Below are 52,268 nucleotides of genomic sequence, written 5' to 3' on the forward strand. Positions count from 1 at the left end.
CTGGAAGACGGCGACCACGGCGCCGAGCGCGGCGACCACCGAGAGCAGGAAGCCGAGCGCCGCCTTCAGCGGGACGAGGATCGAGCGGAAGACCACCAGCAGCAGGATGACGGCCAGGCCGACCACCACGGAGAGGTAGGGCAGCAGTGCGTCGGACATCTTCTGCGAGACGTCGATGTTCATCGCCGTGGTGCCGCTGACCAGGACCGTCGCGCCGGTGGCCGACTTCAGGCCGGCCGCGTCGCCGCGGATGGCGTGCACGATGTCCTTGGTCTTGGCATCGCTCGGACCGGTGGCCGGGACGGCGTTCAGGATGGCGGTGTCGCCGGCCTTGTTGAACATCGGCGGCGTCACCGCGACGACCCCGGGCACGCCGGAGACCTTCTTCTCGACCGCGTTGACGGCGGCCTTCGGGTCGGTGACGCCCTTGACGTCGACCATGACCGTCAGCGGGCCGTTGAAGCCCGGGCCGAAGCCCTCGGAGAGCAGGTCGTAGGCACGGCGCTGGGTGGTCGAGGTCGGCTTGGCCTCGTCGCCCGGCAGGCCGAGTCGCAGGTCGAGCGCCGGGGCGGCGAGCACGCCGAGGCCGATCACACCGCCGAGCAGCACCGCGAGCGGGCGGCGCACGACGAAGCGGGCCCAGCGGGCACCGCCGTTCTCCTTCGCGGCCGGGGCCGCCGCACCGCGGGCCTTGCGGGCCTTGCGCGGCAGCGCCTTGCGGCCGAGGAAGCCGAGCAGCGCGGGCACCAGGGTGAGCGCGACCAGCACGGCGATGACGACCGTCCCGGCGGCGGCCATGCCCATCTTGGCCAGGATCGGGATGCCGACCACGGAGAGGCCGGCCAGCGCGATCACCACGGTGAGGCCGGCGAAGACCACCGCGGATCCGGCGGTGCCGACCGCCCGGCCGGCCGCCTCCTGGGGTGCCCGGCCCTCGGCGAGCTCCGCGCGGTAGCGGGAGACGATGAACAGCGCGTAGTCGATGCCGACCGCGAGGCCGAGCATCATCGCGAGCGTGCCGGTGGTGGTGGAGAGGCCGAGCGTGCTGCCGAGCGCCGCGATCAGCGCCATGCCGAGGCCGACGCCGACGATCGCGGTGAACAGCGGCAGGCCGGCCGCGAGCAGCGAGCCGAAGGTGATCACCAGGACGACGGCGGACAGCGCCATGCCGATCGCCTCGCTGCTGCCGCCCGCATCGGGCTTGGCCATCAGCGCGTTGCCGCCGATCTCGACCTTGAGCCCGGCGTCCCGGCCGTGCTGGGCGGCCTGTTCCAGGGTGTCGGTGGCGGCCTTGGAGACCTCGCCCGCCTTGGCGGAGTAGTTGACCGTCGCGTACGCGGTGGTGCCGTCCTGGGAGACGGCGCCCTGCATCTTGAACGGGTTCACCGCGCCGGTGACCTGCTCGGACTTGGCGACCTCGTCGACCGTGCGCTCGACCGCCTGCTGGTTGGGGGCGGCGGTGATCTTCTGGCCGGAGGGGGCGACGAACACGATGCGCGCCGAGGCCCCGTCGGCGTGGCCGCCGGGGAAGCGCTCGTTCATCAGGTCGAAGGCCTTCTGCGCTTCCGTGCCCGGCATCGCGAAGCCGTCGTCGGGTGCGGCGGGTGCCTTGGCCGCAAGGACCCCGACGGCCGCCAGCACGGCGACCCAGAGGAAGGTCACCAGCCGGCGCCGGACGAAGGTCCATCGGCCCAGACGGTAGAGGAACGTGGCCACGGGAGAGCGGACTCCTTCGGATGCGGTTCTCGGACGCGCCGAGGCGGGCCGGACGTCCTGGTGGACGCGGTCCGCCGCAGCATGACCAATCGTTGATCGCCGACCCCTCATCCGTCGTCGTCCGTGCGCAGGCCGTTTGCGTACTGCGGACGCAGTAGGGCCCTCCCCCGTACGGAGGAGCACTCCTCCCACCCCGGAAGCACTGCTCCGACCTGCGGCGGAGGCAGGTTCGGTCACCCGGGCGGACCGCGACGGCGGGCCGCGGCCCGGTGGGCGAAGTAGCGTGATCCTCCTGACCCGTCCGCTTTCCACGCGGTTCGGGAGGATCCGACCCGATCGGTGCTGCTTCCGCAGCCCGCCGCCGGAGGTGCCCCATGGGCGTTCCAGCCGCCCGCATCGTGTTCGACGAGAGCGACCGCGCGGCGGTCGCCGAAGCGGTGACCGAGATGCTCGGCACCGGCTCGCTCACCCTCGGTCCGTGGACCGAGCGCTTCGAGCAGGCCTTCGCCGCCGAGCACGGCGCCTCGTACGCCGTCGCGGTGAGCAGCGGCACGGCGGCGCTGGAGGTGATCCTGCGCGGCGTCGACGTCCGGGGCCGCGACGTGGTCGTCCCCGCCGTCACCTTCTACGCGACCGCCGGCGCGGTGCTGCACGCGGGCGGCCGCCCCGTGTTCGCCGACGTCGACCCGGCCACCCTCGCGCTCTCCCCCGAGACCGTGGAGGCGGCGCTCACCCCGGACACCGCCGCCGTCGTCCTGGTGCACATCGGCGGACTGGTCGGCCCGCAGGCCGGCGCCCTGCGCGCGCTGTGCGACCGGCGCGGCATCCCGCTGGTGGAGGACGCCGCGCACGCCCACGGCAGCAGCTTCGACGGACGCGCCGCCGGGACCTTCGGCCTGGCCGGGTCCTTCTCCTTCTACCCGACCAAGGTCACCACCAGCGGTGAGGGCGGGATGATCCTCACCGAGTCGCCGGAGCTGCGCGACGAGGCCCGGGTCTACCGCGACCAGGGCAAGGGCTCCTTCACCACCAACCACCACGTCAAGCCCGGCTACGCCTGGCGGATGAGCGAGCCGCACGCCGCGATCGGCGCCGTGCACCTGCGCCGGCTGAAGGAGTTCATCGAGACCCGCCGGGCCGTCGCCCACCGCTACGACGCGGCGCTGGCGGGCCTGGACGGCCTCGATCCGGTCCTCGAACCGCCCGGCTGCCGCGGCAACTACTACAAGTACGTGGCGCTGCTGCCGCACGGGGTGGACCGGGCGGAGTTCAAGCGGCTGGTGGCCGAGGAGCACGGGGTCCGGCTGTCCGGCGAGGTCTACGACCTGCCGCTGCACCTCCAGCCGGTGCTCGCCCCCCACCGGCGCGGTCCGCTGCCGGTGGCCGAGGACGTCTGCGCGCGGCAGGTCTGCCTGCCGGTGCACTCCGACATGACCGAGGACGAGACGGAACAGGTGGTCGACGCCGTCTCCGCGGTGCACCGCCGCCTGGCCGGGTGACCGGAGCGAAGGGAGCAAGACCGTGCGGATCGCCGTCACCGGGGGCTGCGGGTTCATCGGTTCACACGTCGTGGACCATCTGATCGCGGCCGGCCACGACGTCCTCGCCGTGGACACCACCGACAAGTACCTCAACCCCGACGCCGAGCACGCGCGGCTCGACGTCCTCGACCTCAAGGCCCTGACCGCGGCGCTGGCCGGCAGCGAGGTGGTCTACCACCTGGCCGCGATGGCCGACGTCGAACAGGTGTCCGCCGACCCGGTCGGCGCGGTGCGGAGCAACATCGGCGGCACCGAGGCCGTCCTGGAGGCCGCCCGGCGCAGCGGTCTGAGCCGGACGGTGCTGGCGAGCACCGTGTGGGTCTACGGCGCCGCCCTCTCCGACGGTCAACTCGACGGCGAGGAACAGGAGTTGGACGAGCACGTGCCGATCGAGCTGGAGCACAGCGGCCATCTGTACGTGGCCACCAAGCTGGCCTCCGAGATGCTGGTGCACAGCTACCGCGAGCTCTACGGGCAGCACTTCACCATCCTGCGCTACGGCATCCCGTACGGCCCCCGGATGCGGGACGAACTGGTCGTCGCCCGGTTCGTCCAGGCCGCGCTCGCCGGACGGCCGATCACCATCGCCGGGGACGGCCGGCAGAGCCGCAACTTCGTCTACGTCGAGGACCTCGCCGACGCCCACGTCCGGGCGCTCTCCCCCGACGCCGAGGACCAGACCTTCGCGCTGGAGGGCTCGACGGCCGTCACGGTGCGGGACATCGCCGACACCGTGGACTGGCTGCTGGGCCCCGTCAGCATCGAGCACATCGACGGGCGGAAGGCCGACTACACGGGGCGGCGGATCTCCTCGGCGCAGGCCAAGCGGCTGCTGGGCTGGTCACCGCAGACCAACTTCACGGACGGCGTGCGGCGGTACGCGGACTGGTACCGGGCCTCCGTCGGCCCGGCCGCCCGCGCCTGACGGGCCGCCCGGTGCCGCACGCCCTGCTGGTCTCCGGCTCGCTCGGCCAGGGCCACGACGTGATGGCGCAGGCCTGCGCGGACACCCTGCGGGAACGCGGCTGGACCACCCACACCGTCGACGCCATGGCCCTGCTCGGGCAGCGCTCCGGCGCGGCCGGGGAGGCGGTGTTCCGCCGGCTGCTCGACCTGCCGGGGGTGTACGACGCCTTCCACTTCTCCGCACTGCGGCCGGGCGCCCGGATCGCGCTGCTCGCCGACGCGGCGGCCCGCAGCCGGCTGGTCCCGGCCCTGCGGGAGCTGGTCGAGGCGCAGCGCCCGCGACTGGTGGTCTCGGTGTTCGCCACCGCGACCTCCGCGGTCAACCGGCTGCTGCGGCAGGCGCCGGAGCGGGAGTTCCGGCACTTCGTGTTCTGCACCGACGTGACGCCGCACCGGCTCTGGGTGCAGGAGGAGACGGACCTGTTCCTGGTCACCTCGGAGGTCGCCGCGTGCGCGGTGCGGCGCTACCGGCCGGAGGCCGACGTCGTCGTCGTGCCGGCGCCGCTGCGCCGGCCGTTCTACCGGCCGCCGACCCGGTCCGCGGCGCGCTCCGCACTGGGCGTCCCGGAGGACGCCCGGTGCGTGCTGCTGATGTCGGGCGCCTGGGGGCTCGGCCCGCTCGCGCGCACCGCCGCCGAGCTGGCCGCCGCCGGGCCACACGTGCTCGCGGTGGCCGGACGCAACCGGGAACTGGAGCGCCGGCTGCGGGCCACCGCGCGCCGCCGGCCCCGGCTGCACCCGTTCGGCCACACCGACCGGATCCCCGAGCTGATGTCCGCCGCCGACCTGGTGGTCACCGCCTCGGGTGACACCTGCGGCGAGGCCCGGGCGCTGGGCCGGCGGCTGCTGCTCCTCGACGTGGTGCAGGGGCACGGACGCGACAACCTCCAGCACGAGCTGGAGCTCGGCCACGCCGAGGTCGCCACTGCCCGCCCCGCCGAGGTGGTCCGCAACGCGCTGGCCGCGCTGGGCCGCCCTGAGCCGCCGCCGTCCGTCGGCGCGACACCGGCGGCCTGGCAGGAGGGGTTCGGGTCGGCGCTGCGGCGGATCGGTCTGGGGTAGCGAGCGCCCCTCGCGGGTCGGCGTCCCCGCACAGGTCGACGTCCTCCTCGCGGGTCGGCGTCCCCGCAGAGGTCAGCGGCGGCCGAGCGGCACCCCGTGGTCGCGCAGCGGGCCGAGGGTGAGTCCGCGCGCGCGGCAGTGGGCGGCGATCAGCGGGAGGGCGGCGAGGGTGGCCCGCCAGGAGTCCGGGGCGGAGGTGCAGTCGGAGTCGTGCAGGAGGAGGGTGGCGCCGGCGGTGAGGCCGGGACGGGCGGTCGAGTAGACCGACTCGCCGGTGGCCCGCGCCGTCCAGTCGCGGCCCCAGACCGTCCACAGCACGCTGCGCAGGCCGAGGCGGCGGGCGGCGAGGGCCGGGCCGGCGGTCAGGACCCCGTACGGCGGGCGGTACCAGTGCGGGCGGGCGCCGCAGAGTCCTGCCACGGCCTCGGTGGCGCGGCGCAGTTCGCGCAGGTCGCGGGCGGGGGCCGGGTACCGCTGCGTCCGGTGGTACCAGCCGTGGACGGCCACCTCGTGGCCGCGCGCCACCAGTTCGCGGCCGAGTGCGGGGGCGCGCTCCAGCATGTCGCCGAGCAGGAAGAAGGTGGCGCGGGCGCCGAGTTCGTCCAGCGCGTCGAGGACGTACGGGGTGCCGCGCGGATCGGGGCCGTCGTCGAAGGTCAGGGCGACGTGGCCCGGTGTGGTGCCGTGGCCCGCGGTGCGGCGGGCCAGGGTGCGGCGCAGCGGCGGTAGCCGGACGGCGGCCGGGGCGAGGTGCAGGAACTCGACGGCCGCCGCGGTGGCGAGCGCTGTCGCGGCGGCGGTGCCCGCCCGGTGCGCGGCGGCGCTCACCCGAAGCGCGCGGCCATCCGGCGGAACACGCCGGGTGCCACGCCGTGGACGCGGGCCGGGAAGCCGAGCCACTGCGGGACGTAGAGCCGGTCGCGCCCGGTGGCGATGGTCGCGACCACGGTGTCCGCGACCCGCTCCGCCGGGACCGGGCGCGGCCGCTCGCGCTGGTACGGGGTGCCGCGCCGGTCGAAGAACGGGGTGTCGACCGCTCCCGGCAGCACCAGGCGCACCCCCACCCCGGTGCCGCGCAGCTCGTACCAGAGGCTCTCCGCGAACATCGTCAGCCCGCCCTTGGTGGCCGCGTACCCGGACTCCTCCCGGACGCCGACCTGGCCGGCCATCGAGCCGATCAGCACGATCCGGCCGTGTCGGCGCTCCAGCATGCCGGGCAGCAGCAGGCGGACCAGGCGCAGCGGGGCGGCGAGGTTGACCTCGATCATCCGGTCCAGGGTGTCGGAGGGCGTCTGCGCGTACGGGCCGCGCCAGCCCAGGCCGGCGCTGGCGATCAGGGCGTCCACCCGGCCGGCCTCGGCCAGGGCGGCTTCGGCGAGGCGGGCCGGGCCGTCCGGCTTGGCCAGGTCCTCGGGCAGGGCCCGGCCGCCGGTGCGGTCGGCGAGTTCGTCGAGGCGGGCGCGGTCGGTGCCGGAGAGCAGGGTGTGCCAGCCGGCGTCGGCCAGGCGGGTGGCGGTGGCGAGGCCGATCCCGGAGGAGGCGCCGGTGATCAGTGCGACGGGAGGGCCTGCCCGCTCCGTCCGGCGCCTCGGGGCCTCGGTGTCCGTGGCGTCCGTGGTGTCCGTGACGTCCTTCGGGTCCGACCTCCGGGGCCGGGGGTGGGGCTCCTCCGCCATCGGGCACCTGCCGCTCTGTGACCGGGTCGCCGTCCGTTTTGTCCGGCAAGTCACCTTCGCATGGCGGCGCCGCCCGGGCTACCGGGGCGGCGGGGCGGCCGGCTCCGACTCGGCGTCCCGGCGCGGGGCGGACGGTTCGGCGCACTCGCCCTCCGGCTCGCCGAAGCGGGAGAGGGCGAAGGTGCCGCCCACCGCGACCGCGAAGCCCGCCAGCGCGCACCACTCGAACCCGGGGCGGGTGGCGTCCCCGAGCACCGCCACGCCGACGAGTGCCGGGCCGAAGGTCTCGGTCACCGTTCCGGCGGCGGTCGCGGCCGTCACCGTGCCGCGCTGCAGCGCCAGGGCGTAGGCGAGGTAGCCGCCGAGGCCGCCGGCGGCGAGGGCGTAGGCGGCGGGGTCGGTGAGGACGGCGAGCGGACCGGAGGCGTCCAGGACCCGTACGGCCAGACTGGTCACGCCGAAGCCGGCCCCGGCCAGCAGGCCGAGGCCGGCCGCGGCCGCAGTGCCGTCCCGGCGTGCCAGGACCAGGGTGGCGAGCAGCATGACGGCGGTGGTGGCGAGCAGCGACCAGTGGAAGGCGGACGCGGCGTGGTTGCGGCCCTCCCGCCCGGAGCCGAGCGCCAGCAGGGTCAGTCCGACGACGACCGCGACGATGGCCGCGAGGTCCCCCCGGCGCAGCCGCGCGCCCAGCAGCCGGACGGCGGCCACCGCGGTGACGGCCAGACTGGCGTTGGTGACGGCCTGCACCAGGAACAGCGGGAGGGTGCGCAGCGCGACGATGCTCAGCACGAAGCCGACGATGTCCAGCAGCGTGCCGGTGATGAACTGCCAGGACCGCGCCAGGGCCGCCAGCAGACCCGCCCGGACCCGGTCGGCGCGCGGCGCCGACCGCGCCCCGCGGGCCTGGAAGACCGCCCCGAAGCCGAAGCAGACGGTGGCGACCAGCGCGGTGGTGAGTCCCAGCAGCATGCCTCTCCCAGCGTCGCGGGGCAGCATCGGTCCCCCACCAGTCTGTGCCAGGGGTGGCGCGGGCGCGCGGGTGGGGCGGCCGGGACGGCGCCGTTGGGCCCGCCGGGTGAACCCGCGCGGCGCGGGGTGTGGCGGCGGAGCGAATTGTGTCATGCCTCACCCATGATTCAGCACGTCATGCCACTCGCCGCATCCGGTCTGAAGATCGACTGGGCCCGGATGCCGACGTACAACACGATCATGTCGGTGGCCGCCGGGGCCGGACTGCTCCTCGTGGTGGCCCTGGGGCGCCTGCTCCTCGTCCGCCGGACCGGCGTCACGCTCGACGGCTGGGCACTGGCCTTCGCGGCGCTGGGGTTCACCCTCGTCACCACCGGCCTGCACATGACCCTGACCTGGCCGCTGGCCGGGCAGGGCTTCCCGTTCGACAACGTCATCTTCGGCGAGCCCGCCCTGGCGTTCGGCGTCTTCCTCCTCACCGCCTCCTTCTACCTCTGGAAGCGCGGCGGCGACCTCCTCGCCGCGGACGGCGCCGACCGGACGACCCGGGTCGCCGCGCCCATCTCGGTGTTCGTCTTCGGCATGGGCCTCGCCTGTTTCGGCATCGCCGCCGCGGGCTGGAGGTACACGCTCTTCGCCGCCCCGCCCGAGGAGCCCATCTCCGGGGAGTTCTCGGACTGGCCGTGGCTGGAAGCCAGCTTCATGTCCGGGCTGTACGTCCTGGTCGGCGTCGGGGCGTTGCTCTTCCCGTTCGCGCTGCGCGCGCCCAGGCGGTGGATGACCCCGGTGATCGGCGTCGTCTGGGGGCTGGCCGGGCTCGCCTTCCTGGTCTTCGGCGGGCTGAACTACTTCACCCACATCGGGCTCATCGTCAACACCATGTGAGCCGCCGACACCAGGTCGGCCCTGGCGACGCGCGGGCCCCGGCGGATTCCGACCCCCGGGGCCCGCGCGTGATTCTCAGGCCAGCTCGGGGACGAGCAGCGCGGCCGTCCGGGCGACCAGCAGGTCGTCCTTGGGGGCACCCGGGTCGGCGGGCTTGGTGGACAGGACCGCGAGGACGACCGGGACGCCCCGCGGGGTCCAGGCGATGCCGACGTCGTTGCTGGTGCCGTAGCTGCCGGTGCCGGTCTTGTCGCCGAGGGCCCAGTCCGGCGGAAGGCCCTCGCGGAAGCGGTGGACGCCGGTGGTGTTGCCGCGCAGCCAGGTGGTCAGCAGCTCGCGCTTGCGGGGTGGGAGGGCGTCGCCGAGCGCGAGGCGGCGGTAGGTGGCGCCGATGGCGGACGGGGTGGTGGTGTCGGTGGCGCGGTCGGGCTCGGCGCTGTTGAGTTCGGGCTCCCAGCGGTCCAGCCGGGTGACGCGGTCGCCGATCGAACGGGCGAAGCGGGTGACGGCGGGCGGCCCGCCGAGTTCGCGGAGCAGCAGGTTGGCCGCGGTGTTGTCGCTGTACTCGACGGCGGCGGCGCAGAGTTCGGCGACGGTCATCCCGTTCGCCAGGTTCCCGGGCAGGCCGGTGACCGGCGCGCCGCCGGCCCGCTCGAGGTCGGTGGCGGTGTACCGGATCCGCCGGGCGAGGAACCCGCCGTCGCGGTCGAGGTCGCGCAGGACGGCGGCGACCGCGACGGTCTTGAAGACCGAGCAGATCGGGAAGCGCTCGTCCGCGCGGTACCGGACGGTCCGACCGGTGGACAGGTTGCGGGCGTAGACGCCGAGGCGGGCGGAGTGCTCGCGTTCGAGGGCGGCGAGGGCCGGGTGGCGGCCGGCCTCCGCGGCCCGGTCGTCCGGTGTCGCCGCGAACGCCGGTCCGCCGGCCGCGGCGGTGACGGCGGTGACGGCGACGGCCGCCCCGAGGCCGAGGACGGCGCGGCGGCCGTGGCGGGCTTCCGAGGGCTGCGGGTGCATGCTCCTCCTCCGATCGAATGTCGCGGCGCGTGCCGCCTGCTCGACCAGCAGGACGCGAACCGCTCCCCGATGGTTCGTCAGCGGCCGGAATCCATCGGGTGGTTCACGGCTTGACGGCCACCGCCGCGTACCCCGTGGCCTCCGAGGGGGAGACCACCGTCTCGCCGGGCACCGGGCGCCACCGCGGGATCGGGACGAGGCCCGGGGCGAGCAGTGTCCAGCCGTCGAGGAAGCGGGCGATCTCCGGGCGGCTCCGGGCCTGGACGGCGGTGCCGGCCGAGGAGTAGATCCGGACCAGGTCGGCGATGTCCTCGGGGGCGAACTCCGGGGTGACGTGGGTCATCACCAGGGCGCTGCCGGGGGCGAGGGCGGACTTGAGGTGCTCGACCACCCGGTACGCGCCGAGTTCGTCGGGGACGAAGTGGAGCAGGGCGTTGAGGGAGAGCGCGACGGGCCGGGCGAGGTCGAGGGTCTCGCGCAGGCCGGGGGCGGCGAGCAGCCCGGCCGGATCGGTGGCATCGGCCTCGACGTAGGCGGTGCGGCCCTCGGGGGTGCCGGTGAGCAGGGCTTGGGCGTGCGAGAGCACGATCGGGTCGTTGTCGGCGTAGACCACCCGGGCACTCGGCCGGATGCGCTGGGCGACCTCGTGCAGGTTGGGCGAGGTCGGGATGCCGGTGCCGATGTCGAGGAACTGGTCGAAGCCGGCCTCGGCCAGCGTCCGGGTCGAGCGGTGCATGAAGGAGCGGTTGGCCCGGGCACCGGTGCGCACCCAGGGCGCCACCGCGAGGGCGTGCCCGGCGGCTTCCCGGTCGGCGGCGAAGTTGGTGAAGCCGCCGAGAAAATAGTCGTACATCCGGGCCGAGTGCGGCACGTTCAACCGCAGGTCCACGCCGTCGTAAAGGCCCATCCCGATCCTCCTCGGCTCCGTTCCCGATCGGCTCCGATCCCGATCGGTCGTTTGCTGCCCGGGGTGGCCGGGGGCCAATCACGATCCGAACACCTTCCCAGTGTTCCTATGAATCGCTGAAGCCCATGAGATGACAATCTGTATTCGGATTGCAGCCTGGAGTGACAGGCCTGATGGAATGAGGATGGGCACAGACAGCCCGACCCTCGGGTGGCCCGGCGAGCAGCCGACGGCCACGGAAAGCAGGCTCGATGACGATCGACAGGGGTGCCGCCGTGCGCGGCCACCGGGGTGCGACCACTGTGGCGTGCACCGGCCGGACGGCCGCCGGGCGCACGGACGGCCCGGAGTCCGACCTCCGTTCCGAGCACGGCCCCCGCCTGGACCTCGCCTATGCCGCCTTCTGCGAGACCCATGAACCCGCTTGGCACGCCCTCGCGTTGACCCGCATAGGCAACCGGTCCGACGCGGCGCTGGTGGTCGGGGCGGTGAAGGCCGATCTGTCCCGCTACTGGCCGCAGGTGCTGCGGTTCGAGGAACCCGCCGCCTACGCCTGGCGGTTGGCCAACCGGCACGTCTCCGACTGGGTGGCCGCCGAGGAGCCGGTCGAGGTGGAGGCGGTGACCTTCGCGGCGGTGATCGGCGCCTTCAAACAGGTGGCGAACGGGCTGCTGCACAGCGAGGCGGACGAGGTGCGGCTGTACGCGGCCATCCTCGAACTGCCGGACCGGCAGCGGGACGTGGTGATCCTGCGGTACCTGCTGGGTCTGCACGTCCAGGTGATCGCGGCGTACCTGGGACGGCCGGCGGCGACGGTGCACTCCAACCTCCGGCACGCCCGGGAGCGGCTCGCGCGCGGCCTCGGGGTGCGCGAACTCCCCGACCGGGGAGGCGAACTGTGACGGAGGGAGCCCGGCCGCGGGCTCCGGGCGAGCCGGGCCGGGCCGAAGCGGAGCGCCCGGCGGTCCGGGTGCCCAGGCCCCAACGCCCGCACGCGGAACGGATCGCCGCCCTGCGCCAGGCGCGGATCACCGCCGCGCCCGCCCACCTCCCGTCGGAGCACGAGCAGGCCGCCTTCGAACTCGGCCTGGTGGTGGCCCTGGTACTGGGCGCGCCGGACGCCTCGCGCGGACTCGACCTGCTGGTGAACGCGCGCCGGATCGAGCCGGAGGGGGCCGAGGTGTTCGGCGCGCTGCTGTACGCCACCGGAAAGGAGGAGGGCGCCGAGTTCTGGTGGCGCTTCGCGGCCGGCTCCGGCAGCGGGACGGCCGCGTACTGCCTGCACCTGCACCACCTGATGCTCGGCGAGACCGACGACGCCGACTACTGGCGGGCCTGGTCCGACCAGCTCGCCACGGCGGAACGGCCGCCCGGGCCGAGGACGTTGCGGATGACCAGACCACTGCTGCCGGACGACGTACGGCGGCACATCCTCTCCCGGGTGCACCGGGGGCTGGCCCCGCAGCTGCCGCCGGCGCTGGTCGCGGTGATCGACCGACTGCCGGTGCAGGGCGGCACCGAGGAGGAGGTGCCGAACCCCTGGGGGCTCACCTCCGGGGCGACCTCCGACTGCTCCTGGGAGGACCTCCCGAGGGGGCCGGCGGACGACCGCCGGGGCCCGACCGGGTGAGCGCCGGGGCCCGACCGGGTGAGCGCCGCGCGGACCGCCGCGCTCATCCGTTCAGGTGAGCGCGGACAGCCGGGCGGCCACGTCCAGGTCCCGCCCGCTCCCGGCCTCGGTCCGCTCCCCCGCCGCCGTGCCGTGTCGGACGACGTAGTGGTGCGGCGCCATCGCGGTCTCCCGGCCGGCCAGGGCGGCGACCACGGCGCGGTGGGCGTCGGCGGGGCCGAACCCGGCGTCGGGCGCGACGACCTCCGCCACCAGCCTGCCCTCGCTCACCGAGAGCCGGTGCTCGCCGAGGGTGGTGTCGAGCAGCTCGCGGACGGCCGCGAGATCGATCCAGGAGCCGTCGACCAGCCGCCACTCGCCGCCTCGGCCGTCCACCGGCGGGCCGGGCGCGGCGGGCAGGTCGGCGAGCGGCACGGGTCCTTCGGCCGCGGCGGCGAGCACGGCCGACAGCGCCAGGGCGAAGCGCTCGGTCTCCTCGGGGTCGAGCACCTGGGGGCAGGCGAGCAGGGCGAAGTCCAGGCTGCCGGTGATCCGCAGGATGGTGAACATCAGCCGGACCGGCAGCGGCGGGGCGGGCAGCACGGTGAGTTCGGGGTCGGCCACCGGTCGCGGCTGGGCGTCGGCGACCGCGGCCGGGATGGTCAGGCTCAGGTCGTTCACGACGACCTGCCGGGGGAACCTGCTCCCGCGCAGGTGGGCCGCGTCCTCCATCAGCCGCCAGACCTGTCCGGCGTCCAGCGAGCCGTGCCAGTAGGCGTTCAGCGACACGGACTTGGTGCGGCCGATCAGCTGGTCGAGATCGGTCACACCGGTGTCGAGCAGGATCAGCGCGTCCTGCGCGAGGGTGCCGACGTGGTCGACCAGGGTGGCGCGCTGGCGGTTGGCGGAGAGCGCCGAGAGCACCAGTTCGCTCCGGCCGGAGCGGTGGGCGACCAGTGCGGCGAACACGGAGAGCAGGACGACGGACGGGCTGGCGCCGGTGCGTCGGCAGACGGCGGCGAGGTGGTCGGCGGCGGTGCGCGAGCGGACCAGCAGCGCGCCGTGGTCGCGCGGCGGTCCGGTGATCCGGGCGTCCGCGAAGACGACCTGCGGGCCGGTGGTCAGGACCCGGGCCCAGTGCCGCAGGGCGGCGGCGGACCTGCGCCGGCCCTGCACGCCCTGCTCGGCGTCGGCGACCTGCAGCGGGGTCGGCGCGGTGACCGGCGGCAGCTCCTTTCCGGCGGCGAGGGCGTGCCAGTCGTGGATCAGCACCGCGGTGGCGGCACCGTCGGCGCCCGCGTGGCAGACCACCGCGACCAGCCGCAGCAGTCGCTCGCCCTCGGCGACCAGGGTGAACCGGATGCGCGGCGGCGCGCCGAGGTCCACCGGGACGGCGACGTCCACACGCGCCGACTCCGCTGCCATCGCGTCCAGTTCGCCGTCGGATCGGCCGGCCGCCTCGACCACGGCGACGGCGAACCGGCCGCCCCGGTGCACCACCTGGCGGTCCGGGAAGCCGTCCGGGCCGGGCCCGGCGGGGAACGACGTCCGCAGCGACTCGTGCCGCTCGACCAGCAGGCGCAGGGCGACCAGCCCGGAGGAGACCGAGGTGCCGTGGGGCACCGGCCAGACGGACTCCTTGTTGATCTGCTCGGGGGCGTCGCGCCGGATGCAGCGGATCATGTTGTCCTGGCCGCGGGTGAGCGGGCCGGAGCCGCCGCCCTCGGCGGCGTACCGGACGGCGATCCGCCTGGTGGCCGGTTTCGGTGTCACGTCGTACGCGCCTTTCGGCTCGCCCGGAGGGGCTCGGCAGGGGTGTGACCGGGACGCTACCAGCGCCCTCGCGAGCTGGTCCAGACCAAAGATCGCCATATCGGACGCTACGTCAATTCGCTGTCCACACCTGCGAGTTGACATGCACCGGCGAGTCCCCGAGGGCTGCGACGGCAGCCCGGAACGGCCCCGGAACGGGGACGTCGCAGAGCCGGGCGGGCCCGGCGCCGAGCCCTCCCGGGTCAGCCACCGCCACCGGCGACGGACCGGCCACGGGCACCCCGAAGGACTGGGTGAGCCGCCCGCCGTACGCCTTCACACAGGCCTCGCGGCGACACCAGAGCACGGTGAACCGCGCCGCCCGCTCCGCCGGTTCGGCGCACTCCGCGACGAACCGCGCCTCCTCGGGCGGGAACCAGCGGGCGGCCACCCGCTCCGCGGTCCGGGCGTCATGGAGCCCCTCGACGTCGACGCCGACCGGCCGCCCCTCGGCCAGGGCCAGCACCGCGCACGCGCCCGAGGCCGACCAGCTGACCCGCAGCGGGCCGGCGCCGGCCGGCTCGGGCTTGCCGTGCCGGCCGTAGCGCCAGCCCAGCTCGGCCGGGCGGACGCCGAGCCGCTCGGCCACCAGTCGGCGGACGGCGCCGCGCACCACGGTGAAGCGCTCACGCAGCTCCGGGTCGGCCCCCGCCACCCGGGCGCACTCGACCGGATCCAGCAGGTGGCTCAACTCTTGAACCACGTCTGCGGGTTGACGGGTATCGATCAGCCAGAGGTCGACCGCCGTCACGGCAGGGTCAGCGTGCTGAGCACGCCGAGCCGCCGGTCGTACCCAGCCACCAGCACGGGCCGCCCGTCCGCCCGCCACCGCGGCAGGCGCTCGGCCAGCTCCGCCCAGAGGCCGGTGAACGGCTGGGCCGGCGAGGCTTCCCCGGCACCGAAGCCGGGCCCGAGCAGCAGCACCGCCTCGGGCCCGAGCTCCCCGGCCTCGGCCCGGACGGCCTCCTCCGGGGACCTCACTCCCCGGGTCTGCCGTACGGCCAGCCCGGCGCCGGGCGCCTGCTCGCAGACCAGCACCACCGCGGCGTGCCGCTCGGGCAGCGCCACCGGCTCGGGCGGTTCGTAGTGCAGCGCGGTCTGCTCCGCCAGCACCACCACGGCCCGGCGGCAGCCGCCGGTGCGCTGGTGGTCGGCGGCCAGCCGCAGGGCGGTGAAGGCCGCCGCGCCGCCCTGGTCGCAGATCGCGAAGGCGAGCGGGTTCCCCGGCACGGACCGGCTGAGCGCCAGCGAGGACGGCGCGCCCGGTCGCACATCCGGGGTGTCGAAGGCCAGGACCAGCAGGTCCGCCGCTTCGTCCTCGGCGAGCGCCTCGCGCAGCAGTCCGGCGGCCAGCTCCTCGTAGGAGTGGCCGACGCCCTCCTCCAGCAGGTCCTCGCGCAGCGGCAGGCCGTAGGGGCGCACGAGGTCGGAGACGAAGACCCGCAGGTCCGGGTCGAGCGAGGTCTCCGAGCGGCCGTCGAAGCGGCGGGCCAGCACCCGGGTGAGCCGCAGGCCGGCGGGGCCGGGGGCCACCCGGTCAGTCCTCGGGGATGACGTGCCCGGCGACGTAGTCGGCCAGCCTGGTGACCGACCGCAGGTCGTCCTCGGTGATCTGCTCGACGTCCACCTGGATGTCGAGCGACTCCTCCAGCTCCAGGATCAGCTCGATGGTGCCGGCCGACGTGAGGCCGAGGTCGTCGAAGAGACAGGCGTCCTGCGGGATCTCCGGCAGTTCGCGCTTGAGGACGCGCGGCAGGAGTTCGCCGATGCCGTGCAGGATGCGCTCGCGCAGTTCGGGGTCAGTGGTCTGGACCACGGCTTCTGACATGGGTGTCCCGTCCCGTCGTACGTGGGATGTGTGCTCCGGGGCCTGCTGCCGGCCCGGGGCTCTGGGGTGGTCTGGGGAAGTGGCGCCGGTGCGCGGACGGCGGTGTCCGGCGGAACCGGCGGGCCGTCAGTACCGCATCGCCATCGCGGAGAAGGTGGCTCCGACACCGGCGGCGGCGATCAGGTAGTGGTCGCCGCGGCGGATCAGCCCCCGCGTGGTGGCGGTGTGGAGATTGATGAGGCTGTCCGAGGCGAAACTGTGCCCCACCGACCGCACGTTGTCCAGCACGACTTTCTCGACCGGGTAGCCGATGCGGCGCGCGATCATCCGCCAGGACGCCTGGTTGACGTTGTGCGGCAGGATCGCGGCGAGGTCGGAGAGGTCCAGACCGGCCTGTTCCAGGGCAGCCTCGATCGCCTCCACCATCACGTTCGGGTACTCCCGCTGGTAGCGGGCCAGCAGGTCCGGGTCCTCGGCCAGCCGGCCGTCGAACTCCGGGCGCTGGCGCACCACGAAGGAGAGCATCCGGTGCCGCTCGCCTCCGGCGCTGACCAGGCAGGCGGCCGCGCCCTCGGCGAAGATGCCGGTCTCGGGCACCACCTGGGCGTCCCTGGTGAAGGTCTTCTCGCCGGTCAGCACCAGCGCGAGCGCGGCCGGATCGGGTTCGGACGCGAGCAGCCGGCCGGCCAGGTCGATGGCCAGCAGGCCCACCGCGCAGGCGTGGTGGGTCACCGTGAAGGCGTTGGCATGCGCCAGCCCACGGGCGTCGAGCAGGTCGTGCAGCGGGTTGAGCGGGTGGGGCACCGCCACGGGCATGCTGCGGGCGTGGATCACGACGCGGACGTCGCGTTCGCGCCCCCGCAGCTCCGGCAGGCTGTCCAGGGCGGCGTCGAGCAGGTCGGGCAGCTTCCCGTCCGGGTCCAGACGGAGCTGGTCCAGGCCGTGGAAGCGGCGGAAGAGACGGAGTTGACGTGGGGTCAGGCCGATGCGCTCGCCCACCGCCTCGATGGGCACGGCGTGTGGGGGGAGGTGAACGGCCACTGCCTCCAGTGCGGTCACCCGGGCTAGTATTCCGACGCCCGCCGGGTCGCACAAGTGATCTCGGGCCCTCCGCCGTCGCCGCCGCACCCCGGAAGACGTCAACTGCGCTCCGCTGCGGCCGCGTTCACCCCACGCCGTCGAGCAGGTGGGAGATCTCTCATGAACAGTCCTGAACCCCGCTACCCCGCGGCCCCGTTGAACCAGGAGCTGGTCGCCCTCATGGTCGAGGTGGCCGGCGCCCCGCCCGGTTGGGCGCGCCATGTCACGCCGGACGCCCGGCTGGACGGCGACCTGCTGCTGGACGAGGGCGAACTCGCCGAACTGACCGAGCGGCTGCGCGAGCGCTTCGGGCCCTCGGCCGACCTGGCCGCCCTGCGCGCCGGGCTCGACCTGACCGCCCTGGAGGCCCTGACCGTCGCCGACGTGCAGCGACTGCTCCCCGAGGAGGACACCCGATGACCCGGTTCCTGCTGGTGATGCCACCGTTGACCGGCCACGTCAACCCGGCCGCGGGCATCGCCGCCGAGCTGACCGCGCGCGGCCACCAGGTCGCCTGGAGCGGCACCGAGTCGGTGCTGCGCCCGCTGCTCGGCCCCCGGGCCGAGGTGCTCGGCACCGGCACCCGGGCGTTCCGGGCCCAGGGCGGGCACGGGCTGGCCGCCCTGCGCTCGCTCTGGGAGGGCTTCATCGTCCCGTACGCGCGGTTCACCGCGAAGCCGCTGGACGCGATCGTGCGCGAGTGGCGGCCGGACGTGCTGCTGGTCGACCAGCACACCCCGGCGGGCGCGCTGGTGGCGCACCGGCACGGTCTGCCATGGGCGGGCTTCGCGCCCGGGGCGATGGAGCTGGGCCGGCCCTACCGGGCGTTGCCGCGGGTCGAGGCCTGGATGACCGGACTGCTGCGCGGGTTGTGGGAGCGCGCCAAGCTCCCCGCCGAGGAGTTCCTGGACCCGCGCTTCTCCCCCGCCCTGGTACTGGCGACCACCGGCCCGGCACTGACCGGTACGGCCCCGCCGCCGGAGCACGCGCTGATCGGGCCGGTGCTGTCGACGCGCCCCCACGACCCGGACTTCCCCTGGGAGCGGCTGCTGCCCGGCCGACGGCGGGTGCTGGTCACCATGGGCACGCTGGCCGGCGAGCTGGGCGCGGACTTCCTCGGCCGGGCCGTGCGGGCGCTGGAGCTGTGCGGCGAGGACGTGCAGCCCGTGATCGCGGCTCCGCGCGACCTGCTGCCCGAACTCCCCTCCCGGGCGGTGGCGGTGGACCGGGCGCCGGTGCTGGAGCTGATGGCGCGCGGCGAGCTGGACGCGGTGCTCTGCCACGGCGGGATGAACACCGTGGGCGAGGCGCTGGCGCACGGCCTGCCGCTGGTCACCGCGCCGATCCGGCACGACCAGCCGTTCGTCGCCGAGCAGCTGGCGGCGAGCGGCGCGGGCCTGCGGGTGCCGTTCGCGCGCGTCACCCCGGACCGGCTGGCGGACGCGCTGCGGGCTGTACTCGATCCAACGGGCCCCCGGGAGCGGGCGGTTCAGGTGGGAAGGGAACTGCTGGCCGGAGGGGGTGCGGCGGCCGCGGCGGACCGCCTGGAGGCACTCGGCTGAACGGGCCCGCACCAAGGCCCTTTAGCAGACCGGGAGATCGCACGTCCATTGGTCTAGGCCATTGTTTCCGGGGCGGGGTTCACCCTAGGGTGTCGCAGCGGCACCGCCCTCCGCAGGTGCCGAGCCCCGCCTTTCCAGGTGCCGTGGCAGCCCATCCCCGCACGGGAGTTCCGGTTGATCGAGACCGCGGGACTGCGCAAGTCCTACCGCAAGAAGACCTCCCGCCGCAGCGGCGGGAACCCCACCGTCGACGCCGTCCGCGGCATCGACCTGTCGGTCGCCGCCGGCGAGATCTACGGCTTCCTCGGCCCCAACGGCGCCGGGAAGACCACCACCCTGCGCATGCTGGCCACCCTGATCCGCCCGGACGGCGGACAGGCCACCATCGCCGGGGCGGACCTGTTCGACGACCCGGCCGGAGTGCGCCGGCGGATCGGGTACGTCGCCCAGGGCGGCGGCACCACCGACAACGTCAGCGGCCGCGAGGAGCTGGTCCTTCAGGCCCGGATGTACGGCGTCGCCAAGGCGCAGGCCATCCAGGCCGCGGAGGACGCGCTCAAGTCCTTCGACCTGGGCGAGTTCGGCGACCGGCCGTGCGCCACCTACTCCGGCGGCCAGCGCCGCCGGGTGGACATCGCCCTCGGGGTCATCCACCAGCCCCGAGTGCTCTTCCTGGACGAGCCCACCGTCGGTCTGGACCCGGCCAGCCGGGCGCACGTCTGGGAGGAGATCCGACGGCTGCGCACCGAGGGCATGACCGTGGTCGTCACCACCCACTACCTCGACGAGGCCGACGCGCTCTGCGACCGGGTCGCGATCGTCGACCACGGCCAGGTGGTCGCCGAGGGCACCCCCGAGGCGCTCAAGCGCGAGATCTCCGGCGACGTGGTGCTGATCGGCCTGGACGCCGCGGAGGCCGCCTTCGAGCGGGCGGCCGCGGTGCTGCGCCCGCAGCCCTACCTGCACCGGCTGGAGCCCAACGGGGACGAGGGGCTGCGGCTGTACCTGGAGGACGGCGCCGCCGCCATCCCGCGACTGCTGCGCGCCCTGGACGCGGCCGGGCTCACGCCCGGCACCGTGCAGCTCCAACGGCCGAGCCTGGACGACGTGTTCCTGGCCCGCACCGGCCGCTCGCTGCGGCAGGCCTGACCGGCGCCCCTGCGCCCCGGCGCCCGCCGCAGACGTCCCGACCCGCACAACCCCCTGGGGAGACCGTGAAGCTCGCCCGCGACACCTGGCTGGTCTTCCAGCGCCAGCTGCTGCTCATGATCCGCACACCGATCTGGATCGCCGTCGGCCTCATCCAACCGGTGTTCTACCTCCTGCTGTTCGCCCCGCTGCTGAAGAACATACTCGCCCCGCAGGGCGCGAACAGCTACGCCGACGCCTACCAGGTGTACGTACCGGGCCTGTTGGCGGTGCTGTGCATCTTCGGCGGGCTGTTCACCGGCTTCAGCCTGCTCGGCGAGCTCAGGTCCGGCATCATCGAGCGCTCCCGGGTGACCCCGGTGAGCCGGCTGGCCCTGCTGCTCGGGCGGGCGCTGCGGGAGATGGTCGCACTGCTGGTGCAGGCCGTCCTGATCACCCTGATCGCGCTGCCGTTCGGGCTGCGCGTCAGCCCGCTGAACCTGCTGCTCGCCTACCTCCTGCTGGGCCTGCTGGCGCTGATGACCTCGGCGATCTCCTACGGCATCGCGCTGATGGTGCCGACCGACGCGGCGATGTCGCCGGTGGTCAACACCATCGCGCAGCCGATCTCGCTGCTGTCGGGGGTGCTGCTACCGCTCACCCTGGCGCCGGGCTGGCTCCAGCAGGCGGCCAAGTGGAACCCCTTCTACTGGGCGGTGGAGGGCATGCGCGCGCTGTTCTCCGGGCACGCCGGGGACGGCGTGGTCTGGCAGGGACTGCTGGTGGTCGTGGTGATGACCGTCCTGGCGGTGTACTGGTCGGCCCGGCTGTTCTCCACCCGGGTGCGCTGACCCGGGACGACCGGCCGAGGCAGGAGGGGCCCGGCGCGCGCGCCGAGCGGGGCCCCTCCTCCGTCCCCGCGGCCTCAGGCCGCCAGGAAGGCCGCCAGCTTGGCCACCCCGTCGATGATCTGCGCCTGCGTCAGCGAGCTGACCGACAGCCGCAGCCGGTGCTCGCCGCCGCCCGCCGGGTAGAACGGCGCCATCGGCGTCCAGAGCACCCCGTGGTCGCGGGCGCAGCGCTCCATGGCGGCCTCGTCGGCGACGAACGGCACCTTCAGCACCGCGAAGAAGCCGCCCTCCGGCCGGTTCCAGGACACCCCCAGCCGGCGCCGCACGGAGGCCGGAAGGTGGCGGTCCAACTCCCGCAGCAGGGTGTCCATGCCGGCCGCGTAGTGGGCCGTGGCACCGGCGTTGGCGGCCCGGAGCCGGCAGTCGTGGGTCAGCAGCATGCCGCCGATGACGGCCTGGCTGAGCGCGGGCGTGTTGACCGTCGTCATGCTCTTCAGCTTGGCCAGCTCGTCCGCGAGCAGGCCGCGCCGCCCGTCGGGGCGGGCCACCACCTGGTCGGCGACCACGTAGCCGAGACGCGCCCCCGGGAAGCAGGTCTTGGCGAAGGAGCCCAGGTAGACCACCTGGCGGTGGCGGTCCAGCGCCTTGAGGGTGGGCCGCCGGCCCGGCGCGCGGGAGAAGAAGCCGTACGGGTTGTCCTCGATGACCAGCACGCCCTCCTCGGCCGCCGCCGCCAGCAGCTCCCCGCGGGCCGCGACCGGCATGCTGGTGCCGGAGGGGTTGGCGAAGTCCGGGACGACGTAGAGGGCGCGCGGGCGGCGCCCCTCGGCCCGCACCGCGCGGGCCGCCGCCCGGACCGTCTCCGGGTCGGGGCCGCCGTCCGGGCCCTCGGGGACGGGGCGGACGGTCAGGTCGAGCAGCCGGGCGGCGCCGGTGACGCCGACGTAGCAGGGCGAGCTGACCAGCAGGACGTCGTCCGGGCCCGCGCACAGGGCGCGCAGCGTCAGCAGCATGCCCTCCTGGGCGCCGACGGTGACCACCAGGGCCTCCGGGTCGACGGTCAGGTCCTCGTCGTTGGCCAGCGTCCGGGCGACCAGTTCGTTGATGATTCCCTTGGTCGGGCCGTACTGGAACAGCGCGGTGCGCACCGCGTCCGGGCCTAGGCCGCGGTCGGCCAGGTGGGCGAGGTAGGCGGCCAGGTGGGCCGGGACGTCCTCGGGCTCGAAGAAGCCCTCGTAGGGGCGGCCGGGGGCGAAGGAGACGGCGTCCGGGTAGCGGGTGGTGACCTCGTTGAGGAAGGTCATCGCGTCCAGCAGCGGATCGGCCAGGCTGGCGTGCAGGTCGGCCAGGGGGATCGTCACCGCAGCGCCTCCCGCAGGCACCGCGCGGCGAAGGCCTGGGCCTCGGCGGCGGCGTCCAGGGTGCCGGTCATGGCGAAGAAGCCGTGCGGCATGCCCTGGTAGCGGCGCAGTTCCACCGGGACCCCGGCGGCGCGCAGCGCCTCGACGTACTGCTCGCCCTCGTCCCGCAGCGGGTCGTACTCGGCGGTCAGGACGGTCGCGGGCGGCAGGCCGGCCAGGGTGGCGGCGCGCAGCGGGGAGACGTACGGGCTGGCCCCGTCGCCCTGGTCCGCCAGGTAGTGGCCCCAGTACCAGTCCACTGAACGGCGGTTGAACAGCGCCGGGTCGTCGTTCTCGCGCCGCGAGGGGGTGTCGGCGCCGTGGTCGGTGTTGGGGTAGACCAGCAGCTGGTGGCGCAGGGCCGGGCCGCCGTCGGCGCGCAGCAGGAGGGTGAGCGCGGCGGCGAGGTTGCCGCCGGCGCTGTCGCCGCCGACCGCGAGCCGCTCCGGGTCGATGCCGAACTCATCCGCCCGCTCGACGAGTTGCAGCAGTGCGGCGCGGCAGTCGTGCAGCGCCGCGGGGAAGGGGTGTTCGGGGGCGAGCCGGTAGCCGACGCTGGCGGTGACGCAGCCGACGGCGTTGGTGAGCCGGCGGCAGATGGCGTCGCTGGTGTCGGGCGAGCCGAGCGTCCAGCCGCCACCGAACAGGTAGAGCAGGGCGGGCAGCCGGCGACCGGAGGCCTCGGGTCGGTAGAGCCGCAGGGCGAGTTCGCCACCGGGGCCGGCGATGCGGTGCTCCTCGACGGCGGCGACCGGCTCGGGGTTGCCGGCCGCCGCAAGGATGTCCGCGAGGTCGGCGGCCCGGGCCTCGGCGAGGGTCAGCGTGTAGAGCGGCGGGGCGCCACCGCTCGCGCGCCGGGCGCGATAGGCCTCGGCCTGGGGGTGGAGGGGCATCAGCGGGTCCATTCGGTGCGCGGGGCCGGGCGGGAGCACGGGTGGCCGACGACGGCGCCGCGGGCGGGAGTTCGGGCAGGGGCCGGGAGGGCTGGGCGGGACCAGGGCACGCCCTGGGTCCGGTCCGGTCAGGGCCTAGCAGTCTGCCTCGACGTAGACGGTCTCGTCGGTGCGGAAGGCCGTGTCGAGGTCGGCGACGTCCTGACGGGCTCCCTGGCGGTAGGAGCACGGGCGGATCCGGTCGGGGTCGAAGCCGGCCCGGGTGAGGACGTGCCGCAGTTCGTCCAGGTCGTAGATCCACTGGTGGCCGAAGTACCGGAAGATCTGGTTGACCAGGAAGGCGGGGCGCGCGGGCATCGGCGGGCCGAAGCCGAGGGTGGTCAGCCGGCGCCGGTGCTTGGCGAGGAAGCCGTCGCCGGTGGCGTAGCCGACCAGGTAGCGGGCGAGGTCGGGGGTGGTCAGGCGCAGGACGCCGCCGGGGCGCAGCACCCGCCTGGCCTCGCGCAGCCAGCCGACGGCGACGGGCATGGTGACGTGCTCGATCAGGTGCTCGGCGTACACCCAGTCGACGCTGGCGTCGGCGAAGGGCAGCGGTCGGGCGATGTCGAGCTGGGTGAACCAGCGGTCGCCGTCGACCCGGTAGAGGGTGCCGGGTTCGGTGGCGGTGCCGGGGACGCTGCCGGGTTCGGTGCCGGGCGCGTGCAGGGTGGCGAGGTCGGTGCCGAGGCCCTCCGGGTGGGCGGTCCGGAACGCGGCGAACTCGATTCCGGTGAGGCCGAGTTCACGGAATCCTGCGCGGTCGCGCGGCAGTCCGCCGGGGTGCGCTTCGAGCTTCTCGCAGGTGGCGACCTGCTCGCTGAAGGCGTCCAGGCGTTCGGCCAGGCCGTCCGGGTCGTCCCAGTCCCAGCCGGGGAATCGTTCGTTCTGCTCGGTCATGCGTGCGGGCCTCCTGATGGGGAAACGTCGTTCGGGTACCGCGCGGTTCAGCCGGCGGCCGGGCGGGGCCAGGGCGCGAGGACGGTGCGGTCCAGGTCGGCGAGCCGGGGCCGGCCCAACAGGGCCATGGTGTGCTCCAGTTCCTCGCGCAGCAGGTCGAGCACCCGGTACAGGCCGGCTTCGCCGCCGGCGGGGAGGCCCCAGAGCGCGGGGCGGCCGACCAGCACGGCGCGGGCGCCGAGGGCGAGGGCGACGGCGATGTCCGTGCCGCCGCGCACGCCGCCGTCGAACAGCACCGGCAGGGTCAGCGCGGGGTCGCAGGCGGAGACGTCGACCAGGGTGCGCGGTCGCAGCGCATGGTGTCCGAAGATCTCCCGGTTGGCCGCCAGGGTGCGCTCGGCACCGGCGCCGCCTTCGATGAAATCCCATATTTCCGGTGGGAGTTCGGCGCGCGCGGCGCGCTCGATCCCGGCCAGCGTGAGAGTTCCCACGGGCATTCCTCGTTCCAGGACGGCCGCGCTCGGGCCAGTCCCGGTTCGGCAGCGTAAGAGCAACGACCCCATTGGTATAGACCTTGATTTGACGAAACGTCTGTGCCAGGGTCTGGCCACGGAATTGGCCGTTGGGGTTTTTTAACGGCGTTCATGTCAAATCCCCTCACTTGTGTGGAGCCGCGTTGACCGGCTTTTCCCCCTCCGTACTTCCGCCTGCCTTCCTGCCGCACTCCGACGCCCCGGACTCCTGGGTCGACCGGCTGCTGCTGGCCGGTCCCGGTGGCGAGGAGTGCCTGCACCTCGGCGCGCCGCTGGACCGGGACGCCCTGCGCGCCCTGGTCGAGGAGCAGTCCGTCCGGCTGGCGGCCGTCGGGCTCGGCCCCGGCGGGACGGCGGCCCTGCGGCTGCCGCCCTCGGTGGCGTTCGTCGCGGTGCTCCTGGCATGCTGGCGACTCGGAGCCCAAGTCTCCCTGCTCGATCACCGGTTGACCGACCATGAGATCGACGCGGCGGTGGCACGGCTGGCTCCGCAGGTGCTGGTAGGCTCCGCCCATCGGTCCGCGGCGGCCCTGCGCGGCTTCTCCGAAGTCGAGCCGGTGGCTGTTCCGTTGGCGGACGGGCGTCCGGCCGGCACCGGACACGCGCTGATCCAGCTGAGCTCCGGATCCACCGGTCCGGCCAAGGTCATCGCCCGCACCGCGTCCGATCTGCTGCGCGAACTCGACTGCTACCGAAGACTGGTGGAGTTCCCCGGCGAAGGCGAGCGGGTCGTCCTGCTCTCCTCGGTGGTGCACGTGCTCGGCCTGGTCGGCGGACTGCTCAACAGCCTGTACGCCCGGGTCGCGCTCACCGTGCCGGAGCGGATGACGGCCGCGGGCATCCTCACGGAGGTCGCCGCCAGCGACCGGCCGACCACCCTGATCGGGGTGCCCTTCCACGCCGAACTGCTGGCGGGGGCGGTCGCTCCCCCGGCGCTGCCCCGGCTGCGGCGGATGATCGTGGCGGGCGAGCTGGTCCGTCCGGGCCTGCCCGCACTGTTCACCGAACGCTACGGCGTCCCGCTCGGCACCATGTACGGCATGACCGAGACCGGGGTGATCGCCACCGACCTCTCCGGCACGCTCCACCCCGTCAAGCAGCCCGTGCACGGCATGCGACTGCGCTTGGTGAAGGGCGAGCTGCAGCTCGGCACGGCGTCCTCCCCGTACCCGGGGCTGGACGACCCGACCCGCTGGTCGGACGGCTGGCTGCACACCCGGGACGCCGCCGAGCTGGGCGACGACGGCCTGGTCACCGTGCTCGGCCGACTGGACTCACAGGTCTCGATCGGCGGCCTGAAGGTCGACCTCACCGAGGTCGAGCAGACGCTCACCGCGCTCTCCGAGGTCCGCGAGGCCGTGGTGGTCTTCGACGGCGGCGCGATCGAGGCCTACCTGGCCACCGAGCCCGGGGTCGACCTCGACGCCGTCCAGGGCGTGCTGGCCCGCCGACTGGCCGCCTACAAGCGTCCGCGCCGGTTCGCCCGGCTGGACCGCCTCCCCCGGACCTCCACCGGAAAGCTGCTGCGCGACCCGGTCGCCCTGCGCGCGAGCGCCGCCACCGCGGCCCCCGCCGGCTGACCGCGTCCGCCGCCGCGGGCCGGCCGCACCCGGCCTCGCCCCGGTTCCGTTCCGCACCACCACCCCGACAAGGAGCACCACCATGCAGGACCGCATCCGCGCCTTCGTCCTGGCGTCACTCGCCGAGATGCAGTACGACGTCTCCGAGGTCACCGGGGACACCGACCTCGGCCCGGCCGGCCTCGACCTCGAATCGCTCGCACTGGCCGAGCTGTCGGTGCAGGTCGAGGACGAGTTCGGGATCAAGTTCGACCTGGACGAGATGGAGACCACCGCGCTGATGACGCTGGACGAGTTCACCGCCGACGTCACCCGCCGGATCGACGCCCTCGCCGCCACCTCCGGCAGCGCCGCGTGACCGGCTCCCCGCCGCCCGCCGCCCTGCCGGACCGGGCCGAGGTCCTGCCGGACCGGGCCGAGGTCCTGACCATGCTGGCGGCGTTCGGACAGCGTTCCGTCGAAGCCGTGCCAGAGCACCTCGGGTCTCTCGAACTCACCTGGCTCGTCGCCGAGTTCGAGCAGCGGTACGGCCTCCAGCTGGATCTGGACGACGACCGCTTCGGCGCGGTGCGCACCGTCGACGACGCCATCGAGCTGCTGCGCGAGGCCGTCCTCGCCGACCGAGCGGGCGCCCGGCCGTGAATCCCACCGCCACGGGCTCCGGCCCGCCGGGCCGGCCGGGCGGGCGGGCGGTGGTCACCGGTGTCGGCGTGCTCAGCGCCGCCGGGCCGGGGCTCACCGTGCTGACCGAGGCCGCCGCGCACGGCAAGGCCGGGTTCGGGCCGGTCACCCGCTTCGACGTGAGCGCCCGGCGCACCGACCGGGCCGCGCTGTTCCCCGAGACGGTGCCGCTGGCCTCCGCCTTCCCGCTGGCCGGGGTGGTGCTCGACGCGATCGGCCAGGCCTGCCGCCAGGCCGGGCTGACCGCCACCGAGGGCGCCGGACTGCCCGTGCTGCTGGCGCTGCACAGCGACGAGCGCACCCGCGCCACCGCCGGCGCGGTGGCCGCCGGGCTCCGCGAGGCGTGGCACGCGCCGGGCGTCACCCGGGTGTACACCGGCGCCTGCGTGGCGGCGTCGACCGCCGTCGCCGACGCCGCCGCCCTGGTGGCCGCCGGACGGCACCCGCGCGTCCTGGTCGCGGCCGGGCACCTGGTCGAACCGGGCGTCTTCGCGGTCTTCGACGCCGGTCGGGCGCTCGCCCGGGACGGCGAGGCGCGCCCGTTCAGCGCCGGCCGCACCGGCACCCTGCTCGCCGACGGGGCCGCCGCCGTCCTGGTCGAGGCCGCCCCGGCCGCCGAACGGCGCGGCGCCACCGCGCTCGCCCGGCTGGCCGGCTGGGGTCGCGCCGGGGACGCCCACCACGTCTGCCGCCCGGAGCCGGAGGGCGACGGAACGGCCCGCGCGATCGAGGCCGCCCTCGCCCGGGCCGGCGTCGCCCCCACCGAGGTCGGCTACGTCAACGCCAACGGCACCGGCTCCACCCTCGCCGACCACGCCGAGGCCCGCGCCCTGCGGCGGGTCTTCGGCCCGCACGCCGACCGCCTGCCGGTCAGCTCCAGCAAGTCCGTTCACGGGCACGCCCTGGAGGCCTCGGCGCTGCTCGAACTCGCCGTCACCATCGGCGCGTTGGGCACCGGCCTACTCCCGGTCAACGCCGGCTGGCTCGGCCCGGACCCGGACCTCACGCTGGACCTCGTCCTGAACGGCCCGCACACCGCCCGCCCCTCCTACGCGCTAAGCCTCAACTCCGCCTTCGGCGGCGCCAACACCGCACTCCTGCTGGCCCCGGGATGACCGCCACCGCCATGACCACTCCTGCCGACCACACCCACGGCCCGCGGATCCTCGCCGAGGCCCGCCGCCCCGCACCGGGGCTGGACGGGCCCGTGCCACCGCTGCCCGGCTTCGCCGCCTCCGGCTTCAACCCGTTGGTCGCCGACACCGCCGAACGCTGCCTGCGCGCCCTGCTCGGCGAGCCGCCCGCCCCCGGACGGACCGCCCTGCTGTTGGCCAGCGCGAGCGGCGACGCCGCCACCGCCCGGGCCATCGAGCGCAGCGCCGAACCCGGACAGCGGACCAGCCCACTGCTGTTCTTCCAGTCCAACCCCAACGCCGTCCTCGGGCACATCGCCGCGCGCTGGGGCCTGACCGGCCCCCTGGTGGCGATCTGCCCGGCCGAGGCCGCCGCCCCCGGCCGGGTCCCGGCCGACGCCCACGAGCTGGCCGCGCTGCTGCTCGCGGACGGGGACGCCGACCGGGTCCTGGTCATCGCCGCCGAACAGACGGCGGACGGGGACCACGCCACGGCCGTCCTGCTCACGACCGCCCCGCCCGAGGACGCCCCGCTGACGGATGCCCCGCTGACGGCCGCCCCGCTGACGGAAGCCCTGCCCGAGGACACCCTGCTCACGGCCGCCCACCACCCCACGCCCGCCGAGGCCACCGGCCCGGCCCCGGGAATCCGACCGAGCTGAACCCGCCGCACACCCCCGGCCGTAGGAACCAACGAGGCCCCGGCGCCTGACGCAGCCACACCCGGCACACCAGCGCTCCCGCCCGACTCCGCCTCGCTCCCGGCACCGCCGCCGGAGCGGCCGTCCGCCCCGCCTGGCAGCGCGGCAGACCGCCCTGCCACCCGATCAGCCGCCCGGGCCGCCCGACCGGCCCCGAGGGAGGGACCCACCCCGTGACCATCCGCAGCCTCCGCACCCAGCTCGCGGACGACCCCGACGTGGGCGCCGGCAACGTCCTGACCGCCCGGATCGCGCTCGGGCGGGACCTCGACGTGCCGCTGCTCAGCTTCGACACCGAGGTGGACGACCACCCCGCCTGGCAGCCGTTCACCCTGCGCGAGCTGGACCGCGCCGTCCGGGCCCGGGCCGCCGCGCTGCACGGTCTGGGCATCTCCCGGCGCGACCCGGTCGTGGTGTACGCGAGCGACGCCGCCGACCACGTGCTCTCCTTCCTCGCCCTGGCCCGGCTCGGCGCGATCCCCGCGCTGCTCAACCCCCACCTGGACGGCGAGCGCGCCGCCCGCTACATCGCCCGCCTCGACGCGGCCGGCGTCCTCGCCGACCCGGCCCACCTGGCCGCGCTGGCCGGCCACGACCCGGGCGCGCCGCTGCTGCCCGAGATCGCCACCCTCGGCGCCGGCGACCCGGACGCGGCCCCGGAGCCGTACCGGCACTGGTCCGGCGACCCGGTGGCGATCACCCACTCCTCCGGCACCACCGGGATGCCCAAGGCCGTCGTCCACTCGCACGCGAGCCTGTACGCGGCGATCCGCCACCGGCTGCGGCTGCCCCGCCCGCAGGGCCAGGACCGGATGCTCAGCGCCCTGCCCGCACCGCACGCCGCCACCCTGATCGCGCTCAACCTCGCGCTCAGCTCGCACACCGAACTCGCCTTCCTCTCCCGGCAGTCCGGCGACGGCGTGCTGGCCTCGATCGAGCAGTGGCGGCCCACCGGGGTGATCGGCTTCGCCGCCACCTGGGCCGACCTCGCCCGCCACGACCTCACCGCCCGGGCCCTCGACTCCGTCGCGCTCTGGTGGAACACCGGCGACTGCGCCCACGAGGTGCACATCCGCCGCCTGATCGCCGTCGGCAGCCGCGAGACCGTCACCCGCTCCGGCCGCGCCCGGCTGCCCGGCTCCCAGTTCGTGGACGGCCTCGGCTCCACCGAGATGGGCCACTCGCACTTCTTCATCACCCACGGCCCCGGCACCGAGCGCTACGGCCGCTGCGTCGGCCGCCCGCACGCCTTCGTCGACTGCGAGGTCGTCGGACCGGACGGCGAACCGCTCGGCCCCGGCCAGGTCGGCGAACTCGCCACCGCCTCACCGACCCTGGCGCTCGGCTACTGGAACGACTCGGCCACCACCTTCCGCACCCGGCTGCGCGGCCGCTTCCTCACCGGGGACCTGATGTACCGGGACGAAGAGGGCTACTACTACCACGTGGACCGGGCCGTCGACTCGGTCGAACTCGGCGACGGCAAGCGGCTGTTCACCGCGATGTCGGAGGAGCGGGTGCTCGCCGCCTGCCCGGACGTGCTGGACTGCACGGTGGTCGCGGCACGGGACGGCGAGCGCGTGGTCACCGATGTGCTGCTCCTCCTCACCGCGGGCGCCGACCGGGCCACGGACCGCACCGGGGCGGTCACCGCCGCACTGGACGAGGCCGTCGCCGCGACCGTCCGCAAGGTGCTGGTGGTCTCCCCCGACGACATCCCGCTCGGCCCGACCGGCAAGGTCCGCAAGGTCCTGCTGCGCCAGGTCCACCTCGCGGCGGTGGGCGCATGAGCACGCACCGCCCCGGCGCCGTCGTCACCGGCATCGGCCTGGTCTCCCCGCTCGGCCGCAAGCCCGCCGAGGTGTTCGAGGCGCTGGCCGCCGGCCGTTCCGGCCTGCGGGCCGTCCCCGAGGGCCACCCCGCGCACGGCTGGCTGCCCGCCGCCGGGCTCGCCCCCGCGGTGGACGGCCAGGAGGTGCTGGCGCCCACCGAGACCCGCTGCGTGGACCGCTTCGTGCTGCTCGCGCTGGCCGCCGCCGACGACGCGCTCGCCGACGCCGGTCTCACCGTCGGCCAGGACTCCGACCCGCACCGCACCGCCGTGGTGCTGGCCACCGGAGGCGGCGGGCTGGAGACCTTCGAACAACAGTCGCACCGCCGGCTGGAGCGCGGCCGCCCCGGCGTCAGCCCGTACCTGCTGCCCGGCATGCTCTCCAACATGGCCGCCGCCCGGATCGCCATCAAGCACGGCATCCGCGGCTACAGCTCCGCCGTGGTGACGGCCTGCGCGGCCGGCGCCCAGGCGATCGCCGAGGGCCTGCGGCTGATCCGGGCCGGCGACGCCGACGTGGTGGTGTGCGGCGGCACCGAGTCCTCCCTGCATCCGACCATCGCCGCCGCCTTCACCAACGCCCGGGCCCTCGCCCAGGGTTGGGAGGACCCCGAGCAGGCCAGCCGGCCCTTCGACGCCCGCCGCAACGGCTTCGTGCTGGGCGAGGGCAGCGCCGTCCTGGTGCTGGAACGGGCCGAGCACGCCGAGGCCCGCGGGGCCGCCGGATACGCGGACGTCCTCGGCTGGGGCGCCTCCACCGACGCCCACCACCCGACCATGCCCCGCCCCGACGGCACCGGCGCCGCCGACGCGATGCGCTCCGCGCTCGCCAACGCGGGCCTGGCCCCCGGTGACATCGACTACGTGAACGCCCACGGCACCGGTACCAAGCTCGGCGACGTGGCCGAGACCGCCGCGCTGCGCGCCGTCTTCGGCGCCGAGCCGCCCGCGGTCAGCTCCACCAAGGGCGCCACCGGCCATCTCCTGGGCGCCGCAGGCGCGTTGGAGGCGGCGGTGACCGCCCTGGCGGTGGCCCGCGGGACGCTGCCGCCCACGCTCAACCTCACCGACCCCGACCCGGCCTGCGACCTGGACCACGTCCGGGGCAGCGCCCGGTCCGCCCCGGTGCGCGCCGCGCTGAGCAACGCCTTCGCCTTCGGCGGCCACAACCTCAGCCTGATCCTCGGCCCGCCCTCCACCCGGTCGGCACGGTAGCCCGCCGCCGGCGCCGCCCACCGCCGCGCGGCACCGGCCGATCCCCGATCCACCATCCCTCCCGGGGGGAGATCCCGTTGACCATCCAGACCATCACCCACGTCGAGCTGCACTGCGCGGACGCCGACAAGACCGCCGCCGGGCTGCGCGCCGACTACGGCTTCGTCGCCGACGCCCCGACCACCGCGCCGGACGGCGCCCGCACCATCGGCCTGCGCCAGGGCACCATCGGGGTGCGGCTGACCTCCGCCGCCGACCCCGAGCACCCGGTGGCCGAGTACGTCGCCCGGCACGGGGACGGCATCGCCGTCCTCGCGCTCGGCTGCGCCGACCCGGCCGCCGCGCTGGAGCGGGCCGAGCGGCGGGGCGCCCGGGTGCTCGACCGGGCCGGCGCCCTGATCGAGGGCTTCGGCGACACCGCGCTGCGCCTGGTGCCGCTGCCGAGCACCGCGCCCACCCCGGAGCCCCGGCTGCTGGACGACCTCGACCACGTCGCGATCTGCCTGCCGGCCGGCACCCTCACGGACGCGGTCCGCTTCTGCGAGGAGGCCCTGGGCTTCCGCACCATCTTCGAGGAGTACATCGAGGTCGGCGAGCAGGCGATGGACTCCAAGGTGGTGCAGAGCGCCTCCGGCGGCGTCACCTTCACCCTGATCGAACCCGACACCACCCGCCGCCCCGGCCAGATCGACGAGTTCCTCGCCGCCCACGGCGGGGCCGGCGTCCAGCACCTCGCCTTCAGCACCCGCGACATCGCCGGCGCCGTCCGGACCGCCCGGGAGCGCGGCGTGGAGTTCCTGACCACCCCGGGCGCCTACTTCGACGCCCTGACCGAGCGCTTCGGCGAGACGGCCATCCCGGTGGAGACCCTGCGCGACCTGCACGTCCTGGTCGACCAGGACCACGGCGGCCAGCTGTTCCAGATCTTCGCCCGCTCGACCCACCCCCGGCGCACCTACTTCCTCGAGCTGATCGAGCGGCAGGGAGCGGGTACCTTCGGCACCGCGAACATCAAGGCCCTGTACGAGGCCGTCGAACGGCACAGCCCCACCGCCACCGCAACCGATCGCACCGCCGCCACCGACCGGGCCGCCGCCACCGCCACCGACCGGGCCACCACCGCCGACCGGGCCGCGCCCGCACACCCCGAGGAGACCGGTCCGATGGCCGAAACCCCCGCCGAGTTCCGGCTCACCGAGGCCGAGCGCGCCCTGCTGCCCACCCCCGAGGAGGTGGCGCACTACCGCGAGCACGGCTGGTACCTGTCCCGCAGGCTCTTCGACGACGAGGAACTGGACGCCCTCCAGGCCGCCACCGAGCTGTACTACGCCGGCCACCGGGACCGCGAGCTGCCCGTCCGCCCGCCCCGGCTGGCCTCCTGGCGGCCCGAGGACGGGCCGGTCCAGCGGCACAACGACTACGTGCACCACGAGAGCGACGCGATCGGCGCGATCCTGCGCAAGCCCCTGGTCGGCGCGGTGGCCGCGTTGCTGGCCGGGGCCGAGGAGATCCGGATCTTCCAGTCGACGCTGATCTACAAGCCGCCGGCGCCCGAGGAGCCCAGCAACCGGGTGCCGTGGCACTTCGACAAGCACTACTGGCAGACCTGCACCTCGGAGGAGATGCTCACCGCCTTCGTCCCGTTCCACGACTGCCGCGAGGAGAACGGCACCATCACCATGGTCGACGGCAGCCACCGCTGGCGGGAGCTGCCCTCGGGCGAGGACTCCACCCGGCACTTCGCCGACCGCGACAACTCCGAGCTGGAGGACATCCTGTCCGCCAACGCCGCCCACAACGGGCAGCGGGTGCACAAGGTGCCGATGGTGATCCCGCGCGGCCACGTGTCCTTCCACCACTGCCGCACCTACCACGGCAGCGGCCCCAACCTGGCCGCCCACCCACGCCGGGCGGTCTCGCTGCACCTCCAGGACGGCGCCAACGAGTACCGCCGGCACGACCGGGCGGACGGCGAGCCGGTGGTCTACAACCACGACGTGCTGGTGCGCCGAACGGACGACGGCCGGCCGGACTACGCCGACCCCCGGTACTGCCCGACGGTCTGGCGGGGACGGCCGTGACCGCTCCCAGTGGGCCGACCGGCCCCGCCGACCCGGTCGCCCCCGCCCCGCTGGGCACCCCGGCCGAGCGCTACCGGATGCTGCGGCTGATCCGCGGTTTCGAGGAGCTGGCGCTCGACCTGGTGAAGTCGGGCGCGATCCCCGGCGGCATCCACCCGTACATCGGGCAGGAGGCCGTCGCGGTCGGCGTCTGCTCCGCGCTCGGCCCTGCCGACCGGCTCGCCAGCACCCACCGCGGCCACGGCCATGTGCTCGCCCGGGGCACCGCGCCGCACCGGCTGCTCGCCGAGCTCCTGGGGCGGGTCGGCGGCGCGAACGGGGGCCGGGGCGGCTCGATGCACGCCGCGGACTTCTCACTGGGCATCCTGGGCGCCAACGGCATGGTCGGCGCCGGTGCCCCGATCGCGGTCGGTGCCGCCTGGGCCGCCGCCACCGGCCCCGGGCGGGCACCGGCCGGCCGCATCCCCGTCGCGGTGGCCTTCTTCGGCGACGGCGCCCTCAACCAGGGCGTCCTGCTGGAGTCGCTCAACCTCGCCGCGATGTGGCGCCTGCCGGTGCTGTTCGTCTGCGAGGACAACGGCTACGCCACCACCCTGCCCGCCGCCACCGCGGTCGCGGGCAGCGCGACCGGCCGGGCCGCCGCCTTCGGCATCCCCGCCGAGGACGTGGACGGGATGGACACCGAGGCCGTCCGCGCCGCCGCGCTGCGCGCCGTCGAACGGGCCCGCGACGGCGGCGGCCCCGGCTTCCTGGCCTGCCGCACCTACCGCTACGAGGGCCACCACACCATGGAGCGCCGGATGAAACTGCGCTACCGCTCGGCCGAGGAGGTCGGAGCCTGGCGCGAGCGCGACCCGCTCCCCCGGGCCGCCGCCCCGCTCGACCCGGCGACGGTCGCCGGGCTGGACCGCTCGGTGGCCGAACAGCTGGCCGCCGCCGAGGAGTTCGCGCTCGCCTCGGACCACCCGGACCCGGCCGGCGCGCTGGACCACCTGTACGCCGACGGGCTGCGGCCCCGGGCGGGAGCGACACCGTGACCAGGCTCTCGTACACCAAGGCGCTCAACCGGGCGCTGGCCGACGAACTCGCCGCCGATCCGGCGGTCTGCGTGTTCGGCGAGGACATCGGCGCCGGCCTGGCCGGGCCCACCCTCGGCCTGCTGGACCGCTTCGGGGCGGACCGGATCGTCGACACCCCGCTGTCCGAGCAGGCCTTCACCTCGATGGCGGTCGGCGCCGCGCTGGCCGGCCGGCGTCCGGTGCTGGAATTCCAGATCCCGTCCCTGCTGTTCCTGGTCTTCGAGCAACTCGTCAACCAGGCCCACAAGTTCTCGTTGATGACCGGCGGGCAGGCCGCCGTCCCGCTGACCTGTCTGGTGCCCGGCTCGGGCTCCCGGGACGGCTGGGCCGGGCAGCACTCCGACCACCCGTACAGCCTGTTCGCGCACGCCGGGGTGAAGACCGTGGTGCCCGCCACCCCGACCGACGCCTACGGTCTGCTGCGCTCGGCGATCCGGGACCCGGACCCGGTCGTGGTGTTCGCCCCCGCCGCCGCGATGCCGGTGCGCGAGACCGTGACCTGGGACCTCGCCCCGGTGCCGATCGGCCGGGCCGTGATCCGCCGGCCGGGCAGCGACGTCACCGTGGTCGCCCTCGGGCACCTGGTGCACGACGCCCTCGCGGTGGCCGAGGAGCTGGCGCCGGAACTCTCGGTGGAGGTCCTCGACCCGCGCACGGTCCACCCCTTCGACTGGCAGGCGCTCGCCGAATCGCTGGAGCGCACCGGACGGCTGGTCGTCCTGGACGACTCCAACCGCAGCTGTGGCTTCGGCGCCGAGGTGCTGGCCACCGCCGCCGAGGAGATGCGCCTGCTCGCCCCGCCGCGCCGGATCACCCGCCCGGACGGCGCCGTGCTGCCCTTCGCGCCCGTCCTCGACCGCGCCGTCCAGCCCGGCCGGGAGCAGCTGCGGCACGCGCTCGCGGCGGTCGTGAAGCACCGCTGGTGACGGCGGTCGTGAAGCGCCGCTGGTGACGGCGGTCGTGAAGCGCCGCTGGTGACGGCGGTCGTGAAGCGCCGCTGGTGACGGCGGTCGTGAAGCGCCGCTGGTGACGGGCCCGGCGGCCGCCCCGCTCAGATCACCCTGGGCAGGACGGCCGCCGACGCGGGCGGCTGGTCCTCCGCCCGCCGGAACCGGTGCAGCGCCGCCCGGCCCTCCGTGCCGCGCACCCGGGCGGCGAGCCGGGCCGGCAGCACCACGGTGGCCAGCCGGCCCTCGCCGCGATACCCCTCGACCGTCCAACACACCCAGGTGATCGGGTAGTTGGCGGCCGGACTGAAGAGCACCGGGCACTGCCCCTGGAAGCTCACCCGGTAGACGTCGAAGCCGCTCCAGTTGGAGAAGGTGAACCGGCGCTCCTGCGGATCGAAGCCCAGCGGAACGCAGTCGCGCAGCCGCGAGCGGCCGAGGGTGGCCAGGAACCACAGGTTGGCGCGGAGGTTGAGGTGCGCGGTCGGGAACTCCTCGACCGCGGTGCGCAGCGCGCCCGCCAGCACCGCCGGGCCGTCCTTGGGCCGGTGCGGCAGATGGACCTCGCTCAGCAGGTTGCCCACCAGCGCGGGCGACAGGCCCAGCCAGCGCCGCACGTTGACCGGCACCGTCAGCATCCGTTCGGCGTCGTCCCCGTCCAGCTCCCGCAGGGTGCTCAGGAGGTGGGCGCAGAGCGCGTCCCCGGAGGACAGCCTCCGCCCGGCCGCCGCACCGAACTCCTCGCACATCCTGGCCAGTTCGGCATCGGTGAAGGCGATCTGGACGATCCGGTTGGCGCGCGGACCGGCCGCCACCTCCCGGGCCAGCAGCTCCGCCTCCGCCGCCGAGGGCAGCCGGAAGCCGGGCCGGCCGCAGTCCGCCTCGGGAAGCACTTCGGCCAGCAACTCGTCCTGGTCGTCGACGAGTTCGGCTTCGGGAAGCGGCTCGCCCCCGACCGCGGCGGACCAGATCCGGAGCAGCAGCGCGAAGCTGTTCAGGTCGCCGATCGCGTGGTGCCAGGAGCAGCCGAGCACCGTCCCGCCATCGGCCGTGCGGGTCATCCGTACGGTGAGCAGCGGGACCCCGCCCGCCCGCGCGGCGGGGGCGTCCACCGGGGCGACCAGCTCGGATCCGGCAGCCGTCACCCGGCCCATCGCCTCGGCGAGCGTGCCCTCCACGGCATAGACCTCGAACGGCACTCCGGCGTCGTCGCAGACCGCCTCCAGGACGCCCTCGACGGTGCGCAGCCGGCCGGCGAAGACCGGCACCCGCTCCAGCGCGAGGGCCAGCCCGGCCGCGAGCCGGTCGTCGTCCAGCGGGCTCTCGAAACAGAGCACGACCGAGACGGCGAGGTCGGCGAGCATGGTGTCCATCAGTCCGCAGCGCAGCACCCGGCCGGTGGCGTGGCCGGCTCGAACGGTCCGGGATCGGCGCAACTGCGGCCAGATGCTCATGGGTTCCGTTCCGAAGCACTCGACGACGTCCGGCGCCGCGCGACCCGCGGGCACGCCGAACGATAGTGCCGCGCCGCGACAGTGGTCCAGTCCAATCCCGCACTCCGGAGGGGCTCCCGGACCGTCGCGGCACCGGCGGCGGCGATGGGACGCGGCCCGTGCGCGAGCGCCCCGGCGCACCCCGCCGGCGCCGTCCCTCGCGCCGTCCCTCACCGCGGCCACCGGCACCGACTCGCGGCCGGTCGGTCCGAGCGGCGAAACTGTACTGAACGGTCCCCGGATCCCCCGGCACCACGCGATCCGCGCACCACCGGGTCCGCACCCGCCGCCGGCCGCCAGACCGGACCAGACCGGCCCGGCCCGGCACCCCGCCCGTCCTCCGCTCCAGCAGGGAGCCGTCCGCCATGAACGCCGTGAGCCAGGCCTTCGCCGTGGTCGCCGCCGCGATCCACCTCGTCGTGTGGCCACTGGAGAGCTTCCTGTACGGGCACCCTCGGGTGCGCCGCCTGCTCACCGGCAGCACCGCGGACGCCCCGGAGGTCCGGCTGTGGCGCGTCAACGTGGGTTTCTACAACCTGTTCCTGGCGCTCGGCCTGGTCGCCGCACTGGTCCTGCTGCACAGCGGACACAGCGGCTCGGGCCGGGCGATCATGCGCTACATCGCCGCGTTCATGCTCGCGGGCGGGATCACCCTGTTCCTCTCGGCGCCGAGGCTGTGGCGCGGCGCGCTCGGCCAGGCCGTCCCGGCGGCGGTCATCCTGCTGGCCGAGGCGCTCTGAACCCGGCCGCCCGGAGCCTGCCGCGCAGCCAGGGCGCCGTGGGCAGGACGAGGGCGGTGAAGGCGGCGATCCGCTGGATACCGGGTTGTTCGGCGAGGCCGCTGTGCTGGAGGCGGTACACCGCGTAGCTGTTGGCGGTGAGGTCGGTGGCCATGATCGCGCAGGTCAGGCCGACACCGGCGGGCCGCCCGGCGAGGAGCAGCAGCGCCGCCAGGCGCGGACTCCCGCGCAACCGTGCGAACACCCGGGTGATTCTGTCAGCCGGCGGCCCCGCCCGTCGGCACGTGGCCGGTTTCGGTCGCCTCGCCCCGGTGGCGCACCCGGGTGGCGAGCAGGGCGCCGAGCGTACCGGTGAGCAGACCCCAGCCCGCCGCCAGCGGTACCGCCGTCCAGAGCACCGGGCGCAGGGTGAGGCTGCCGCCGCCCAGCCCGGCCGACGGGTTGTCGCCGCCGAGGACGGCGCCGAGCAGGTCGCCCAGGCCGCCCCGGCCGAGGCCGACACCGAGCACGGAGAGTCCGTAGTCGGCGTCCACCCTGGTCCACAGGCCCACCAGCAGCACGGTGACGGCGGTGGCGAGCGCGAAGCGGACGGCGTGCTGCCGGAGCCGGACGGTGCGCGGCGAGCGGCGGGCCGCGAGGAAGGCCGCCGCGAGCAGCAGGACGGCGGCGATCGGCAGCAGCCACCAGCTGCGCGCGTCGTGCTCCGCGAGGGTGCCGAGGCCGATGGTCGCCTGCCCGCCGTCGGAGGTGCGCAGCACCGCGCTGAGCGGTGCGGGGACGGGCAGGCCGAGCACGCCGACCAGTCGGCCGTGCCACTCGGCGCCGAGCCCGATGGCGAAGGCCGGCCAGGCCAGGTCGGGCAGCGCGAGCAGCACCACGGCCAGGGTCTGCCGGGCGTTGCCGTGCACGATCGCGGTGAGCACCCCCGTCACCGCCCCGATCACCAGGTAGGTCAGCAGCACCAGCCAGAGCGCGAACGCGGCCGGACGGACGACGAGTTGGTAGCGCACCAGGGCGCGCGGCAGCGGGGCGCGCCGGGACACCGCGAAGGTGACCGCGAACACCAGCAGCAGCCAGGCCAGCCCGATGCCGACGGTGGTCGGGCCGTCGGCATGGAAGCCGACCTCCGGAGTGAGCCCGAGCGCACCGCTGATCGACTGCGCCAGATCGTCGCCGAGCGGGACGACGAAGCTGTGCCGGGCGCCGAGGGTGAGCAGCGCCAGGGCGAGCAGCCAGAGCAGTACCGTCCGGCCGATCCGCCCGAGCAGTTCGCCGCCGCCCGCGACGGCGCGGAAGCGCAACTGCCGCAGGAACACCTCGGCCATCGCCACCGCACCGGCCACCGAGACGCTCAGCGGCATCGCACTGATCCCGGCCCCCACGGCCGCGAAGCCTCCCGCCCCGCCGTCCAGGAGGACGGAGCCGCCCACGGCGAGCGCGAGCGTCGCGGCGAGCACCGAGGGGAAGCCCCCGTCCGGGAGGTCGTCGGCCCCGGCCAGCCAGAGGCCGAGTGCGGCCACCGCCGCCATCGCGACCAGCCCGGCCAGTACGACGGCGAGCGCGTCCAGCCAGCCGCGGACGGCGCCGGGCGGGCCCTCGGCTCGGGTGGTGGGCTGCCGCATGCCGCCTCCTCGCGTTCGCGGGGTGTCCGGGGAGCCCGCCACGGGCGTCGGCCGAACCGGCTCCCGGCGGGGCTTCCAGGGTGGCTGACCACCGGTCGGCGCGCTCGGCGACGACCGGCGCGGCCGAGACGGCCGCCGCTACGGCGAACGGGGGAACCCGGGAGCGAACGGGGCCCGACGGCCGCTCAGACCTCGGACGACGGGACCTCCGTCGTCTCCGGCGCGGGGTCGAGAACCTCCCGCAGCGCCCGGATGCCCGCGCGCCAGGCCGGCCCCTCCTCCGTCTCGTCCCACAGCTCCGCGAGCTCCGACTCCTCCGCCAGCACCCGGTCCAGCGCCTCCACGGCGAGCGGACGCAGATCGGCGGAGAGCGGCGGTATCGGCTCCTTGGGGCCGTACGCGGTGGTCACCGGCGCCCCGCCCGGGCACTGCGCGGCCAGCAGCGCGGCAGCGGCGACCGCCTCCACCGCCTCGTCGGAGTCCAGGAACTCCTCCGCCCGCGCGGCGCCCAGCAGCGCCGCCCGCAGCTTCCCCTCGCGCTCGCCCGGCGCCGCGTCGTCCAGGCCGCCGCAGAAGTCCGCCGCCGAGTCGTTGTCGAAGTGCCCGATGTCCCAGGTGCCCATGCCGTTCCCCTCACGCCGTTCCGTTCCGTGCACGACGGATGCTTCCACGGGGCACTGACAATCGGCCCGCCCGACGGATATTCGCTGGTCAGCGCGGTGGACGTGGGGCAGAGTGGCCGCATGACCACCACTCAGGGGCTGGACCGGGACGGGTACATCGCGCGGGAGGGCTCGCTCGACCGCGTGCCGCCGGCGTTCGCGCCGGTCGTCGCGGCCGTCCGCGAGCGGATCGCCACGCTCTTCCCGCCCGACCGGCTGCACGGCGCCTACCTCTACGGCAGCGTCCCGCGCGGCACCGCGGTCCCAGGTGTCTCCGACCTCGACGTCCTGCTCGCGCTGCGCCACGAGCCCACGGCCGTGGACCGGGCGGGCGCCGACGCCCTCGAAGCCGCGCTCGACGCCGAGTTCGCCGAGGTCGACGGCGTCGGCGTGCTGCTCTTCGGCGTGGGCACGCTGCTCAGCGAGCCGGAGCGCCACGACCTGGGCTGGTTCGTCGCCTGCCTCTGCACCCCGCTGCTCGGCGAGGACCTCGCCGACCGGCTCCCCCGTTACCGCCCCACCTCGCTGCTCGCCCGGGAGACTAACGGCGACCTCGCCCAGGCCCTGCCCGGCTGGCGCGAGCGCCTGGCCGCCGCCGGGGCGGAGGCCGAGCTGCGCGCGCTCTCCCGTGCCGTCTCCCGCCGCCTCGTCCGCACCGCCTTCACCCTGGTGATGCCCCGCTGGGGCGGCTGGACAAGCGATCTCGCCACCTCCGCCGAGGCCTTCGCCGCCCACTACCCCGAGCGTGCCGCCCAGGTGCGCCTCGCCGCGGCCATCGCCCGCACCCCGACCACCGACCGGGCCGCCCTGGCCGTACTCGTCGAGGACCTGGGCCCCTGGCTCGCCGCCGAGTACGCCGCCGTCCACGGGGTGAAGGCGCCCCGGCCGTGACGGCACCGCGACACCCGCCCGGTCTGACGCCCCGCCGGAGCCCGGGGCCGCCGCCCCGGCGGGGCCTCAGTCCACGCACGGGATCCCGCCCGCCTTCACCGCCGGACCCTGCATCGGCAGCCCCGCCGACGGGTCGGCCGTGGCCGCGGCGGTCGGCGCCGCCGGGGTCGGGCCCGGGGTGCGGGAGACGGCGAGGGTGAGCAGCACGTGGCCCGCCGGGACGGCCGTCGAGGAGACCGCGGCCACCCCGTAGCGGGCGGCGAGCTGCTGCGCGTCGGTCCTGGCCCCGGCCCCGTACGCGACCGTGGTGGCCCTGGTCCTGACCGGGGCCTCGCCGATCCGGCCCGCCTGGTAGCCGAGTTCACCCAGCGCCCTGGACTCGCCGGCCGCCGCGCCCGCCCCCGCGGCGGCGTTGACGTCGACCACCGTCCTGGCCGCCGGACCGGGACCGGGCGAGGCCGAGGGCGACGGCGCGGGCGGCGGCTCGCTCGGCGCGTCCCCGGGCGTGGCGGCCGGGGCGACCGGGGCGGCGGGTGCCGGCTCGCGACTGAAGAGCTGCCGGACGATCTTCTTGATCAGCTCCGGGTTGACGGTGTTGACCTCCTGCCCGCCGACCGTCTTGAAGCCGGTGATCGGCAGGGTGTTGAACTCCACGTTGCCGCCGGTCAGGTTGGGCGCCTGCTGGGCAAAGTCGAGGATGTTCCACTCGTTGTCGATGACGACGTCCTTCTTCACCACCGCGAACAGCTTCTGCATCTGCCCGAGGTCGTTCAGGATGCCCTGCTGCTTGAGCTTGTACTCGACGGAGGAGAGGAACGCCTGCTGCCGGTGGGTGCGGTCGAGGTCGCCGTTGGTCAGGTGGTGGCGCTGGCGGACGAAGGAGAGCGCCTGGGCGGCGTCGAGGGAGCTGATCCCGGCCGGCAGCCTGAGGCCGGTGCCGCCGCCCTCGTGGGCGGCGGTCCTGGCGGTGATCGGATCGTCCACCGGGTGGTTGAGGCAGACCTGGATCGGTTCGACCGCCTTGGCGATGTCGTAGAAGCCGATCAGGTTCACCTCCGCGAAGTGGTCGATCGGCACGTCCAGGAGGCTCTGCACGGTCTGGATGGTCGCCGAACGCCCGGCCTCGCGGCTCTGCCGCTCCAGCTCCGCCTTGGAGAGCCCCTTGCCGGACAGCTTCTGCTCGGCCGCCTCCTTGGCGATGCCGTACGCCTCCTTGATCTTGTGCTGCCTGCCGTCGGCGCCCGTGGTCTGCACGTAGTCGTCGCGCGGGACGGACAGCGCGGTCACCTTGCCGCCGTTGGCCGGGATGTGCAGCACGATCAGGGCGTTGGTGTTGTACCCGCCGATCCCGCTGGAGCCGGCGTGCAGTTCGTCCTCCACGAACTGCTTGGGCAGGTCGTTGCCGTCCATGTCCTTGCGGCTGTCCAGGCCGATCAGCAGCAGGTTGACGGACTTGTCGAGGTGCGGCGGGGCGTTCTTCTTGGCCTCGCTCAGCGCGGTGGACTTGATCATGCCGTCGTCCAGGCTGCGGTACTCGTACCAGGTGAAGCCGCTGGCACCGAGCACGGCCGCCGAGACGGTGCAGGCCACGGTGCGCCCGACCGCGGTCAGCGGGTCGGCGCCGCGGTGCGGGGCGTGGCCGCGCCGGCCGCGGCCGCCGGGACGGCTGCGGCGGTCAGCCACGGCGGCCCCTTCCGGCCAGGGCAGCCGCCCGGCCGGCTCGTCGGCGCTCCGCCACCGCCCGCCGCCGGTCCGCGACCACGCGGGCCACGACCACCGCGAGGGCCGCCGCCACCGCCACCGCCATCACCGGGAACGCCCCGACCACCCAGCGCAGCGCACCGGTTCCGAGGTTCTTGCCCTGGTACTTCCCCGGGTTCGCCAGGTACTCGACGCCCGACGCGGTGAGCAGCACCACGACCGGAGCGGCCGTCACCACCCACCACCGGCCCGTCCGTCCGCACAGGGCCGCCGCGGCGGCCGTCCCCAGCACCGAGCCCACCGCGAACAGGAGGCCGACGCCCGGCCCGTCGAGTTCGTCCGCGACCGCCCCGAGCAGCGGCAGGCCGACCGCCGAGAGCGCCGCCGCCACCGCGCCGCGCCGTCGCGCCTGCTGCCGGCGCCGGGCCGCCCCCGGCCGCGGCGCCCGGGCCTGCCGGGCCGCACCGGTGTCCGGGCCGGTCCCGGGGGCTTCCGCGTCGGCCGCCCGGGAGCGCTGGGCGGGCAGGGCACGGTCCTCGGTGCGCGGTCCCGCGTCCTGGTACGGCGTTCTCGCCCGCTGACCGGCCATGCGCACATCCCTCGATCGTTGCGGCCGCGGCGGTGCGCTGGCGCACCGCCGCACGTGCCGGGACGTCCTCGGTCCTGGTGACGTCCCGGCGACGTCCTGGTGACGTTCCCGGCCTCTACATCGCTGTAGTAGACGGGCTGGAGCATACAAACCCATTTCAGCAAAGTCATCCGCTGTCACCCGGCAGCGGCAGACCCTCTGGTGGCCGTCGTTAGGATGGTCATGATCCCCGCCACGTCGGCACACCATCAGGAACGCATCAGAGGAGCAGAGCGTCACCATGTTTGAGAGTCTGAAGAACCTCGCGGACAAGGCCACCGACCTCGCCCGTGACCACGGCGACGTCATCGGGCAGGGCCTGGAGAAGGTCGGCGACACGATCGACGACCGCACGGACGGCAAGTTCAGCGGGCAGATCGACACCGGAGTCGAGAAGGCGAAGGACTTCCTGCGCAACCTCGACGGCGACCAGAAGCCCGCCGAGTAGCCTGCCGCAGGAGACGAGCAGCCGCACGGCGGTCGAACGAGCGCGCGGGCGAACGGGGAGGGGGCGGCAGCGGTGAGCGAGGAGAAGAAGGGGTCCGGCTGGGGGCGCTGGCTGGTGATCGGCGTCGTGGTGGTGGCCGGACTGGGCCTCGTCCGCGGCAACGGCCACGACGGCGCGACCTCCGCCGATCCCTCCCCGGCCACCCCCTCCACCGGCGCCGCGCCCTCGGCCGGCTCCTCCGCCAAGCCGTCGAAGCCGTCGAAGCCGTCCGGCGTCTACGACCCCGCCGACTACGCGGCGCCGGTCCGCCAGTACGCCGCCGAGGCCGGGGTCAACCCGCAGCTGCTGATGGCGATCCTCTACAACGAGTCGTACAAGCCGCACGACCCCGGGCTCGAACGGGCCTGGCAGCGCGGCAAACCGGACGCCTCCTTCGGCATCGCCAACATGCACCGGGCCGCCTTCGACGACACCAAGCCCGGCCGCCCCTTCGCCTCCCGCCAGTGGGAGGAGCTGCCGGACGACCGCGACCTGGCCGTCCAGGCGGCCGCCTGGCACCTGCACGACCTCGCCGCCCAACTGCCCGCCCGTCCGGGCGTGTCGCTCACCCGGGACGAGCTCGTCGCCCTCGGCTACAACGCGGGCGCGGGCAACATGCTGGCCTTCGCCCGGGGCGTCAGGATCGGATCCCAGGCGCAGTCCTACCTCGACCGGCTGCGCGACAACTGGTCGAAGTCCGGCGAGGCCGTGAAGTGACGCCCCGCGAAGGTCAGTTGACGCCGATCCGGGCCGACCAGACCCGCCGCCAGGCCAGCGCGTCGGAGACTCCTTCGGCGAGGCCGCGCCGGGGCTGCCAGCCGAGCAGGTCCCGGGCGGTCTCCACCACGGCGTAGCAGCCGATCACGTCCCCGGGCCGCGGCCCCGCCTCCCGCACCTCCAGGCCGGCGCCGACGGCCTGTTCGAAGGCCGCGATCAGCTCCCGGACGGTGGTCCCGTCGCCGGTGCCGACGTTGATCACCCGGTAGCGGTCCGCCACGCCCGGGGCGATCACCTCGTCGAACCGGAGCAGCGCCGCGACGTGCGCCTCGGCGAGGTCCTGGACGTGGACGTAGTCGCGGATGCCGGAGCCGTCGCGGGTCGCCCAGTCGGTGCCGGTCACGGTGAACGGGGTGCCGGTGGTGTGCGCCTCGATGAGCTTGCCCAGGGCGTGGGTGGGGCGGAGGTCCTGCAGGCCGGTGCGCAGCCGGGGGTCGGCGCCGATCGGGTTGAAGTAGCGCAGGGCGATGACGCGTTGGCGCTCGGCACCCTCGCCCCGGGTCCAGTCCTGGAGGACCTGCTCCATCATCTGCTTGGTGCGCGCGTACGGGCTGCTCGCGTCGACCGGGCTGCTCTCGTCCACCCGGGCGTCGGCGGTGGGGGCGTAGATCGAGGCGGAGCTGCTGAAGACGACCCGGGTGCAGCCGTGCCGCTGGAGGGCGTCCAGGAGTTCGACGGTCTTGGCGACGTTCTCCCGGTAGTAGTACAGCGGCTGGGCCACCGACTCCGGGACGACGATCTTCGCGGCGCAGTGCACGGTGGCGTCGATGTCGGGATGCTCGGCGAAGATCCGGGCCAGCAGCGCGGCGTCGGCGATGTCGCCCCGGTAGAAGATCCGGTCCTCGACGAACTCGACCCGCCCCCGGGAGAGGTCGTCCAGCACGACCGGGGTGATCCCCCGGTCGAGCAGGGCGGAGGCGACGGTGCTGCCGATGAATCCCGCGCCGCCGGTGATCAGGACCTTCTTCATGCGCGGACGCTCCCTTGCGATCGGCCGGACGCCCGATGGCCTCCGGTGACCGGGAAGGACGTCGGTTCGCGCCCGACCGGTTCCCGGTGAGGGCTCGCCCCCGCGGATCCGGCGGACGGCCCCGGACGGCCCCGCGGGGGTTCCGGCCGGCTCAGCCGCGGTGGCGGCGCATCCAGAGCCCGGTGGCGACCAGGACGACGGCCGCGCAGGCGGTCCCGATGGCGGCCCAGACGGTGGCCCCGGAGGTGGTCGCGTGGACGGGACCGGACGCGGCCTGCCGGGCGGCGACCGGGGCGGCGGTGGTTCCCGGCGCCGAGCCGGTCTCCCGGAGCGGGGCCGGGGTCACCCCGGTGGGCCACGGCGGGGCTTCGGGCAGCGGCGATACCTGCTCCCCCGGGCGTGCCGGGTCGGTGACCACGACGGCGTCCACGTCGAGTTCGCGCTCGCCGTGCCCGACGGCGGGGAAGGAGCAGTCCACCGTCACCTGCCAGTGCCCGACGGGAAGCGCCTCCCGGGTGGTGTACGCCCCCGGGCGGCCGGAGACGGTGACCAGCCGCCAGGGGCCGACGGTCCGGCCGTCGGCGGCGGTCGCGGAGAGCGTGCCGGCGAACTCCCCGGCCACCGGGTCGTGGTCGTTCTCCCAGGTGGCGAGGGTGCTGACGCGGCCGTTCCGCTGGCCGGTGACGTCCAGGTGGACGCCCTCGCCGTGGGCGGCGGCGGGCGCGGCGGCGGCCAGCGGAACGGCCGCGGCGGCGAGGGCGAGGGCGGCGGAGCGGAGACGGGTTCGCATACGGGATGGTCCTCGGACGGTGTGGGGGCAGGGAGGCGGGAACGGCCGCCGCTGGGTGGACAGCGGCCGATCGACGTGCGTCGGGCCCGCGCGCCTTGGGGCGCACGGGCGTTGGCGGATGCCGGCCGAAGGGTGGCCGACGTACGGGACGACCGGTTTCACGGGCTCACAGGAACAGCCTTACCCGCAACGGCCCATGAGGACGTCACCGACGACCACTTCCGGCAAGAGCCGCCGTCCGGCCGGAAGTTCCGGCGGTCGGCCGCTGCGGGGGCCGCAGGGCCGGCGGCCGGGCCCCGGCGCGCGCCGTCCGTACCGGGGGCGAAGCCGGCTCCGGTGGCGGCGAGTTGCCACGAGTGCCCGGCGGCGGCCGGAGCGGCGGGGCGGATCAGGTCGGCCGAATTCGACGCGATCCGAACGGTGTTCACCGCCGGCCCGGAACCCGGGGAGCAGAGCAGCCGACTTCGCCGTTGCGGCCACCACGGACGCGCTCCTCTCCTCGCGCGGGGGCCCGGGCCCCTGCGGGGGAACGGGCTTGCGACACTCCGGAGAGCGGAGGAGGCGGCGGGAGATAACAGAAACGCGCCGCGGCTCCCCGCGTGGACGGGCCGGACGGCGCGCGGGGCGGGGCGCGGGGCGGGGCGCGTCGGGGCAGGGCAGAGCAGGGCAGGGCAGGGCAGGGCAGGGCGCGGGGCCCGCACGGCGCAGGACGCGGCAGGGCGCGGGGCAGGGAGGAGCCGGGGAGCGCAACAGGGGGGCAGCGCTCCCCGGCAGGGAGTGGTGGCGGCCACCCGGCCGGAGCCCCGGGGCAGGTGACTCCGTCGGCCGTGACGGAATGCTAGACCTGTCGAGGGGAGCTGAACAGTGCTCCGACCAGGAGATTTCCCGCCCCGGACATGCCATCGCCGGGCCGGGACATGACGGTCCGTCAGAAACGGCGGAGGCTCAGGCGGCGGCCTTCACCGGTGCCATGGCGAAGGCCGCCGCGCCGACCCCGGCCCGCACCGGCACCGCACCGACCCCGGCCCGCACCGGCACCGCACCGGCTCCGACCCGCACCGGGACCGCGCCGGTGCCGGTGCCGGTGCCGCAGCCGCCGTGCAGCCGGGCCAGCCCGGCCGCCAGGGCGATCCGGTCCCCGGCGAGCCAGAGCCGCAGCGCCACCGAGAGCGCCGCGCTGGCCTGCCCGGCCGCCGGACCGCCCGTGCGCACCAGCCGCTCGCCGAGCAGCGGCAGCAGGTCCGCGACCGGGGCGGGCAGCCAGAGCGTGAGCGCGAAGGGCGCCGGTCTGGTCAGCACGCGCAGCAGCGGCAGGACGGACGCGTCGTCGTACAGTGCCGGGATGACCTCCAGCAGCCCGTCCACCGCCACCTCGGAGACGTCGCCGCCGTGCCCGCGCGCGAGGTCGCGCAGCAACGCGCGCTCGGTGGCGGTGATCCGGACGGTCAGCATGACCTCGTCGCAGTCCATGGTCCCGGCCCCCTGTCGTGGAGATTTCGTGGTGTGGTCGTCGTGCCGCGGTGTCAGTCCAGTGCCGACAGGGTTCCTGCCCCGATCCGGCCGTCCGATACCGGCGCTATCAAGCCGTAGTGACCGTCGAAGCGGCGGTACAGCACCCGGACCCGGCCGTCGCCGGGGTCGGTGTAGCCGACGAACGGGCGGTTGATCAGCCAGAGCCGGCGGGCCGCCTCGGCGAGGTCCAGCGGGGGCACCGCGGCGCACAGCTCCACCCCACCGCCCGGCGAGCAGCGGTGGACCAGGCTGTCCCGCCCGGTCACGGCGTCCGCGAAGAGGTGGAACCGCCGGTCGAGGGCCAGCAGTTCGAGCGCCGCCTGCCCGGGCGTGCGACGGGCGAGCACCACCGCCTTGTGCCGGGCGATCCGCCGCTGGGAGAGCGGACGGTCGGCGAACTTCGGGCGGTAGGCGCTCTCGTACGCGACGGCGAAGCCGATGTCGCCCTGTTCGCGCAGCCGGACGGCCCGCCCGGCGAGCGTGCCGAGCACCAGGTCGACGGACTCCCGCGCGGTGCCGGTGGCCAGCTGCACCCGCACCGGCCCGACGTCCGCCAGCTCGACGTGCGCCTGGGCCAGCGCGGGCCGGGCCATCGACCGGTCGCGCGAGCGGGTCAGCCGCAGCCGCAGCGTGTGGGCGTCGGGGCCGAGCACGGTGGCGGTCTCCAGCGCCCGCGCCCGGGCGTACTCGGCGTCCTCGCGCGGCAGCTCACCGCGGATCTCCACCCGGACGTCGAGGGCGGGCCGGTGGCGCAGACGGGTCATCAGGGGCCTCCTTCTTCGCAACCATGCTGTCCCTCGCACGCCCGTACGGCGAGGGCCGAAAGGCCCTGCCCTCCGGGATCGCCGCGGACCGCTCGGGCAACGGCATCCGCGCAGGTCAACACCGGTCTTCGAGCACGCACGAAAGGGTCGATCCGATCGGCCGTTGGAGTGATCCCCGCACATTCGGCGCAACGCTCGGGAAACCGGCGCGTTTGCCAAACGTGCGCCCTCCCGCCGGGGGCGCGCGCGGGGCCCGCGCTGGGCGGTCCCCCGTCCCGCGGCCGGCCCGCCACTGCCACCCGGCATCGCCCGCGCCGGCCACTCTGGTGAGAGGAAGTGTCATGTCCCTGCTGACCGAGACGCGGAAGCTGATCGTCCCCCCGAGAACCGCACCCGGTCCCTCCCCGCTGGCCCGCGCCGCCGTCCCCCCGATGGCCCCCGGCGCCCTGCCCGGCCTCGGGCACGCCGCCGCCCTGCTGCGCGACCCGCTCGGCTTCCTCGGCTCGCTCTCCCGCCACGGCGGGGTGGTCCGCATCCGCCTCGGCCCGCGCACCGTCTGCGTGGTCACCGACGCCCGGCTGGTCCACACCCTGCTCGTCGCGCTGGCCCACGACTGCCCGCGCGGCGCCGTCCAGGACACCCTCAAGACGGCGTTCGGCGACGGCCTGCTGATGTCCGAGGGCCAGGCCCACCGCGACCGCCGCCGGACCATCCAGCCCGCCTTCGGCGCGGACCGGATGGGCGAGTACCTGGCCGTGATGCACCAGGTCACCGAGGAGCGGGCCGGACGCTGGCGCCCCGGCCAAGTCCTCGACGTGGCCAAGGAGATGAACCACCTGGCGCTGGAGATCGTCACCCGTGCCCTGTTCGACGCCCGGCTGTGCGAGGAAGCCACCCTCGCCTTCCACCAGGCCCTGCCGGGCCTGGTGAAGGGGCAGATCGTCCAGTCCCTCTACCCGAACCCGGCGCTCGCCCGGCTGCCGCTGCCCGTCAACCGGCGGTTCGACGACGCCGTCCGGGTGCTCAACCGGGTGGTCGACCAGGCCCTGAAGGGCCGCGCCGAGGACGCCTCCGGCCGACCGGTCCGGCGCACCCTGCCCGCGCTGCTGCGCACCGCGACCGACCCGGCCACCGGCTGCCCGCTCACCGAGGCGGACGTGCGCTCCGAGGCGATCACCATGTTCGGCGCGGGCACCGAGACCGTCTCCACCACGCTCACCTGGCTGCTGGACGAACTGCTGCGCCACCCCGAGGTGGAGGCGCGGATCCTCGCCGAACTGGACGAGCACCTGCCCGCGGGCGCCGTCCCCACGCCCGAGGCGCTGGGCCGGCTCGCGTACACCCGCAGCGTCACCCAGGAGGTGGTGCGGCTGCACGCGCCGAACGCCTTCCTGATGCGCACCGCCCGGGTGCCGGTCGAACTCGGCCCCTACCGCGTCCCGGCCGGCACCGAGCTGCTGTACAGCCTCACCGCGCTGCACCGCGACCCGGTGCGCTACCCCGAGCCGCTGAGCTTCCGGCCCGAACGCTGGCAGGACGTCGGAGGCACCGGCCGGCCCTCCTTCCTGCCGTTCGGGGCGGGCAAGCACAAGTGCATCGGCGAGGCCTTCGCCTGGGCGGAGCTGACCGTCGCGGCCGCCTCGATCCTGCGGCGCTGGCGGCCGACGGCCGTCCAGGGCTCGCGGGCCCGCGAGGTGGTGTGGACCACGGTGCAGGCACACGGTCTGCGGGTCCGGCTCGCGCCACGCGGCGCACGCTCCCCCCGCGGGGGCTCCGCGGCGGCCTCCCGCGAGGGCGACGCCGCCTCCTCACCCGGCGAAACAGCCCCACCAGGAGGCACCGTGCCCTCCTCCCCCGATGAGCCGCCACCCGACCGGTGTCCGTTCGCCGGCGCCGCCCACGGGACCGCCCCCGCGGACGGCGCCGACCGCACCCCGCCGGCCGGGCCCATCCCGCCCCGCGACCTGCGGGCCGCCGCCGACCGTCACGCCGACTGGGTGGTCCGCCACGGCCTGCTCGCCCCGTCCGAACTCCCCCGCTACCGGGCCTACGCGCTGCACGAGTTGATCGGCCGCGCCTTCCCCCGCGTCGAGGGCGCCGAACTCGACCTCCTGGTGGACGTGCTGGGCTGGTTCACCATCCTGGACGACCGCTTCGACGAGTCACCCGGCCGCCACCCCGCCGAGGCCCACGCCCTGGTGGACCCGCTGGTCGCGGTCCTGGACGGAGCCCCCGACGGCAGCCCGTCCGACGGCCGACTGCTGGAGTCCTGGCGCGAGTTGTGGACCCGGCAGACCGCGTCGATGTCCCCCGAGTGGCGCGCCCGCGCGGCCCGGGAGTGGCGGGCCTGCCTGGCCACCTTCCCCGCCGAGGCCGACCACCGCGCCCGGGGCACCGTCCCCGCCCGCGGCCTCGGTCTGACGGACACCATGCGGCTGCGCCGGCACGGCAGTTGCCTCTACCCGTTCATGAACATAATGGAACGGGTCCACGGCGCCGACGCCCCGGCCGCGCTGCACGCGGAGCCCGCGCTGCACCGGCTGCGCGCCAACACCGCCGACGCCGCGACGCTGATCAACGACCTGTACTCGCTGGAGCGCGAGGAACGGCAGAGCGGAGCGGCGTTCAACACCGTGCTCACCCTCCAGCGGTCGCACGGCTGCACCCGCGGCCGGGCCGTCCACGCGGTGCGCGCCCAGGTGGCGCGGCTGCGACAGGAGAGCGAGGAGCTGCGCCGCGACCTGCTGCGCCGCCACCCGGCCGAACGCTGGTACCTGGACGGCACCCGGGAGCTGGTCGCCGGCGTGCAGGCCTGGTCCAGCACCAGCGACCGCTACGTGGTGCCGGACGACGGGCGGCGCGGGTGAGCCGGTCCCGTCCGGCGCGCTACTTCCGGCCGCCGAGCGCGAACAGCAGCAGCACGAAACCGGCGAACAGGTGCGTGGCGAAGATGTAGATGCCCGCGCGGATCAGCATCGCCTTGCGACGCCGCTTCTCCTCGCTCGTACCGTCGTTCGTGCTCTCGCTCACGGTGCTGCTTCTCCTCGGGTGGGGCGGACGGGCCGGGCGCGGCTCAGCGGGACTGCCGACCGCCGGCGGCGCGCAGCTCGGTGAGCAGCGCGCCCTGGTCGGTGATCAGCTCGGTCAGGATCCGGCGGGCCGCGCTCAGCAGCTCGGCCACGTCCGGGGTGCTGAGCGCGTACACCACGGTGTTGCCCTCACGGGTCGCCGTGACCAGCTGGGTGCGGCGCAGCACCGCGAGCTGCTGGGAGAGGTTCGAGGGCTCGACCTCGATCTCCGCCAGCAGCTCGCGTACCGGCCTGGGTCCGTCCTGGAGCAGCTCCAGGACCCGGATCCGCACGGGGTGGCCGAGGGTGCGGAAGAACTCCGCCTTGGCCTGGTACAGCGGTACCGGCATCGTCCGCCCTCTCCCTCGTCCGGCTCGGTGGTCGCCCGGGCTCGGTGGTCGTCCGGCCGGGCAGGATCGATGCCACGGCCGCGGGGGCCGGTGCCCCACCGCCCCCGCAAAAAAGCGGCAGAATAATATATGTTAAAATAGTCACCCAACAAGACCCCCCCCCCGCCCCCCACCACCGGGCCCCCCGCGCCGGC

The 52,268-nt window shown here is 75.1% G+C and carries 52 protein-coding genes; 25 read left to right on the forward strand and 27 right to left on the reverse strand.

Features of this window, described 5'->3' with window-relative positions:
* Positions 1-1,716, reverse strand: a 1,716-nt coding sequence (locus ACFRAR_RS23175; protein WP_380700044.1) for an MMPL family transporter, incomplete at its 3' end; no start/stop codon positions are given.
* A gap of 374 nt (positions 1,717-2,090) precedes the next feature.
* Between ACFRAR_RS23175 and ACFRAR_RS23180 the strand changes: the two genes are divergently transcribed.
* Genes ACFRAR_RS23180 through ACFRAR_RS23190 form a run of 3 tightly spaced genes read left to right on the forward strand, consistent with a single transcriptional unit; the run spans position 2,091 to position 5,285 of the window.
* Positions 2,091-3,215, forward strand: coding sequence for a DegT/DnrJ/EryC1/StrS family aminotransferase (locus ACFRAR_RS23180; RefSeq protein ID WP_380700045.1), 1,125 nt, complete (start codon positions 2,091-2,093; stop codon positions 3,213-3,215).
* Positions 3,216-3,237: 22 nt separating this feature from the next.
* Positions 3,238-4,182, forward strand: a complete 945-nt coding sequence (locus tag ACFRAR_RS23185; RefSeq protein WP_380700046.1) for an NAD-dependent epimerase/dehydratase family protein — start codon at positions 3,238-3,240, stop codon at positions 4,180-4,182.
* A gap of 11 nt (positions 4,183-4,193) precedes the next feature.
* Complete coding sequence (locus tag ACFRAR_RS23190) at positions 4,194-5,285, forward strand: hypothetical protein (RefSeq protein ID WP_380700047.1); 1,092 nt, start codon at positions 4,194-4,196, stop codon at positions 5,283-5,285.
* A gap of 72 nt (positions 5,286-5,357) precedes the next feature.
* On the opposite strand, the gene ACFRAR_RS23195 is transcribed toward ACFRAR_RS23190, so the two are convergent.
* The 3 genes from ACFRAR_RS23195 to ACFRAR_RS23205 all read right to left on the reverse strand — a co-directional run bounded on the left by ACFRAR_RS23195 (position 5,358) and on the right by ACFRAR_RS23205 (position 7,930).
* A complete protein-coding gene (locus ACFRAR_RS23195) occupies positions 5,358-6,113 on the reverse strand; it encodes a polysaccharide deacetylase family protein (protein ID WP_380700048.1) in 756 nt (251 codons plus the stop codon).
* Positions 6,110-6,961 (reverse strand): SDR family NAD(P)-dependent oxidoreductase, encoded by an 852-nt coding sequence (locus ACFRAR_RS23200; protein ID WP_380700049.1) that lies wholly within the window; start codon positions 6,959-6,961, stop codon positions 6,110-6,112. Before ACFRAR_RS23200 ends, ACFRAR_RS23195 begins: the two co-directional genes overlap by 4 nt.
* A 78-nt stretch (positions 6,962-7,039) precedes the next feature.
* A complete protein-coding gene (locus ACFRAR_RS23205) occupies positions 7,040-7,930 on the reverse strand; it encodes a DMT family transporter (protein WP_380700050.1) in 891 nt (296 codons plus the stop codon).
* A gap of 177 nt (positions 7,931-8,107) precedes the next feature.
* Between ACFRAR_RS23205 and ACFRAR_RS23210 the strand changes: the two genes are divergently transcribed.
* Positions 8,108-8,815, forward strand: a complete 708-nt coding sequence (locus tag ACFRAR_RS23210; protein WP_380700051.1) for a DUF981 family protein — start codon at positions 8,108-8,110, stop codon at positions 8,813-8,815.
* Positions 8,816-8,890: 75 nt separating this feature from the next.
* Here the strand turns inward: ACFRAR_RS23210 and bla are convergent, their stop codons facing one another.
* Together bla and ACFRAR_RS23220 are read right to left on the reverse strand one after the other, a co-directional pair.
* Entirely contained in the window at positions 8,891-9,832 is a 942-nt protein-coding gene (gene bla / locus ACFRAR_RS23215) for a class A beta-lactamase (RefSeq protein WP_380700052.1), read from the reverse strand.
* A gap of 103 nt (positions 9,833-9,935) precedes the next feature.
* A complete protein-coding gene (locus tag ACFRAR_RS23220; protein WP_380700053.1) occupies positions 9,936-10,739 on the reverse strand; it encodes an SAM-dependent methyltransferase in 804 nt (267 codons plus the stop codon).
* Positions 10,740-10,990: 251 nt separating this feature from the next.
* Here ACFRAR_RS23220 and ACFRAR_RS23225 point away from each other — a divergent pair, with 251 nt between their 5' ends.
* Positions 10,991-11,641, forward strand: coding sequence for an RNA polymerase sigma factor (locus ACFRAR_RS23225; protein ID WP_380700054.1), 651 nt, complete (start codon positions 10,991-10,993; stop codon positions 11,639-11,641).
* A complete protein-coding gene (locus ACFRAR_RS23230) occupies positions 11,638-12,369 on the forward strand; it encodes a hypothetical protein (RefSeq protein WP_380700055.1) in 732 nt (243 codons plus the stop codon). Before ACFRAR_RS23225 ends, ACFRAR_RS23230 begins: the two co-directional genes overlap by 4 nt.
* 51 nt (positions 12,370-12,420) lie before the next feature.
* Here ACFRAR_RS23230 and ACFRAR_RS23235 read toward each other — a convergent pair whose 3' ends face one another.
* The 5 genes from ACFRAR_RS23235 to ACFRAR_RS23255 all read right to left on the reverse strand — a co-directional run bounded on the left by ACFRAR_RS23235 (position 12,421) and on the right by ACFRAR_RS23255 (position 17,047).
* Positions 12,421-14,121 carry a condensation domain-containing protein gene (locus ACFRAR_RS23235; RefSeq protein WP_380700056.1) on the reverse strand — a complete coding sequence of 567 codons (1,701 nt, stop codon included), beginning with the start codon at positions 14,119-14,121 and terminating at the stop codon, positions 12,421-12,423.
* Between the two features lie 112 nt (positions 14,122-14,233).
* Complete coding sequence (locus tag ACFRAR_RS23240) at positions 14,234-14,851, reverse strand: 4'-phosphopantetheinyl transferase family protein (RefSeq protein WP_380700057.1); 618 nt, start codon at positions 14,849-14,851, stop codon at positions 14,234-14,236.
* A 56-nt stretch (positions 14,852-14,907) separates the two neighbouring features.
* Positions 14,908-15,693, reverse strand: coding sequence for a hypothetical protein (locus ACFRAR_RS23245; RefSeq protein WP_380700058.1), 786 nt, complete (start codon positions 15,691-15,693; stop codon positions 14,908-14,910).
* Between the two features lie 4 nt (positions 15,694-15,697).
* Positions 15,698-15,988, reverse strand: a complete 291-nt coding sequence (locus ACFRAR_RS23250) for a phosphopantetheine-binding protein (RefSeq protein ID WP_380700059.1) — start codon at positions 15,986-15,988, stop codon at positions 15,698-15,700.
* A gap of 126 nt (positions 15,989-16,114) precedes the next feature.
* Positions 16,115-17,047, reverse strand: a complete 933-nt coding sequence (locus ACFRAR_RS23255; RefSeq protein ID WP_380700060.1) for a 3-oxoacyl-[acyl-carrier-protein] synthase III C-terminal domain-containing protein — start codon at positions 17,045-17,047, stop codon at positions 16,115-16,117.
* Between the two features lie 141 nt (positions 17,048-17,188).
* Between ACFRAR_RS23255 and ACFRAR_RS23260 the strand changes: the two genes are divergently transcribed.
* The 4 genes from ACFRAR_RS23260 to ACFRAR_RS23275 all read left to right on the forward strand — a co-directional run bounded on the left by ACFRAR_RS23260 (position 17,189) and on the right by ACFRAR_RS23275 (position 20,609).
* A complete protein-coding gene (locus tag ACFRAR_RS23260; RefSeq protein WP_380700061.1) occupies positions 17,189-17,488 on the forward strand; it encodes a hypothetical protein in 300 nt (99 codons plus the stop codon).
* Entirely contained in the window at positions 17,485-18,630 is a 1,146-nt protein-coding gene (locus tag ACFRAR_RS23265; protein ID WP_380700062.1) for a glycosyltransferase, read from the forward strand. Before ACFRAR_RS23260 ends, ACFRAR_RS23265 begins: the two co-directional genes overlap by 4 nt.
* A gap of 174 nt (positions 18,631-18,804) precedes the next feature.
* A complete protein-coding gene (locus ACFRAR_RS23270) occupies positions 18,805-19,779 on the forward strand; it encodes an ATP-binding cassette domain-containing protein (protein WP_380700063.1) in 975 nt (324 codons plus the stop codon).
* A 65-nt stretch (positions 19,780-19,844) separates the two neighbouring features.
* Complete coding sequence (locus tag ACFRAR_RS23275) at positions 19,845-20,609, forward strand: ABC transporter permease (RefSeq protein ID WP_380700064.1); 765 nt, start codon at positions 19,845-19,847, stop codon at positions 20,607-20,609.
* A 74-nt stretch (positions 20,610-20,683) separates the two neighbouring features.
* Here ACFRAR_RS23275 and ACFRAR_RS23280 read toward each other — a convergent pair whose 3' ends face one another.
* The 4 genes from ACFRAR_RS23280 to ACFRAR_RS23295 all read right to left on the reverse strand — a co-directional run bounded on the left by ACFRAR_RS23280 (position 20,684) and on the right by ACFRAR_RS23295 (position 24,329).
* The gene (locus ACFRAR_RS23280) at positions 20,684-21,970 is read right to left on the reverse strand and encodes a PLP-dependent aminotransferase family protein (RefSeq protein ID WP_380700065.1); all 1,287 of its coding nucleotides are present in this window, start codon (positions 21,968-21,970) and stop codon (positions 20,684-20,686) included.
* Positions 21,967-22,902 carry an alpha/beta hydrolase gene (locus ACFRAR_RS23285; RefSeq protein WP_380700066.1) on the reverse strand — a complete coding sequence of 312 codons (936 nt, stop codon included), beginning with the start codon at positions 22,900-22,902 and terminating at the stop codon, positions 21,967-21,969. Before ACFRAR_RS23285 ends, ACFRAR_RS23280 begins: the two co-directional genes overlap by 4 nt.
* Before the next feature lie 135 nt (positions 22,903-23,037).
* Entirely contained in the window at positions 23,038-23,838 is an 801-nt protein-coding gene (locus ACFRAR_RS23290; RefSeq protein ID WP_380700067.1) for a class I SAM-dependent methyltransferase, read from the reverse strand.
* A gap of 47 nt (positions 23,839-23,885) precedes the next feature.
* On the reverse strand, positions 23,886-24,329 hold the full coding sequence (locus ACFRAR_RS23295; RefSeq protein ID WP_380700068.1) for an alpha-hydroxy-acid oxidizing protein: 444 nt from the start codon (positions 24,327-24,329) through the stop codon (positions 23,886-23,888).
* A gap of 185 nt (positions 24,330-24,514) precedes the next feature.
* Here ACFRAR_RS23295 and ACFRAR_RS23300 point away from each other — a divergent pair, with 185 nt between their 5' ends.
* The 10 genes from ACFRAR_RS23300 to ACFRAR_RS23345 all read left to right on the forward strand — a co-directional run bounded on the left by ACFRAR_RS23300 (position 24,515) and on the right by ACFRAR_RS23345 (position 35,598).
* Entirely contained in the window at positions 24,515-25,951 is a 1,437-nt protein-coding gene (locus tag ACFRAR_RS23300; protein WP_380700069.1) for a class I adenylate-forming enzyme family protein, read from the forward strand.
* Between the two features lie 82 nt (positions 25,952-26,033).
* On the forward strand, positions 26,034-26,309 hold the full coding sequence (locus tag ACFRAR_RS23305) for a phosphopantetheine-binding protein (RefSeq protein WP_380700070.1): 276 nt from the start codon (positions 26,034-26,036) through the stop codon (positions 26,307-26,309).
* Positions 26,306-26,593, forward strand: a complete 288-nt coding sequence (locus ACFRAR_RS23310) for an acyl carrier protein (protein ID WP_380700071.1) — start codon at positions 26,306-26,308, stop codon at positions 26,591-26,593. The genes ACFRAR_RS23305 and ACFRAR_RS23310 overlap by 4 nt, the downstream gene beginning before the upstream one ends.
* Positions 26,590-27,747: a beta-ketoacyl-[acyl-carrier-protein] synthase family protein gene (locus ACFRAR_RS23315; protein ID WP_380700072.1), complete on the forward strand. Its 1,158-nt coding sequence runs from the start codon at positions 26,590-26,592 to the stop codon at positions 27,745-27,747. The genes ACFRAR_RS23310 and ACFRAR_RS23315 overlap by 4 nt, the downstream gene beginning before the upstream one ends.
* A gap of 11 nt (positions 27,748-27,758) precedes the next feature.
* Positions 27,759-28,427: a hypothetical protein gene (locus ACFRAR_RS23320; RefSeq protein WP_380700073.1), complete on the forward strand. Its 669-nt coding sequence runs from the start codon at positions 27,759-27,761 to the stop codon at positions 28,425-28,427.
* 212 nt (positions 28,428-28,639) lie between these two features.
* Positions 28,640-30,256: a class I adenylate-forming enzyme family protein gene (locus ACFRAR_RS23325; protein ID WP_380700074.1), complete on the forward strand. Its 1,617-nt coding sequence runs from the start codon at positions 28,640-28,642 to the stop codon at positions 30,254-30,256.
* Entirely contained in the window at positions 30,253-31,512 is a 1,260-nt protein-coding gene (locus tag ACFRAR_RS23330) for a beta-ketoacyl-[acyl-carrier-protein] synthase family protein (RefSeq protein WP_380700075.1), read from the forward strand. The genes ACFRAR_RS23325 and ACFRAR_RS23330 overlap by 4 nt, the downstream gene beginning before the upstream one ends.
* A 77-nt stretch (positions 31,513-31,589) precedes the next feature.
* Positions 31,590-33,593, forward strand: coding sequence for a 4-hydroxyphenylpyruvate dioxygenase (gene hppD, locus ACFRAR_RS23335; protein ID WP_380700076.1), 2,004 nt, complete (start codon positions 31,590-31,592; stop codon positions 33,591-33,593).
* Positions 33,590-34,630 carry a thiamine pyrophosphate-dependent dehydrogenase E1 component subunit alpha gene (locus ACFRAR_RS23340; protein ID WP_380700077.1) on the forward strand — a complete coding sequence of 347 codons (1,041 nt, stop codon included), beginning with the start codon at positions 33,590-33,592 and terminating at the stop codon, positions 34,628-34,630. The genes hppD and ACFRAR_RS23340 overlap by 4 nt, the downstream gene beginning before the upstream one ends.
* A complete protein-coding gene (locus ACFRAR_RS23345) occupies positions 34,627-35,598 on the forward strand; it encodes an alpha-ketoacid dehydrogenase subunit beta (RefSeq protein ID WP_380700078.1) in 972 nt (323 codons plus the stop codon). The genes ACFRAR_RS23340 and ACFRAR_RS23345 overlap by 4 nt, the downstream gene beginning before the upstream one ends.
* A 125-nt stretch (positions 35,599-35,723) precedes the next feature.
* On the opposite strand, the gene ACFRAR_RS23350 is transcribed toward ACFRAR_RS23345, so the two are convergent.
* Entirely contained in the window at positions 35,724-37,073 is a 1,350-nt protein-coding gene (locus tag ACFRAR_RS23350) for an acyltransferase (RefSeq protein ID WP_380700079.1), read from the reverse strand.
* Positions 37,074-37,477: 404 nt separating this feature from the next.
* Between ACFRAR_RS23350 and ACFRAR_RS23355 the strand changes: the two genes are divergently transcribed.
* Complete coding sequence (locus ACFRAR_RS23355) at positions 37,478-37,852, forward strand: DUF1304 domain-containing protein (RefSeq protein ID WP_380700080.1); 375 nt, start codon at positions 37,478-37,480, stop codon at positions 37,850-37,852.
* Here the strand turns inward: ACFRAR_RS23355 and ACFRAR_RS23360 are convergent.
* The 3 genes from ACFRAR_RS23360 to ACFRAR_RS23370 all read right to left on the reverse strand — a co-directional run bounded on the left by ACFRAR_RS23360 (position 37,827) and on the right by ACFRAR_RS23370 (position 40,097).
* A complete protein-coding gene (locus tag ACFRAR_RS23360) occupies positions 37,827-38,096 on the reverse strand; it encodes a hypothetical protein (RefSeq protein ID WP_380700081.1) in 270 nt (89 codons plus the stop codon). The genes ACFRAR_RS23355 and ACFRAR_RS23360 overlap by 26 nt on opposite strands.
* Before the next feature lie 13 nt (positions 38,097-38,109).
* Entirely contained in the window at positions 38,110-39,474 is a 1,365-nt protein-coding gene (locus ACFRAR_RS23365) for a streptophobe family protein (protein ID WP_380700082.1), read from the reverse strand.
* Positions 39,475-39,659: 185 nt separating this feature from the next.
* On the reverse strand, positions 39,660-40,097 hold the full coding sequence (locus tag ACFRAR_RS23370; protein WP_380700083.1) for a DUF4259 domain-containing protein: 438 nt from the start codon (positions 40,095-40,097) through the stop codon (positions 39,660-39,662).
* Between the two features lie 120 nt (positions 40,098-40,217).
* On the opposite strand from ACFRAR_RS23370, the gene ACFRAR_RS23375 reads away from it, so the two are divergent.
* On the forward strand, positions 40,218-41,027 hold the full coding sequence (locus ACFRAR_RS23375) for a nucleotidyltransferase domain-containing protein (protein ID WP_380700084.1): 810 nt from the start codon (positions 40,218-40,220) through the stop codon (positions 41,025-41,027).
* A 66-nt stretch (positions 41,028-41,093) separates the two neighbouring features.
* Here the strand turns inward: ACFRAR_RS23375 and ACFRAR_RS23380 are convergent, their stop codons facing one another.
* Positions 41,094-42,710, reverse strand: a complete 1,617-nt coding sequence (locus ACFRAR_RS23380; RefSeq protein ID WP_380700085.1) for an LCP family protein — start codon at positions 42,708-42,710, stop codon at positions 41,094-41,096.
* On the reverse strand, positions 42,703-43,317 hold the full coding sequence (locus ACFRAR_RS23385; protein WP_380700086.1) for a DUF6542 domain-containing protein: 615 nt from the start codon (positions 43,315-43,317) through the stop codon (positions 42,703-42,705). The genes ACFRAR_RS23380 and ACFRAR_RS23385 overlap by 8 nt, the downstream gene beginning before the upstream one ends.
* A 280-nt stretch (positions 43,318-43,597) precedes the next feature.
* Here ACFRAR_RS23385 and ACFRAR_RS23390 point away from each other — a divergent pair, with 280 nt between their 5' ends.
* Both ACFRAR_RS23390 and ACFRAR_RS23395 read left to right on the forward strand, forming a co-directional pair.
* Complete coding sequence (locus tag ACFRAR_RS23390; protein ID WP_380700087.1) at positions 43,598-43,804, forward strand: antitoxin; 207 nt, start codon at positions 43,598-43,600, stop codon at positions 43,802-43,804.
* Between the two features lie 72 nt (positions 43,805-43,876).
* A complete protein-coding gene (locus tag ACFRAR_RS23395) occupies positions 43,877-44,560 on the forward strand; it encodes a transglycosylase SLT domain-containing protein (protein WP_380700088.1) in 684 nt (227 codons plus the stop codon).
* 13 nt (positions 44,561-44,573) lie between these two features.
* Here ACFRAR_RS23395 and galE read toward each other — a convergent pair whose 3' ends face one another.
* The 4 genes from galE to ACFRAR_RS23415 form a co-directional block, all read right to left on the reverse strand.
* Positions 44,574-45,590, reverse strand: coding sequence for a UDP-glucose 4-epimerase GalE (gene galE, locus ACFRAR_RS23400; RefSeq protein ID WP_380700089.1), 1,017 nt, complete (start codon positions 45,588-45,590; stop codon positions 44,574-44,576).
* A 151-nt stretch (positions 45,591-45,741) separates the two neighbouring features.
* Positions 45,742-46,380 carry a hypothetical protein gene (locus ACFRAR_RS23405; RefSeq protein ID WP_380700090.1) on the reverse strand — a complete coding sequence of 213 codons (639 nt, stop codon included), beginning with the start codon at positions 46,378-46,380 and terminating at the stop codon, positions 45,742-45,744.
* A 945-nt stretch (positions 46,381-47,325) separates the two neighbouring features.
* Positions 47,326-47,850, reverse strand: a complete 525-nt coding sequence (locus ACFRAR_RS23410; RefSeq protein ID WP_380700091.1) for a hypothetical protein — start codon at positions 47,848-47,850, stop codon at positions 47,326-47,328.
* 53 nt (positions 47,851-47,903) lie between these two features.
* Complete coding sequence (locus ACFRAR_RS23415) at positions 47,904-48,656, reverse strand: sigma 54 modulation/S30EA ribosomal C-terminal domain-containing protein (RefSeq protein ID WP_380700092.1); 753 nt, start codon at positions 48,654-48,656, stop codon at positions 47,904-47,906.
* A gap of 341 nt (positions 48,657-48,997) precedes the next feature.
* Between ACFRAR_RS23415 and ACFRAR_RS23420 the strand changes: the two genes are divergently transcribed.
* Positions 48,998-51,523, forward strand: coding sequence for a cytochrome P450 (locus tag ACFRAR_RS23420; RefSeq protein WP_380700093.1), 2,526 nt, complete (start codon positions 48,998-49,000; stop codon positions 51,521-51,523).
* A gap of 19 nt (positions 51,524-51,542) precedes the next feature.
* On the opposite strand, the gene ACFRAR_RS23425 is transcribed toward ACFRAR_RS23420, so the two are convergent.
* Both ACFRAR_RS23425 and ACFRAR_RS23430 read right to left on the reverse strand, forming a co-directional pair.
* Positions 51,543-51,686 (reverse strand): DUF6126 family protein, encoded by a 144-nt coding sequence (locus ACFRAR_RS23425; RefSeq protein WP_380700094.1) that lies wholly within the window; start codon positions 51,684-51,686, stop codon positions 51,543-51,545.
* A 43-nt stretch (positions 51,687-51,729) separates the two neighbouring features.
* Positions 51,730-52,074 (reverse strand): metalloregulator ArsR/SmtB family transcription factor, encoded by a 345-nt coding sequence (locus ACFRAR_RS23430; protein ID WP_316525843.1) that lies wholly within the window; start codon positions 52,072-52,074, stop codon positions 51,730-51,732.
* Positions 52,075-52,268: the final 194 nt, after the last annotated feature.

This window comes from Kitasatospora sp. NPDC056651, assembly GCF_042792155.1.
In the GTDB taxonomy this organism is placed as follows: domain Bacteria; phylum Actinomycetota; class Actinomycetes; order Streptomycetales; family Streptomycetaceae; genus Kitasatospora.

What these genes read in the sequence shown, in the direction of transcription:
- ACFRAR_RS23225 (WP_380700054.1), top strand. Translation starts at nt 10,991, where the DNA reads ATGACGATCGACAGGGGTGCCGCCGTGCGCGGCCACCGGGGTGCGACC.
- ACFRAR_RS23205 (WP_380700050.1), bottom strand. Translation starts at nt 7,930, where the DNA reads ATGCTGCTGGGACTCACCACCGCGCTGGTCGCCACCGTCTGCTTCGGC.
- ACFRAR_RS23200 (WP_380700049.1), bottom strand. Translation starts at nt 6,961, where the DNA reads ATGGCGGAGGAGCCCCACCCCCGGCCCCGGAGGTCGGACCCGAAGGAC.
- ACFRAR_RS23385 (WP_380700086.1), bottom strand. Translation starts at nt 43,317, where the DNA reads ATGGCCGGTCAGCGGGCGAGAACGCCGTACCAGGACGCGGGACCGCGC.
- ACFRAR_RS23330 (WP_380700075.1), top strand. Translation starts at nt 30,253, where the DNA reads ATGAGCACGCACCGCCCCGGCGCCGTCGTCACCGGCATCGGCCTGGTC.
- ACFRAR_RS23420 (WP_380700093.1), top strand. Translation starts at nt 48,998, where the DNA reads ATGTCCCTGCTGACCGAGACGCGGAAGCTGATCGTCCCCCCGAGAACC.
- ACFRAR_RS23290 (WP_380700067.1), bottom strand. Translation starts at nt 23,838, where the DNA reads ATGACCGAGCAGAACGAACGATTCCCCGGCTGGGACTGGGACGACCCG.
- ACFRAR_RS23390 (WP_380700087.1), top strand. Translation starts at nt 43,598, where the DNA reads ATGTTTGAGAGTCTGAAGAACCTCGCGGACAAGGCCACCGACCTCGCC.
- ACFRAR_RS23375 (WP_380700084.1), top strand. Translation starts at nt 40,218, where the DNA reads ATGACCACCACTCAGGGGCTGGACCGGGACGGGTACATCGCGCGGGAG.
- ACFRAR_RS23265 (WP_380700062.1), top strand. Translation starts at nt 17,485, where the DNA reads ATGACCCGGTTCCTGCTGGTGATGCCACCGTTGACCGGCCACGTCAAC.
- ACFRAR_RS23320 (WP_380700073.1), top strand. Translation starts at nt 27,759, where the DNA reads ATGACCACTCCTGCCGACCACACCCACGGCCCGCGGATCCTCGCCGAG.
- ACFRAR_RS23285 (WP_380700066.1), bottom strand. Translation starts at nt 22,902, where the DNA reads ATGCCCCTCCACCCCCAGGCCGAGGCCTATCGCGCCCGGCGCGCGAGC.
- ACFRAR_RS23260 (WP_380700061.1), top strand. Translation starts at nt 17,189, where the DNA reads ATGAACAGTCCTGAACCCCGCTACCCCGCGGCCCCGTTGAACCAGGAG.
- ACFRAR_RS23355 (WP_380700080.1), top strand. Translation starts at nt 37,478, where the DNA reads ATGAACGCCGTGAGCCAGGCCTTCGCCGTGGTCGCCGCCGCGATCCAC.
- ACFRAR_RS23210 (WP_380700051.1), top strand. Translation starts at nt 8,108, where the DNA reads ATGCCACTCGCCGCATCCGGTCTGAAGATCGACTGGGCCCGGATGCCG.
- ACFRAR_RS23430 (WP_316525843.1), bottom strand. Translation starts at nt 52,074, where the DNA reads ATGCCGGTACCGCTGTACCAGGCCAAGGCGGAGTTCTTCCGCACCCTC.
- ACFRAR_RS23405 (WP_380700090.1), bottom strand. Translation starts at nt 46,380, where the DNA reads ATGCGAACCCGTCTCCGCTCCGCCGCCCTCGCCCTCGCCGCCGCGGCC.
- ACFRAR_RS23350 (WP_380700079.1), bottom strand. Translation starts at nt 37,073, where the DNA reads ATGAGCATCTGGCCGCAGTTGCGCCGATCCCGGACCGTTCGAGCCGGC.
- ACFRAR_RS23410 (WP_380700091.1), bottom strand. Translation starts at nt 47,850, where the DNA reads ATGGACTGCGACGAGGTCATGCTGACCGTCCGGATCACCGCCACCGAG.
- ACFRAR_RS23415 (WP_380700092.1), bottom strand. Translation starts at nt 48,656, where the DNA reads ATGACCCGTCTGCGCCACCGGCCCGCCCTCGACGTCCGGGTGGAGATC.
- ACFRAR_RS23370 (WP_380700083.1), bottom strand. Translation starts at nt 40,097, where the DNA reads ATGGGCACCTGGGACATCGGGCACTTCGACAACGACTCGGCGGCGGAC.
- ACFRAR_RS23305 (WP_380700070.1), top strand. Translation starts at nt 26,034, where the DNA reads ATGCAGGACCGCATCCGCGCCTTCGTCCTGGCGTCACTCGCCGAGATG.
- ACFRAR_RS23220 (WP_380700053.1), bottom strand. Translation starts at nt 10,739, where the DNA reads ATGGGCCTTTACGACGGCGTGGACCTGCGGTTGAACGTGCCGCACTCG.
- ACFRAR_RS23180 (WP_380700045.1), top strand. Translation starts at nt 2,091, where the DNA reads ATGGGCGTTCCAGCCGCCCGCATCGTGTTCGACGAGAGCGACCGCGCG.
- ACFRAR_RS23250 (WP_380700059.1), bottom strand. Translation starts at nt 15,988, where the DNA reads ATGTCAGAAGCCGTGGTCCAGACCACTGACCCCGAACTGCGCGAGCGC.
- galE (WP_380700089.1), bottom strand. Translation starts at nt 45,590, where the DNA reads ATGAAGAAGGTCCTGATCACCGGCGGCGCGGGATTCATCGGCAGCACC.
- ACFRAR_RS23365 (WP_380700082.1), bottom strand. Translation starts at nt 39,474, where the DNA reads ATGCGGCAGCCCACCACCCGAGCCGAGGGCCCGCCCGGCGCCGTCCGC.
- bla (WP_380700052.1), bottom strand. Translation starts at nt 9,832, where the DNA reads ATGCACCCGCAGCCCTCGGAAGCCCGCCACGGCCGCCGCGCCGTCCTC.